This is a genomic window from Bacillus sp. TL12 (assembly GCF_022625245.1).
Lineage (GTDB): Bacteria > Bacillota > Bacilli > Bacillales > Bacillaceae_G > Bacillus_A.
Window position 1 is genome coordinate 1 of sequence record NZ_JAJJBY010000033.1, and the last position, 50,161, is coordinate 50,161.

Consider the following 50,161-nt stretch of genomic DNA (forward strand, 5'->3'; position numbering starts at 1 on the left):
GTTTGTATCAGTTCTCTCCTATCGGTATCATATTCCCTATATTTTTGTCCTTTGGCTCTGTGAAAATATCAAATGGGTTTTTAGTAACCGTATAACAGCATAGCTTTTCATTCATCAACTTCATTACTTTTTGATTTTTTTCTATATAATAATTTTCAGTAAAACGAATCCAATCTACCACATTATCTTCATCAGTCGACGAGTATTGGAATAGCTTATTTTCTTCTAATTTACAAATTAAATGCTTCATTTCTTGTAAGGGTAGCATAATCTCAAATTCAGACGTGTGAAACTCCTTGTCTAGGTCGATCAACACCGTTATATCACAGCAACCTGAACCATATGAATGCATAACATCGCATGACCAATCAACAATCGATAACAAGGTTAATAGTTTATATTTGTGTATGGATCGCCCAAGATAGACGATGGGAATATGCACAGAATCTGATTGTAATAATGCTTTCATAATAATTGTTTGTTTAAGATCTAACATCGGTCTTTTTTTTGCTCTTACATGCTCTAATCGAGGTTCCAATTTGAGTAAAAGTTCATCCAAATGTGGCAAATTCTCTTCAGGTTTTTCCCTTTCTTCTAGAATATCTTGAAACTCCATTTCACCTTCTAGGTAATGTTCAAGAGTTTCTACGGTGAACAAGTTAGAAAGAAAACGATAATATCTATAGTCATGAAAAATTCTTCCTTGTAATGTTCTTTCTTCAAAAAATAAAATTTCTAACGGATCACAACTTGATTGAAGATTGATATTAAATTCTTTCATTTCTCTTATAAAATTCATAATACGTTCACTCTCTCTCATTTTTATTTGCCAAATAAGAATTTTAATCGTTTCTCTTGTGTGCTATAAGATAACCGAGCATCAAATTTCTTCCCATTATTTTTGGACTCAAATCCTTTGATTTGATCGGTCATATTCTTTTCTAATATTTTGATTACATTGTTACTACTAATTTTCTTTCCAGACACCACTCCTGGGATAATAAATTCACAAGTCTTTTTATATTGCTCACATAAGTAATGAGATTTCCCTACAAGGACTCGGCTCTTGCATAGCGGACATTTCCCTAGTGTACGATCCTCAATTGTTGGAAAACGGAACTTTAGTCCTTCCTTATCCAAATAGAGTGCCGCTGTAAATTCACCTTTTTCTCCTTTGAATCCTTGAATGAAGTCCGAACATTGTCCCTTAAGTATCTTTTTCATTTGAGAAGGAGGAATCGCTTTTTCTTTAATTTTTGCTGGCAACATGAACTTACAACCATTTTTATATGCTGTACATCCAAAAAATGTTTTCCGGTGAAGAATATCTCCCTTTTTACAATCTGGACACTTACCAAGAGAGAGCTCCTCTGTCGTTGGAAACTGGAATTGCACTTTTCCTTCTCGGAATACTAAATACGCTGAAAACTCTTTCTCACCAGTTTTAAAGCCTTTTAACAGATCCGTTTTCTTACCTTCAAATAGCTTTTTTATTTGTGCTTCAGGAATTGCCTTTTCTTTAATTTTCTTTGGCATACGGATCTCACACTCTGGATAATTACTACACCCATAGAAATTTCCTTTATGAAGGATTTTCCCCTTTTTACATGAGCAACGACACACTTCAATTTGTTGATTCCAATTCCGAATCATTTCGTCTGCTACTTTTTCATCCGTTTCTCCTAATTTTTCAACTGTATCTTTTACAAATGTATTCGTTTGTTCTACAAACTCACCGTATGGCATTTCTTTCTTTTCGATCATATGAATCATCCCTTCCATTTCAGCCGTATACGCTGGATTTTTGATTTCATCTATCGGAAATGTCTCTACAAATGCACGACCAATTTTCGTAGTACGAATTTGGCCATTGGTAATTGTGATGTAATTTCTCGTTGCGAGTTTTGGAATAAAGGTTTCTTCTGTCGCAACTGTTCCAATCCGTTTTCCCTTCATTAACTCTTTTAAATGGTCATCGTCCAACTTACGACCGGCGGTCTCCATAAACGTTAGAATAGAGCTCTCTGTATGGAATGCTGGCTTCTTAGTTTTCGACTGCATTAAATCATGTTTTACAACTTGAAAGTAGTCTCCTTCATATAAAAAAGGGATTTGAAAGCTTTCCACAGAACCCTCTTCCATGTCCTCATGAAATACGCTTAAAAACCCCTTCTCTTGAAGAACCTTCTCTTTCGCACTATATATATTTTCCTCTTGATCTATAAAATGTACCTCACGTACCAAATAAATAGCGGGTGGCATAAAGTTCCCAATAAATCGTTTTACAATGAGGTCATATAATTGAATTTCTAATGGTTTTCTATTGGTCCCGTCATATGGTTTTGTTGTCGGGATGATGGCAAAGTGACTATCTACCAATTCATCATTAAATGTGGCATGTTTGTCTGTAATGGTATGCGTATCTACAAGTTGAACCAGATCCGCATAATTGCTAGACTGTAAGGCTTGGAATACTTCTTGTACCCGGCTTACCTTTTCAGTCGGCAAATGCCTAGAGGAAGAACGGGGGTACGAAATCCACCCTTCTTCATATAAACTCTGAATATATTTTTTTGCGGTTTCTGCACTTACCTTTAATTTCACATGGGCATCTTTATACAGATCCGTTAAGTTATATAATAATTTCGGTTTCTTCTTCCTCGTATTCTCTTTAAACTCTGTTACCGTTAGTGCTGTACCAACTAATTTTTCACCAAGCTTTTGCAAAGGAGCCGGATCTAATAACTGATCTTCTGTCTTCATAACAGCTTCTAATCCATTATCTGTGATGAGTTTTAGATTGTAGTAGGTTTGTTCCTTATAATTCTCTATGGCTACCTCACGTTGCCAAATCTCATGTAACAGACACATTTGCACACGCCCCGTTGCCAATAAGAATTGATTTTTAGCAAGTTTCGTTGTACATCCTCTTGTCACATTGATTCCGAGAAGATAGTCTAGGTATTGCCTCGCTTTAGCGGAATTTGCAAGTCCGTCATAGTGTTCCCCTGGCTCTAATCGGTTCAACCCCGCCTCTAATTCTGCTGGCTCATACGAAGCAAGCCAAAGGCGAGATTGTCGTTTATTTACGCCCGCATATTCATACATTTCACGATAAATCAGCTCGCCCTCACGGTCTCCATCACATGCGTTGACCACATGATCTACATCCTGGCGTTGCAACAAATCTACTAGAATATTGATTTGTTCGATATAATCTTGCTTCACTTTGTATTCCGGCTCTAACAAAAGAGGCAAATGTTCAAATTTAAATTCTTTGTATCTCTCATCTATTTCTTCTGGATGCTTCAGCTCCAATAAATGACCGGAACACCAACTAATAATGTACTGATGGTTCTCAAAGTACCCAAAATAAGGTTTGCTCCCCATATGTTTCTCTGCATTTCTAAAACGTGGTGATTTCAATAATTCGTATGCAACTTTCGGCTTTTCCGCAATAAATAATGTTTTTCCCATTACCCATTCCTCCTCATGTATGTAACATCTTTAATTTTGACGCTTGATTCTCCGCATTTTGAAGCGTTTCATCACACATTGCCCCATCCATAAACAAATGTTCAATGCCACGACTACAAGCAACATACAACCAGCAAATAGCCATGGATTCATGACATCTTTCTCCATTCCCAATCTTTCTGCAAAAACACATACATTTGCTTTTTCTCTGACAATATTTCACGTGCCATTTGAATTTTTTCTTTTGGAAAAGAAATAAAAATCAATTCTTCAGCATTTTTTGTTTCCGCCCATACACCCGTATAGTCGATGTCTACAATTTCAACAATGTTTACCATTCTTTTCTCTCCTTTCGCTTTTAAAAAGAAGAAGAGCACTGTTTCACAGTACTCTCCTCAACCTATATCTATCTAGCATGTTCCATTTCCGCCTCTTTTGGCTGTTCGTTCTTTTTCACACCTTTAAACCGATGAAAAAGCTGTGCGAATTTATTTTGAATTTTTGGTTCTTTCTCCTGTTTCTCCTGGTTAGACTCTTTTTTACTATTTTTATCATATTCCTGTTTTTCTTGATCTAGGGCTTTTTCAATATTCGTCAGCTTTTCCCGCTGGGAATCTGTCAAGTTCAGCCCTTTCAATTCCTGAAGCGCTTCTTTCTTTAGCTTGTATACTTCAGGATAAGAATGTATTTTCTCGAATTCTTTCATTTCTTTGACACGTTCTTCCCTACTTTTGGAATACTTTTCTTCTTGTTTTTCTAGGGAAGTTTCTTTGTTCTCTTTTTTTTGTACCTGTTCTTTTTGATCGGATGACTTTTCTTTCTCACTTCCTAGCATTGCTAGTACTTCAATCTTATACTGTTCTTTATATTGTTTCTCTTCTTTGGAAGGAGCAATCTCTTCTAAAACTTGTTCCTTATATGACTCCTTATAAGCCTCTTTAGGCAATTCTTTAGGTATTACCACTTGATTTTTTTCATCTAATGGATCTAGAGATGGGAAAGACTGTTCTACTTGATTTTCCATCTTTTGATTGGCTATTTCATCCATTCTTTGCCGCTCAATCGCTCTTTCTTTTATCAAATTTTTCACCACATCAGACAACTGCTTCTCTCCTGTAAGTCGAAAAAAGGATTTCGACCAATTCTCACCATCTATTTCTTGTTCATATACTCTCACTTTCCCCGTATCATGATGAACATCAATTGTAATATCTCCTTGCCCCCAGTCCATTGCGCTTGTCACAGATGGAATCGCAAAACGAGTAACACCAGGTTCAACTCCTCTTCGTTTTTCATACATATTCCCTTCAGGAAACCTTTCTTTTTGTTTTCCAGTCATCTGAAGTGCTTGTTTATACAAAGCTTCTTTGATTTCTTCTTGCTTCAGTTGTTCTTGTATATTCATTTTTCGCTTCCTCCTTTATAATAAAAAATCACTTTTCGCTCTCTACGATAAGTGATGACATTATTTCATGATTTATTCGTAGGAAATCAATAGGTTATCGCTCCAATCCTATTTCCTGTTCCTTTTTCTTTGCAACATTTTGGAATTGTGCAAAGTTCGAGAATGGCTCAAATTGTTTTTCCCGATCAACCACTTTCGATTCGGTCTGCTTCGTAACCATAACCCCTTCTTTGTTCAACTTTTCCTGTACTTTACTTTCTAACTGATTAACAGATTCTTGGGTAATGAGTTCATTATCAATTGCTACATTTTTGGTTGCAAAATAACGCTCTTCCACTTGTACACGGCTTATAATACTGTCAATATCGTTCACCGTTTCATTAGATTGAGCCCGCTTAAATGCTTCATATTTTTCACTTAATTCTTTTTCCATCGAAGCCGTAACATGTTTAGCTGTGTGAGGAAGTGGATTTAATTTTTGTTCAAGAGAGCCAATGGGCGCATATCCTTCTTTCTTCATCTCTTTATACAATTCCACTTCTTTTTCACTAAATGATGGATTTTTTTGTTCCTCTGCTTTATCTACCAAAACACCACATCGTTCATCCTTTACTATTTCATCTAGGCTCATGATTGCATCCTTTTCATGTAGAAGAAACGATTGATTGCCTTTTCCGTCGAAGATGGAATTCTGAACTTTTTCATATACATCTGGTTTCAAAATGTTGTCTAAATAGACATTTTCTCGACTACCGCTTTTCTCCATTAAAGAAACATATAAGTCGTCTCGATCAGACTTATCAGGATTCCATACTGATAAGTAGTTGATTTCTTTTGTCACGGCATCCATCATGTGTATTCTTGCAACTTCCTCATCTTGTTTATCCTTATCCAAGACTTCAATCGTTACCAAATGAACAGGTGTTTCTTTTACATTTCCCATACTTTCCACCTCTTTTTCTTGTATTTGTTCTTTCTCTTTTTCCAAAATGTTTTCAATGGTTTCAATAAATTCAGTAGAAGTTTCATGTACTTCTTTTAGTAATTTTGATTTCTCTTTTAATTCTTTTCCTTGTGTCCAGTTGGCTAAGTATCCTAACGAATACTCGCTGGTATCAATTCCGAAATACGAAGAAACCGTATAAGCTGTCATTTCTGCTTGAAACTCTTTTTCAGGTGCCGTGTAATTCATGTGTGTTTCGGCTGTATGAAGTTTGGCATGCGCTAGCTCATGAAGGAGCGTTTTTACATTCTGTAATTCACTATTTCGTGGATTTAAAGCAACTTCTTTTGTTAGGGTATAGCTCACCCCCTTTGCAACCCCAAGCTCATGTTTCGGTTCAATAATTTTCACACCGTTCTTTTCTGCAATAGCTTCCATTCCTTTGTACAAACTCTTATAATCTTTCACAGTTCCTTCTAGCCAACGATTTGGAAAAATACGAGGTAAATCTTCCGCTTTCGCGTTCGTTTGTGACACATCGAATACATAGCCGACAGAAAAATATAAGCGACCTGGTTTCACTTCTACACTTTTAGATTCAATTTGCTTCTTCTCTTCTTCATTTGCCTTCGCAACGGGTTTCCAAGTACCATCTTTACCTTTGAATTTTGTTGTCGTCTGGTTCGGAACTAGAATCTGAATGCCTTTCTCACCTTTTTTAACGGAGAATCCTTTTTCTTTCCAAAAAGAAAAGGAACCCACGGCTCTGGATCCCTCAAATTGATTCTGTATTAATGCAATATTAGATGGTGAATAGCGATAAAACTTTGCCATAAATGACAAATATTCTTTTAAGTCTTCAGGTGTACGAAAATAACCCTCTATGCTCTTTTCCATCTTTTTTGTTAGTGCTACTACTTTTTGTTTTTTCTCTTCAAATGAAACAGGGGAACGCTTTTTACTCATTGTTTTCCGCTCCCTTTGATGAAGCTTCTATTAATTCATCCATCGTTTCTTCATTCCAGGTTTCTAAGTCTGTTGGAACACATATTTTATGAGTTTTCATGTTGATGGGAATCAGTAAATCATTTTCTGGAAGCTCAATATAATCAAATAACTCTTGTTCTTCCTCTTCTGTTAATGGGATTGTAATTTCTTGATTTGCGACGTGAAAAGTAACTTCTCTTTCGCCAATAGATTTTATGATTCCAAGTTCAATTTCTTCATGAAATAGTAACATTTCTTTTTCCCCTTTTCCTTTTAATTGTATTGATATTTCTTCCTCACAATCTCTTCAAGTAGCTCTATAGGTTCACCTCCTCAATTGGAACAAACACTTCTTTTGTTTGTCCCCTCGAAGCTTGATAATCCACCTTCTTTTGTCGTTTATGTGCAATTCTCTCCTCTACTACTTCTCTTATATGTTTTGTTGCTTCTGTTTCTGCAATATCAGTTGTACACACTCCTTGATACTGTTCATGTTCATAGATGCCATTCATAAACTCAATTAACATTTGTGTATTTTTATCAGCACTATTCGTTCCAAGTCGGATTTTTGTAAGTTCTTCTTTCAACACCTCATGAAGGTGCTTGGTCACGACTTCTGTAATATATCGAAGCGACCATTCTTGCTGTTTCGCTTCTTTATGTTCTTTAAAGATTTGCGCCAAAGCAACTCCGTTATATCTAATTTTATGTTCTTCTTTAAATGCCATAAGATAATCATCAGTTTCTTTTTCTAACTTTAGTACACGTCTTACCTTACTCATCGTTCATATCCCCTCTCATTTTGTTGTTGGATTTCTCTCTGAAGGCGTTCATAGTAACGTTGATTTTTCCAACTTTCATATTCACTTTTGAACGCACCTTCCATTTTTCTTAGCGCATACTGCATCGAAACATTTTGCTGAAAGTTTCTTCGCTCTCTGGGTTTTCGTTCTAACATTTTATCGATACGCTGACGTTCTTTATCGTATACTTTCATCTCTTGCAAAAATGCGTTACCCATTCGCTTATGAAGCTCTTCTATTTTATTCTCCTTATAATTTTCATATCGTTTCTTATCACTAGGGCCTTCTCCATACGCTCTCTTTAATACCTCCACTTCTTCATCTAACTTTTGAAGAAACTGTTTATAATCTTCCTTATGATGCTTCTCAACATATTTTTGCGTTAATGCATCCAAATGAGGGCGTAAAGGACGCAATGTATTGTAGCTATATTGCCATTGCCTTTTGTCTTCTGGTAAACGCTGATAAATAAATTTAAACAATGGCTTTAGTTCTCGATTGCGCCATGTGAATGTGGAATCTTCTTTCTTTTTCGCAACCATATTCTTTCGAATCAAATCATTAATCTGTTTTTGTTCCTGACCACGATCCATAATATTTTGAACAACTTTTCCTTTCATCGCATCCAATGTTTTTTGTTTTCGCTTCCCACGATCTCTCGTTGGAAATGGCTCAACAGTTGCGACATGAATATGAAGGTTATCCGTATTATAGTGAATTGCTCCTGACCAAATCGCTGTATGTTCTAACTTTTCTCTTTTTAACATTTCTTTCATTGCTAATCGGGTAACATCCATTAATTTTGTTTCATCTACAGTACGTGTTCTAGGATCATACACACCATGTTCAGCGAGCCAATGATTATCAAACGTGATGACATCTTGCCACATAATACTTTTATTCTTTTGAGCGAGCTGAAACATCTTTTTGAGGTCTTTCTTTTCATTTTCCTTTAAACCGTTACTATGCTCTGTGAAGAGGGAAGATGCCTTCTCTGCATCTCCCATATAATCCTGATACAGAGAAAACATTTTCTGATGTGCTTCCCCTTCTCTCTTCGCATCTTCTCGGTCGACATACTCCACATAATCCTGAAATGTTTTTCCATCCGCCGTAACAAAACGAGACACAGTCACAACACCAGGCGTCACCGTTGCTTGTGAAGGACTTGTTGATTGACTCATACTTCATCATCCTGCGTCATCATTTGTAAAAAGGCATTCATTTCTTTTACAGCTTCGAAACAACTTTCCATCGCATAGATATTTTTTTCTAGCAACTGTTGAAGATACAATTCACGATTTTGTTGTTCACGGTAAAACGCCAATGTTTCTATTTGTCCTTTTAAAAATTCCTGTCTTGAAATGTTTTTCTTCTTTGCAATTTCATCTAATCTTTTGATCGCAACTGGACTCAAATTTCGGATTTTAATGTCCATCTGTTATTTCGCCTCCATTCGTTCAGAACACTACACCCAAGAGTGAGAAGAGCATAAGGGATTTTTGCCCCCACCGAGGGTGTGGGACTAGGCAAAGCCTAGTAAAATCGTGGGGTCATGAAAGTCTTTCGAAAGTACACTCAAGGTACAGTCAATATCTTCCAAAGTTTAGTCAAGGTACACTAAAAATCTATTAAAAGTGCACTCAAGGTACACCTAAAAACCCTGAAAGTACATTCAAGGTACACTACACTTTTTTCACGAACGCTCTACATCTTTTGCTTTCTCATCTAATTTTTTAATCTTTTCTTTCACTTGACCTTGCTCCCATTTGTATAGTTCAACCTTCTCTTTTGACTAGCTAATATTCGTTTCTTTTGAGTTAATTTTTGCGTCGGTTTCCATTTTTTCCGTTTCAGTTTGGTACTTAGAATCGTTCTTCCATTCCGTGATTTGCTTTTGCCATTCTGTTTGCTTAGACGTTTCTTGTTTCATGGCTTCATCGTATTGTTTTACTTTTTCTTTTAATATTTTTTGTTCCATACCGATAAACACTTTCGCATAATCACCTTTACTCTTTTGTGAAATACCCTCTTCTATTTCTGTTTTCTTTTGATCGGAGAAGAATGATTTTAAGAATGTTTGCTTTTCATCTTCTTTTGAAGTTTCGCTTTCTCCTTCAGCCTTTTGCTTTGTCTCTACTGTTACATCTCGATTATTTTTTTCAAATACATCGAGCGCAACTGCTTGCCATTTTGGAGATAGTTCTTTCACTTGTACAACCATATTTTCATCATCTTGGTACACCACTTTTACTGGTAATTGAAGATTCGGATTTGCTTTTTCTTGTGCCTGGAACTGATACTTTTCTCCATCTCCTCCCTCTACATGAAGATACATCTCTACTGTATGAGAAGCTGGATCATACGCTCTTTTCTCGATCGTCATGGTTCGATTTCCAAATAACGTAACCGGCTTTTTCAGCTCTGTATGATAGACTGGTTCTTCATAGGGTAAATATAATTTCGAAGTAAAAAAGCCAAAAAAACCAAAAAACATAAATCCTACAATCAATCCATATATCCATGATTTTTTACGTCTTAAATTCACACCATTATTTACAACTTCCATTTACTCAACACCTCACTTTTTTTAAGATGTAACGATTTGAACTGCTAGTTCTTCTACATTGGTTATTTGCCAACTCTCTTGATTTTTTTGCACCGTTACTTTCATCACATTTTTCGTTTTATCCGTTGTTCCATTCGCACCAATCGTCACGGTATTTTGAAATTCTGCGATCACTTCTATCTGAGAAGCACCAATTTTATAGTCTTGTAAATATAACTTCATATCAGATGGCTTAGATACGTATGTGTCCTCCATTTCAAATGTATCCGTTGGATAAAAGAGCTGAAACACTTCATCCTTCATTAATTTTTTTGCTTGTTCTCTTCGTCCTTCATACCCCTGCTTTTCTCGATGAAAGGATAACTGAATAAACTTCTCGACTGCCGAAAGATACGATTGTCGCTCTTGTTCTTGTTCCGAAGGAAGTGTTCCTTTTACTTTCTTTTTCAGCTCCTCATTTTCAGTTTGTAACACCTGGTTACGAACTTTTAATTGCTTTACATTACCCGTTTCATCGTTACGAGAATACAAAAAGATGTTCAAAAAAGTAACGCCTGCAATAACAATCGCAAGCGTTACAAACCAGACTTTTCTTTTATCTTTTTCATTCGTTTCACTCACTCATTCCGCCTCCTTAACTTGTAATCTCCTATCCAGTTTTGTTATCATTTTAGAAACGTCTTACATGCCCTTTAAAGACCCGACTCCAATATGGATTCGATAGATTTTCGATTGAAACTCCTTTATTCGTTTGACAACCAATGAATGTATTCTGGTCAATGACAATCCCAACATGACCATCGTGTTTATACGTATCAAAGAAAATAACATCACCAGCTTTCATTTCCATTGGTGAAATTTGTGTACCAATTTTATTCAAAGTTTCTGTACTCACCAGTCCCACAGAACCCACATTCATCCCCACTTGTTCAAATGCCCAGCGGACAAAACTTGAACAATCAAATATACCTACAGCAATTTCAGATTGTTTTCGTCCACCACCAAATACATACGTAGAACGTCCAATCCATTGACGCCCTACATCAGCAACTTGCGAGCCAGAAGAACCGCCTCCTGCGCTTCCTCCACCGCCATTTACGGGTACGCCAGGTATATAATATTTCAGCACCGCATCAACATATAAGGCGTCGCCATAACATGCCCCATAGGGTATCATTTCAGGTCTTACACAACGATATATACCCGTATGTTTTACTTTCTGATATGTTTCTGCGGAGAACTGAATCGCTAATTCTTTTGTGTACTTCCCACCGTTTTTTGCAATAAAATCAAAGAATCCCGTTCCAAAGTTGTAAGCCTGCAAAGCGGTTTTAATGTGATCCATATCACCTGGTCCCGTAACTCCCGCTCGCTCAATTGCATGCTTAAATTCTTGTACTCCCGCCCAAATAGAGTAATCAGGATCCGTAATACAGTTTGGTGCTTTACAATACTTTGTGTTATATGCTCCTTCAGAAGATTGCATAGGATCCAGTCCACGTCCGCCACTCTCCTGCATCATTTGAGCCAACATTAATGGAACAAACGCTTCTACACCAAATTCCTGCGCATACTTCCGAATGGTAGGTTCCCATTTCAACACTTCAGCCGAAACATTTGCTGTCCCCATACCACCCTGTGGGTATGTAATATCCCCTTGTTTTTTATTCCCTTCCATCCCACCGATTAGTGTCATTGTAGCTCCTATAAGAAAGGTCCCAAGAAGAAAAAGTAGACTAAGAGCAATCACAATGAGCCACTTTTTCGGAATTATCTTCAGTACAAGATGCATGAATTATGCCCCTCCTCCAAATACAGCTAACTCTTCTTCTGTCACATCGACTTTAAATAAAATATTCTTTACGGCACTGATACATAAGAGCACATCTCCTGTTGGTAAAAATGGTATTTCATTCAGTTCACTTGTACTGATTTGTCCCGCAAACACTCGTCGTAACATATCTAGGTTGTTGCTGTCTTGTTGCATAATAAATTTGTACTGCGTAAGCTCAAAGAGTGTCTTAATTTTTTCTACTGCTGCCACACTTGCATCCTCTGGCACAAAGTCTCGGATAGAATGACTTGCAAATACAATCCCTGCAAAATATTTACGTGCTTCTCGACTAAACTTAATCGTGAAATCCACCGCATGTTGACTACGTTCACTCGTATTAATCAAATGATGGGCTTCATCCATGATAATGAGATAACGAATCACATCTTCAAATTGTATTTCTTTTCTATCAAAGGCTTTCCACTGTGGCAATCCGTTTTCTAACATCTCATCCCACATCAAGTTCATCACACTGAAAATCTGTGCTTGATAGATTTCTTCTTTTAAACTCATGAGATGGCGCAATGAAAAAAAGACGATTTGCTCTTTAGAGAAATCTTCTATCGTGGAAATACCGTTAAATAAATGTCTATAATTGTCTACTAAATTAATAAGGTTTAATTCAATCAGTTCTAGCCGTTCCTTACGAGTCGGACTCACATTAGAACGGTATATTCCTTCCTTTATATCTTCATATAATTCTGTACGAACAAAATGTAAATAATCGGAGAAAATCGGATATTCCTTTGCTGGTAAACTCGTAATATGATTGACAGCTCCTGATTCATCACTCCATAATTTCTTAGCTACATACATTTTACGCAGTAAATTCTCATACTCCTTAATTTCATCATCTTTTGCTTCTGGCGCAATAAAGCGATAAAAGATACTCATTTTAGATAAATGCTGGGTAAACGAACCTTCTTCTGTTTTAGCCGTTTTATATACTTGAAGCGGATTGATTTGTCCTTGCGATCCATCTAATGCAATTTGCTTCCCGTTATACTCTTGCACAATATCTTCAAACTCACCTGTAATATCAAACCCACGAATCTTATATCCCTTCATTGCATTATCACTCATAATTTTTTTCAATAAGGTTGACTTGCCGGCTCCCATTTTACCAATTACAACACCGTTATAACTCTTTCGTTGTTTATCTTTATGGAACAAATCAAAAATGACACTCCCTTTTGTTTTGGTCGTGCCATAGTAAATCCCATATGGATCATTTAGAAAGGTAAAATGAAATGGAAACCCTCCCGCTAAAGAAAGAGCCGGTATTTCTTTCCCATTTCGTTTATTGATATATTTCTTTTGCATCTCGAAGCTTGATGTAAGGGATGCCCATTCATATTCTTGTTCATTTAAAAAGATGGCACCTCTAAAGTTGTACAACTCAAGTGTTTCCATGACTTCTTTTGCTTGTTTTTCTAACTCTGTCATCGTTCGTGCTGAAATATAAATGCGCAAATGTACTCGCTTCAGCACCTCTCCTTTGGATACTTGTTGATATAACGTTTCTAACTCACTAAACTGTTGTTCCGCTTCAATTCGTTCGATATTATCTTTAGCGTTCGCATGTCTAACGCTTTGTTCTGCCATTGATTTATTAATCGCTTCAACCACAACTTTTCGGCTATCACTGATAATGTCAAGTGTTGTAATAACATTCGGCATATTCATAATAGGCTCTTGCCAAAAATCATTTACCGTTGTCTGATACCCGTATACATGAATGCAAGTTTGTAATCCATCTCCACCTTGAACATATACTTCTTTAAATTGAATGCCCCCTTGCGGTTGAATCTGGGAAACGAATTCCTTATTGATTTGTTTCTTTTCTTTTTTCTCTTCTTTCTTTTGCTTTCTTTTTAAAAAATTAAGTACAGACACATTCATCACCTCTTCTTATTTTTTCATACCAATTTTTGAATTTTGATTATGCAATTTATATAAAATTTCTATTTTCTTTTCCTCTTCCATTTCTAACAATGGTATGCATCGTTGTAAGTACCGTTTTGACGATTCCACCCGCTCTTTCACAACAAATTCGTTCTCACCATACACAAATAAAAAGTACTCCCGGTTTGTGCGCCCCCACTCTAAATACTGAAGTTCTTTCAATTTTTGTACGAGGAAGCGTTCATATAACGGATTCTGGCATGTTTCAATTTTCTTCAGTAGAAAACGTTGTTGTCGTTCTGTAGAAACTGGAAAATTCATAGATACAATCTTGATGGACTCTTGGTATGATTGATAATAATGTGCAAGGTGATAAATCGCATATTCTGCCTCTTCTTCGTTCATCGAATAAATATCCGTACCCTGGATCTGTAAGATATCTACAAAACCTTGTTCTTCTCGAAATTCAAAGACCCCTGATTCTGTCATATCAATAATCGGAATCACCTCAGCAATACTCTTTTTGATATGAGGTGGCTTCTCTTTCTTTTTGGCTTTCTTCTCTTTTTCTGTCTTCCCTTTGCTTCCCGAATCCTCGTCAATCTTCGCTGTTTTTTTCACAACATCTTTTTTCTTTTTTCCAAGATGTTGCATCAAGTTTTTCTTCTTTTTCTTTACCGGCATTTCTTCTTCTCTCAAAGGAGCAACCGTTGGTTGTGCTTCTTTCTTTTCCTGAAATCCTTTGATTTTTACGACTCCCCCTGGCTTTTTTTCTTGCTTTGGCAATTGCGGAGACGGCTTGGCTTCGCTCTTCTTTCCTACTCCGTTATTCATTTCTTTTTCATTGAATAATGCCATTCCATTTCCTCCTTTAGTCTTGTTCCTGGTCAATTGCACAATACGTAGAGCGTTTTCGAGCTAACATAATAAACAGTACCTCAAACATCCGTTTTTGCGGGTTTGTACTGGGACGGACAATTAAAAGGACTCCTACGATCAACATAAAAATATAATAGGGAATTTGAAACATCGGATGCACCAAGGGCTTGGTTGTCATGGTGAAAACCACAAGTCCTATAATAAACAGTAGGTCAAAAAGAAATAGCACTTTGTTAATCTTTAATTCGGTTCGTATTTCCTTTGGAATGCGATAGTTCGCCATTTACATTACCTCCCCACGAATCATGAAATTTGAGCATATATCTTACTTTCTTTCTCTAGAAATTTTTCAATTACATGCAACATTTTCAAACTCACTTCTTCTGCGTCACTCCGTTGTTTAAATGCATACACGCCCTCTTGAAAATCAAACCTTTTAGGTAATAACCTCATGAGAGTTTCCATTGAATCTTTATTTCGTAGGAAATCCATTCTTCTTTCCTCTTCTAAGCTAAGAATTGACACATTCCATTTGGAGTTTACTATCCAACTCGTTAAAAAATCTCTTCGACTTGTATACAGAACCGGATCATACTTTTTTACAAGTTCTTGTATACGTGATTCAAACAATGGATCCTCATATTTCACTTTCACATGAACTTCATAAGGTGAAAGAGAACCTTTATTCACTTTGATCTGCGTTGCAACTTGATAATTCATAGCTGTAACCTCCAGAATTAGATTCTAAGACCGAAAAAAAATAAGCATTCCATGTATGCTTACTGTGTTGTAACCTATGCATCTTTTCTACGATTTTTGGGTGGATTCTGATTGGTATTTTGCCCTTCATTCTTATCTTTTCGTTTGTTTCGCAAGCCCTCTCCTGTATTTTGTCCAAGCTGATAAGAACGTCTTGTCTTTTGTACGGTTGGAGAATTATGAAATGCATTAGAAAGACGCTCTTTTGCATATTGCCCAATTGTACGGTTTTCTCTTTGCGGTGCTGGAATATCCTCTGTAGAAGTTGGTTCTGTATCTACCGGACGAGATGAACCAGAAGAGCTTTCACCACTTGAAACTGTTCCGTTATGGCTTGGTTGAGATGGTTCTGATGCACTTGATGGTGCTCCACTACTACTTGGTTGAGATCCGCCTGATACACGTAATGGCGCACCGTTATTACCATTCACACGAGTTGGATTCTCACTTGCATTCTTCTTATTTTGAGAAGGTGTAATCCCTTGCGTTTTGGAACCATTCGCTCCTCCTGCTGTGCTTTTTGTTAAATTAGCTGAAGATCCACGTTCTCCATTTTGAGCATCTTTATCAAAACCGGATGATTTGATTTCATCTTGCAAGGACACAGCGCCGTTATCTGCCTCGCCTTGGGACGCTTGATTATTTTCTTTTCCATAACTGGATTGATCTATTTCATTTTGTAAAGTTGCATTATCAGTTCCAGTTGCGCCGCCCTCGGCACCGCTTTGTTTTTCCTTACTTTCCGTTCCATTTTCCTTACCTTTTTGTTCTTTAGATTGCTTCTGATTTTCTTGTTCACTACCACTTGTTTTCCCTGCATTTTTATAGCCACTTACAACACCTGTGACACCTGCACCGACTTGTAATGCACCACTTCCTGCACGTTTGAACATACCAGCCGCTTTGGATGCCATATTACTAGTTGCTTTACTAAGCCCTTTTCCAAGTGCGTATCCACCGGCAACGACTCCCCAACCATTTTTCAGTCCTGCGTCAATACCAAAAAGACGTTCACAAATGACGGGACCATCTACAACCGCAAGGCTTAAACAAATTAAAGCCACGACATAAGCGATTCCATTTACATTTTCATGAATATAGTTCATACCAATGAGATAGAGCTTTAATGAAAGGAAAATCATAATCATGATAAGAAACGCATTTAAAATATTCATCAAGATATGCTTTGTTTTTTGTCCGTTAGCCACGTCTGCTGGTGCAACTAAGTTTGCTAGAATGTAGCTAAAGGCTAGTTCAAAGCATAATTTTCCTAATTTGATTGCTGTAAATAGTAATGTCATCCCAATTACAAATAAAGAGGGAGCAATTTTCCAGAACTCCCAGTCCCAGCGATAATATTTATCTGGCCAAAAATCAAACCAACCATTTTTCAAATCTATAAGAACTTCTTTTCCATCTGGTGCAACACTGAGTTTCTTTTCTAAAACTGCCTTCCCCTTATCTGTTAATTCTTTATCCTTGCTAATCTTAAAATCTTTATCAATTTTTTCTAAAATATCAATTCTTCTAATGTTCTCTTGTGAAATTTTATTAGGCTCTTTCAGTTTTGTAGTTTTCCATTCTCCTATATCAAATTGCGCTACATCTGTAAGACCCTCTTTTATAATCTTTTCACTTGTAGTTCCATCCCCTTTGAGATCTACTGCCTTAATTGCCTTATCTGTAAATTTATCCGCTTGCATCATCGCCGTACTTAGTAGCACAATTACACCCATACTGATAAAGACGTTCACTGCAATCTGTTCACGATTTGTTTTCCGATTGAATATTAACGTGTATCCGATATAAATGAGCGAAAACGCAAATAACACATAAAAGAGAGGCTGAAAGTCTCGCACAAAAGATTGTATTTCTTCTGAAGCAAACAATGTTTTGACTAACAAAATTTTATCTGTAATCCCCTCTAATGCATCCACCAGATACGATAACCCTAAAATAATCATCCAACCAATCGAACGGAGAATATAATTCGTAAACCCACCAATTTCTAAGTACTCACTAAATGTTTTTAGTATTTCTAAGACTTTCTCATCATTCATGATTTCACCCGCTTTCTCTTAGGCTTCAAATACTTCTTGTATCGTCAAATCAAGATATTCATCCAATTCGTCTACTCGTATCACAATGGGAGCTTCATCAGCTTCTCCCGGTTGTAACACTACAACGCCATTTCTAAGTCCAATCATCACTTCTCTCCCCGCTATTACTTGATTCCCATAAACTTGTAAAATTTGTTGTAAGGAATTGGTTACCTCCATCACACTTCCTCCTTCACACCTTTTTTTTCTAATAAACTATCCATAACTTCGCGGTATTTCCCATTAATCAAACGATACGTATTCTTATCAATTTGTTCTGTCATTGCTAATATTTTTAGATCTTCAATAAAATTTTCCATTGTACTTGCTTGAATATCCGCTAATGGTCTATTCCATTGCCTCATACATTTTTTTTCAATCACATTCCAAATGGAGCGATGTGTTTCGAAGAATTCTTCCGCTGTTTTTTGTTTCCAATTTTCTAAAGTTAGTGGTTCAAATACATGAGCTGATTCTGCTACTACGACAGATTCTGATGAATATGCTTCTTCAGGAATTTCACTCTCTTCATCAATATCCGCAAATTGTGGTTCCTTAGGCTCTTCTTCTCTAGGCGTAGGCACAGGTTCTGGTTCAGATCCTGGTACAATTTGTTTTGGCTCTTCTGGTTGCGCCGTTGGCTCCTCTTCTTGTTTTGGGAAGAAATCAATTATGAGATCCCTTGGATTCACATATTCATGTAAAGAACGAATGTCAATATCTAAAATGGATTGATCCGTATCAAAGTCATCCCCTAAGTACTCCCAACGGTATTTCATGACCGTTTTTCCTCGGTTCAGGATGGGAAACGGCTCTATCTTTTCAAACTTATTATCCCGACGCTTCATAAAGCGTATCACTGCACTTTCTCCTTCTTGGAACCTCATTAACTCTGTTGGCGTTAATAATGGTTTCGTATCAATCCCTTCTGTCTTACTCTTATCAATTGATAATCCTTTTCCACTTCGAGATAATGAATTGATTGTTTGATTCCCTAACTTTTCGGATATTTCTTTTGCGGTTTCTTTATTACCCGATTGAATATAAATTTGATTCCCGCAATTGTCTTGAATGGTGGTACTTGCGTCTCCATATTTCATCTTTAACTGTGGAAGAGCTTGCACGATTAGGTTAAAACGGATATTACGCCCCAAACAAACTGTAACGATATTCCCCATATCATCAATTGCAGGCATATTTCCAAATTCATCCAATAAATACACAACTTCTCTATGACACTTCCCACCACGAGCTAAACCAGCATACTTGGAGAGCACAAAATATAGCTGTCTAATAAAGATTGAGGCAATGACATGATTACTAGAATCATAGTCTGGAACAATCATAAAGACCGCAATTGGTTTTTCAAAAATAACAATTTCATCAATTTGTAAGCCATCTTGTTTCTCGACAACCTTGAATGTTGTTTCTCCTGTATCCTTGTTGATTGTTTGGATTTCTACAATCATTTTCTTCTTCGTTTTACTCTCCATTACATGGATGCGCTGACCTTTTTTTACGTTTTGTTGGAAATTCAGTTCAAAACGCCCTTCTGTATCTGTTTTGATACTTTCTTTCGAACCATCCGGGAAGATAATCTGTACACGTACCCTTGGTGTTCCTTTTCCTTGCAAGCTTTTCCCAAAGCCTATTCGTTTTAAGTCAATACTATTACAGGATGTCATTTTCGCTATGCCATCAAAAGTAAAGATGGACAATTTACTCATTGTGGTACTAAAGATACTTCCTCGTGTTGTCCCGCCTTTTGCGAAACTAGAAGTTGCATATTGCATCTTCGCAACACTCTCAGCGAGAAGCATTTCAAAATATATATCTAATGCATTTTGTGTATTTCCTTTTGCATCAATTACAATTTCTTTGGAACCAAGCTCCGATAACATATTTGCGACTGCATACATCGAAATTTTATCCTCTGTCTTTTCCTGGATACATTTATCTATAACCGCTAAGATTAATGCATTACATAAACTCATCGCACTGTCATTCCAAAATGGATCTTTCACATTTGGATTGTAGTAAAGTGAAAATGATAATGTATTACAAAGGGTCTGAGCTGTTGCTGTATCACCTTGTTTATAGGCATCTTTGATAAGCTGAAGCAAATTGTAGCTCATCGACTCTAGCGGGTTAATTAAATTTAAAACTTCAATATGGAAGCCTCGTTTTTCCAGCGTTTTTTTTGAAGCCGCCAGCAATTCCCCCTTCGGATCATTCACGATTAAAGACGGCTGGATTTCAGCACGAGAATAGGCATCAATTGTTGGAAATACATAGGTTTCCCCTTTACCAGACCTCGTTGTTCCGATGATTAAATTACTAACAGCTCCATCATCAATTAATAAACGACCGGCCTTTGCGCTATCTTTTAACTTTTTCATTTCTTGCCATTTTTCCATCCCTTTTGCTTCCATCACTTTTTTCGCTTGCTGTAAAATGGATTTCCATGAAATCTCATCATACCTAGAGATGACCACACCACCTTTTCCTTCATATCGTTCTGTTTTCTCTGGAATTGAGCGATATTGCCTTTTCACCTCATCAAGTGTTGCAAAACGAGAAGAATCTTTTTGATTCTGATTTAAATCTTTAAAACTCGAGCGAATCTTGTAGGTAAATTGCATGGTACATACACTCGCAATCAGGAATAATGCCAAATAAAGTAACAACGGATGTTGAAAGGTATATAGATCCTCTATCCCGATATGAAAAGGCTTTGGATGTACTAAGTCTGAAAATGTTGTCTTCACCAGTTCTACGATGACGTTCCCCAGAAAATTTACAATCAAAAAAATTCCACTAAACAAAAAAGCACTCATTGGGATGAGTACCTTCCATTCAGCTAATTTGTATTTCAATGGTGCTTTTTGATGCACATTGTCCCCTCCTTTTTAGAAAATAAAAGAGCTGGTTGAAGGTTCAACCAGCTTACTATCTTTTCTAAACAAAATCCTAATTTGTACTTAAAAAGTATTCATCGATTAAGCATGATGAATTGAGGAAATTCAATATCAATTTCTATTGGTGGTAATGTTTGAAAACTTGCTATGATTTTTGTGTTCGCTTCTTTCATTTGTTGTAAAAATGATACAAATCCATTTACTTCTTCAGCAAATAAATAAGATGTTTCATCAATTATTACAAAGTCATATTGTTTAACTAAATCGATGATTTTTTTGCTCAATTTCACTTTCGGACAGTCCGGATTGCATAGGTTTATTACATCTAACTTATCTCCTTCAAACGATTCTTTAAGATCTTCATACTCACCAATAAAGTCTAAAACCACTACGTTATCCAACTTGGTAGCAAGTTCTTTTAAAATTTTTGTTTTACCTGTACCAATGCGACCAACAATCTTTAAATTTTCATTTATGTTCAATATCTCATTTGTTTGGAACATGTTATATCCCCCTTTTATATCATTCCTTAACTCATGCAACTGTGTTTTGCTTCTTCGGATCCGTTGACGGATCAACTGGTGGCTTTGATTTCTCAGAATCCGTTGATGGTTCTATCGGTGGTTTCGGCTTATCTCCTCCATCCGTTGGTGGTTCCGCTGGCGGTTTTGGCTTATCTCCTCCGTCCTTTGGTGGTTCCACTGGCGGTTTTGGCTTATCTCCTCCGTCCTTTGGTGGATCCACTGGCGGTTTTGGCTTATCTCCTCCGTCCTTTGGTGGATCCACTGGCGGTTTTGGTTTATCTCCTCCATCCGTTGGTGGTTCTACCGGTGGCTTTGGCTTATCTCCTCCATCCGTTGGTGGTTCCACTGGCGGTTTTGGCTTATCTCCTCCGTCCTTTGGTGGATCCACTGGCGGTTTTGGCTTATCTCCTCCGTCCTTTGGTGGATCCACTGGCGGTTTTGGTTTATCTCCTCCATCCGTTGGTGGTTCCACTGGCGGTTTCGTATCCCCTGGATCCGTTGGCGGTTCCACTGGTGGTTTCGTATCTCCTGGATCCGTTGGTGGTTCCACTGGCGGCTTTGTATCCCCTAGATCCGTTGGCGGTTCCACTGGTGGTTTCGTATCTCCTGGATCCGTTGGTGGTTCCACTGGCGGTTTCGTATCTCCTGGATCCGTTGGTGGTTCCACTGGCGGTTTCGTATCTCCCAGATCCGTTGGCGGTTCCACTGGTGGTTTTGTATCTCCCGGATCCGTTGGCGGTTCCACTGGTGGTTTTGTATCTCCCGGATCCGTTGGTGGTTCCACTGGTGGTTTTGTATCTCCCGGATCCGTCGGTGGTTCTACTGGTGGTTTTGGTTTCTCCGGCTCTGTCGGTGGTTCTACTGGTGGTTTTGGTTTCTCTGGCTCTGTTGGTGGTTCTACAATCGCATCTGGTTGTTTCTCCGTTGAAGCCACATCTACAATGCTTGCTAATGATAAGTCTTTATTTTGATCACCAAATGCAAATTGGTCACCTTTAACTGTTACTTGTGGATTTCCATCTGTAATAACTGCAACCATATTATCCTTCGCTGTATCATGAATCGTTTTGTCAGAAGTTTCTTTGTCATAAAGAGCTAAAACACGAGAAGCTGTTTCATCTCCATTTTGAAGAGTACTTGCAATTGTCTTATCCTTATAATTCACTTTGTTTTTATCAATGTCTAAAACGTATGCAACCTCCTTATCCTGACTTTTTATCGCATTTTCTGTCATTGTTTCAAAGTCTTTTTTATTTATATCTTCTTTCTTTTCTTCTGGTTTATTTTTATCAACTTTTTTGGTTATAGCTGGCTTACTTTTTGCTGTTTCCTTACTTCCAAACCAACTACAACCAGCACCACCTAATAACAACGAACCACCTACAGCTACAATTCCCATCTGTCTAAAGAAATTTTGATAGTTTAATGGCATAGCGTTTCTTTCCCCCTTAGATTTCGCTTAATTCCTTATCAATTTTTTCGATTTTCGCTTTCTTTTCTTCTTCACTAAGAGTGGATTGCCCCACATCCTTTTTTTGTAGCTCTTTTACCTCTTTCATTAGCGTTTTATTTCCTTGTGTTTTGGCAAAAGTAAAGCAATCATCAAATTTCTTCTGATTCACATAAGCTTCAGCTACAAGTTTTTCACGTCTACCATCCATATTGACTTTGGCTTTTAATCGAATTACATCCTCATATTTCTTATTGAGTGCCGCCTTTTCAAAATCAATCACATCATTTTTAATATTTATTTCATTTATTTTTTTCATATTGTCGATACCGATATAGTAAGCTACAACACTCTCCGCAAATTTCGCTTCATACTGTATGGCCTTACTTGCCTTTCCACTTAATAAGTAAGAGAATAAGACTGCTTTTTGACTCTCTTTATCTAGCTCTTTATAATCCAATTTCTCAAACTCTTGAATTGCCTTTGGATATTGCTGAATAGAAGCTTGTTGAAGTCCTTTCACTAAATGCGTATCCGGCTGATTCGTTCTTGCTTCAACTGAATTTGTTGGGACAGTATACAAGGAAAAAACACTTACTGCTCCTACTACAATCCCGCCAACCGCTCCCCCGATAATTTGAAACAGATGTTTTTTGTTCCTGTTTCCTTTTTCTAAGGGAAGCTCTTCATTAGCATGTTGTTTCCCTCTAGTTCCGTTGTTTTCTTCTGGTTCTTTTACCTCTTCAGGTGGAGCAATTTCCTTTAAAAACTCTTCAATATCTTGTCGCATCAGTTCTAACAGTTCTTCTTTTTGTTCCTCTTGTTCCTCATCCATTTCCATGGCAGACAGTTTGTTTTCTACATGTTCATACAAATGTGAAGCATAACCAGCCCCTAGAGACAACGTCCCTGCATACAATTCATTGTCTTGATCTAAAATATGAAAATCTACATGGACAATACTTTCTTGCTCCTGTAACGTTTGTTCGAGTTGGTACGAAATCTTACAAGCATCCTGTAACGACATCTTCTGAAAACTTTTAATCTCTGGTATTGTGCTTTTGGTAAACATGACTTCTAACATAAATTGTGTCCTCCTCCCCTTTGTAACGCTCTACATTGGCATATAAAAAGAAGCTATACAATTGCATAGCTTCTTTACCAAAACGTATTTTGTTGTATCCTCACATCCAAAAGAACAAAATCGATCCAAATTTGATATTACTATTAATACCTTCTGCCAATCCCTTTGCACCCATTACAATGACTAACCCTACAGCCGCTCCAATAAACCACCCTTTACTCTGGTGTCTTCCTCGTTCTCCACCCCAAATCAGATAGTAACCACCGATACAAAATGCGATTGCCACACTAACGAGTCCCAGACGTTGGGCCCAGGTTAATACTGATTCACCTGTTTTAACTAAACTAGTCATACCATCTCCGGCACCTAGAATTAATTGGTTTAATTTAAACATATCCTACACTCTCCTTATATTTGTGTTATACAACTTCACTTGACTGCGAAAGATCCGCTGGACGTTCGGGTGCTCTACCAGAACCTTTTTCTTCTTCTACAAATAGAGTGAGTGCTTCTAATATTAATTCTTGATTTCCTTCAATGAACTGTTGATGCTGTGCATGGAGCCAATTCTGATAACTTTCTCCTTTGACTTTCAACAACTTTTCGACCAAGTCCCGTGACTTCTTTAAATCACGTTGTGTAACAGTTGGATTAGACAATTTATTACACCGCCTCTCTATCCACTTATTTATCGATATACATTTCCTTCATATTACGTACAAACACGTCTAATTCTTTTTCTAACTCAGATGGTTTGTATTTATCTAATGCAATTTGTTTTTTTAGCTTCCCTTTTTCATAATAAGCTAATGTTTCTCCATTTTGTTTTAAACCATAATCTGATTGGCTTTTCTTACCATCATAATTAGGGTGATTACTATCTAATTCCTTACCATTTACATCATTATTCTTTAATGTTCTTTGAACTTGATTCATATAGCCCGCTCGATCCTCTTTACGGAAAGAATACATTACAAATCCCGTTCCATCCTGTGACATGAATTTTTTCATTTCTTGAGGGCTTAATTCTTCAAGTTCTCCTTTCTTGCTATTAGAAAATACCAGTGTGGAACCAATCCCTAGGATTGCAACCAATGCAACAATAACGGCGATGAGTTTTGATTTTCGAGTCATACTTTAACCTCCCTATTATTATTAAACAAGCGATTTTGGAGTCTACTGAGAGTTCAGATCATTTCTCCACATCTGGTTATTATTATAGCAAGAATATTGGGAAAATAATGATTAATTACCATTTATGGCTGATATGGTAAACCCTATATTGGCATGCATATGAACATTCATCCCGACCGAACTTCATAAGCCCAATACTGCACAACATTTTGGCATGTACGTAGAACCTTGTGTATCTACTGTTTTTGTGTTCATCGCTTCTTCAGAATGTCACACTGGGATATTCCTCACGATTACTAACTCTTACAGATGATGGATACACCGTATTTTTCCCGTGGTCACAGGTGTGTTTTAAGTATCCACACACCGAACTTAGAAATCGTATACCCAACCCTTCTAGTGACCGTTTCGAAAGAGGGCACGCATGTGGAATTTTCAAAGGACAGTTGTGCATCGATAAGGAAAAACTTTCGTTTTGAGCGACTATAAAAATAGTTACGAAATTGTTGGTTTTTCCATTATCGTCGGATAAATCTATTTATCTCAGCACACTCCAAAACCGCTTGTTTGTTCTCGAAAATCGTCTTATTTCCGTCGTTGGCACACAGTCGTCAATTCATCATCCTGGTTTCTTCTCTTGGCAATTACTTTTTGTTTTTCATCCATGACTGAACGGACACGATAATAGATCTCTGCAACCCTTTCAATATTTCCTGTTGTATTTTCTACCGCTACCGCTCCTTTTAACTGATACACTTTGCCATCGAATGTTTTGACACTTTGTGCACGTGACGACGATATATCATAGAATGCAAGTCTCTGCTCTTTTCCCATGTGTATCGTCTCCTTCGAAAAGGGGAAGGACTTAAAATCCCCCCTTTCACTTTGTATAGTTTTCTAGCCATCTATATATCGTGAATGGCTGTGAAATCCCTAAAATCCTGATAAAAGTATTCCTTTTTGAAAGGTAAGACTATGCTAGAGCCGTTGTATCACATGAGGTGGTAATTCGTTGTGCTCCTTGTTTTCCGTATATATATTGCAAAACAGAATGAGACTCTACTACGATGGAAGTCTGAATATGATGGATGGAACTTTTCTCTAAAAACTGCTCCATATGAGGGATTGGATAAAGATCAAATTGATAAAACACAAGATGAATCGGTCGAATCTTTTTCTTTTCTGTTAAGAAGTGAAGGAAATGTGAAAGTGCTTCTCCTCTATCTTCATACGTACTAGCCATGGTATTCACATGGATATACATCACAACTTTTTGATGGTGTTCCAATTGTAACGACCTCGTACCACGTAACAAATCATGTCGCACGACTTGATAACCTTGTTTTCGCTTTTCCTGATGTGTATCTTCAAAAAACTGACCCGTCGGGTCGAAGATAAAAATATACTTTTGTTTTGCTTTTCTTACACTCTCAATCACTGTCCGATACGCTTCTTGAGGTGTTTTCGTTACATCTACACCCTTTTCCCCTCGATTCCAATCTTTCACCGTCTGTAGAAGCCCTGAGCACCTTTGAATGACTCCTAGCATATTTGTCTCTCCTTTCTCACTTCATTCCTTCAAATTGTGATTCAGTATTGAAAACCAAAGTATTCTCTCTTCTCGGACTGATTCTCATGTTGGTTCAGTATCTCTAAAAGCTTCTGAATGGTACCTTCTCTCGTCTGTTTTGCGGATAACACAAGCACCTTGAAAATTTGATAGGCTGGATGGCTGTTATCTAGTGAATTCGTAACTTCTGACAAGTATGTCTCTTGGTCATTCAACTTTTCTATGAATGCTCTAACTAATTCCCAATCTAAGTAATACAAGTCACCATGTCGTTGACTCAAATATAAGATACTGCCAGCCAATAATTTAGTTGCGGACTCAATCCAAAAGTCATATCGTTCTTTTGGCTTCACTACTGTTTGTGCAATAGATATGGCTTGGAGTAACTCTTCAGACAGCCAATCCCGTTTGGGATACTTCGTTCCTTTTCCCATTTCCCCTACCATCCAGGCATTTTTCTTCGTTATATGTGAAGGGGTAACAACAGGTGATTGCCTTACTGTACCGATGTAGACTCCTGACATTTCAATTCATCTCCTCTTTGATTTGTCATTCTGCTTTTTTACGATTTCTTAGTGCAAATACCGCTCCTGTAAAACCAAGTGCGATACATACAATCCCAATCCATTTTATGTATGGATTTTCAGCTTCACCGCCTGTTGTAGGAAGATTGTTTTCTACTTTCTTTTGTGTTTGTTCTAGTTGAGGTTTTGTAACAATCTGTTGTGGTTTCTCTGGTTGTGGTGTAACTGGTTTTTCTGTTACTTTTGGTTGTTCCGGCTGCTCTGGTTGTGGTATTTCAGGTTTCTCCGGTTTTTGTGGTTGTTCTGGTTGATGTGGTGTCTCTGGTGTTGGTTTCTTCTCATCTTTCACCGTATGCTTGATAATCTGGCCATCCTTTTTTATCTCAAAAAAGAAGGTCTCTTCGTTAATTAAATAGCCGTCAGGTGCAATCGTCTCTTTGTATGTGTACTTCCCAGCCGAAAGTTTTTCAAATGTTGCAATTCCCTCTTCGTTTGTCTTACCTTTCACAACTTCCTTTCCTTGCTCATCATAGATTGTGAACTCTGCTCCTGGGAGTTTATTATTCCCATCCGCTAGATCCACCTTCGTAATAACAAGAGAACCTGTAATTTGCTTATTTTTAACTGTTAATTCAATTGTTTTTCCATTCTCGGAAATGTTAAAAGGAATTGGGTCTTTTGAAAGAACATAGCCCCCTGGAGCTTGCTTTTCTACAAACTGATACGAACCGAACGGTAAATCCTTGATTTGAATCTTTCCACTTTTATCTGTTTTATGTTCGCTGATTTTCTTTCCTTTACTATCCTGAAGGATGAATGTTGCCCCTTCTAATTTCTTCTCAGGATTTTCTGCATCGACTTTAAGAAGTTGCACATTTCCTTTTACTTCTTTGTTTTCCACTATAAATGTGAGTGTTTTTCCTTGTTCTTTAATTTGGAATGGATACTTTGTTTTGTTTAAAAGATGTCCTTCTGCACCTTTTGTCTCCATAAAGTAGTAATCCCCATGGGAAAGATCCTTTACCTGAGCAATTCCTTTCTCATTGGTAACCACCTTGGTGATTTCTTTTCCCCCTTGATATACAGTGAACTCTACGCCCGGAAGAACTTTTCCGCTATCACTCAATTTCTTAATTTCGATATTCCCCTTGATTCTGGCATTTTCCACTGTGATTGTTGCAATCTCACCTGTTTTGACTTCCAGCGTTTGCGGGTTATCGTTTCTTACATATCCAGTAGGAGCTTTTACTTCTTTCAAAGTATATGTACCAATCTCTAGACCATAAAGGCTTGCTGTTCCTTGCTCATTTGTCGTGATGGTACCTACTTTTTGATTGGTACTATTGAATACTTCAAATACAGCACCAGCTAAAACTTCCTACTGTTCTCCCACCTTTACCACTTTCAATCCGCCAAGTGACTTCCAGTGTACACGTAGATCTGTGCTTACTTTTTCTTCATTTCTTTCTAATAAAACCGTTGCATCCTGTATTTTGTCATTTCCCTTATAAGCTACTGCATGTAACTTAGAAAGGTTAGAAGATACTTTCAAGGAAAAAGTACCACTCTGAGAGGATTTCGGTACAAGGATACGGAATTGTTCTCCTAGGTTGAACTGTTGTTTCTCTTCTCCGTTTGTTGAAACAACTTTTGTTCCAGTTGGTGCATTAGATAGTTGTACCGTAAATACACCGTTCTTTGCATTACTTTCTACTTGATACAATGTCGTCTCAAAGTACTCATTGTTTAATTTCGCTTCTTGATTGTCTGTTGGTGTTACATTCATGTACAGTTCTTGTGTTTCCTGACTCGCATCTGCCTCAGCAATAATTGCTTTTACGGCTTTGGCAACATTCGCATTTTTATGCTGAACTTCATTAATGTCAATTTGCCCTAGTGCCGACCAAACAGAAATCTGCGTTGCATAATGCGCCTCTTGCCAATTTGAAACACCCAGTTCTTCTGGACTCTTTTGTGGGTATCCATTTAGAAGTACTCGGTACACAATATTATCTGTGCGCCCCATCTCTGGAAGGTCGTTTCCATTGGGACTGAGTTTTCCATACGTTAGGCAGTACGCAATTTGACCATTTGTATTCTTCAGTAATTCTGTCCGTAGTTCTTTCCCGTACATGGGGCTATAACTCCATTTCATTTCATATCTCTCACGTTTAATGACTTCAGCACTCGCTTTCGTCAGTGGAAATACAAAATTCAGAACAACTAGAAGCATACTCATAGCAATGAGTAACGTTTGATACGATCGTTTCAACATGACTAACAGCTCCCTCATATTATGCAGTTTTCAAAGAACGAAAATCAGAATTTTCAGAACTAAAAACTTAAAAAATAAAAATAAAATTGTACCTTTTCTTCATTACTGATTTACAATATAAATGTATAATTGTATATTACTAAGAATGTTTCATTCCAACCTTGCTCGATAATACGTTGCGAAAAAGAGGCTCTCGATAGGTACTCCCAAAAAATCCGATATACTTTTTGCCCGACTAGAAATCAGACCTTTCCTTCCTGATTCTACATCATACAAAGTACTAACTGGAAGTTTGGAACCATTTGAAACCTCATTAATTGTATAGCCCTTTGATTCACGAATTTCTCTTAGAACTGTCAAATATCTCACCCCCTTATTTACAGTTTATTCGTCTTTAAGCCTAAAGTCAACACTTAAAGTTCATATTTTTAACACTATAAGTGTAAAAATATGGGGGCTCTTCTTAAAACCTACTTGTTTAAAATTGGAGTGATAACTTATATGAAGATTGAAGAAAACGTACTAGGAAAAAACATAAAAAAGTTAAGGGCTTTAAAAGGAGTAAATCGCAAAGAAATGGCAGAAGATCTTAAAACTACGTATAGGACTGTTTCTAGTTGGGAAACAGGAGAAAAAAAACCTCGCCTAAACAAATTAGAAGAAATCGCAAATTATTTTGACGTTAATACAGCTTCTTTATTAAAGAGTGAAATCCCTGATAAAGAATTATTGAATACTATAAAGGGAGAGGATCCTGTTGAACGTCTAGCCCGACTGCTTTATGAAAAGTACATGAGCGTTCCAGATAAACATAAACCTAGAATTGAAGAAGAATTACTCAAATATGCAAACAAATTAAAGATGCAAATTGATAAAGAAGAATAGAGGGTCCCTACGATTGAGACTCTCTTATTCTTCTTTGCAGCTATATTCTGAACATAATTCAATAATTTCACCAAATGTTTGTAAATCCATCTCTTTTATAATCTCTGCAAGCTCATATATACTTAATTTCATGTCTATCCCCCTCCATTTTAAGATTGTGAATTTAGAAACATAAATTTCACAATTCCTTATTTAGAAATTTATAAAACATTTTATAAAAGCACAAAAGACACCGTTTAAACGATGTCTTTTTTAATAAACAAGATTAAGAATCAGCCGCCACCACCGGGATCAACCATTCTAGTCATTATGGATTTATTAACTTTATATTTCAAATTAGATTCATGTGATTCGAATAAACTCGGAGAGCCTCCACCAGGATCTACATTCATATAAGAAACAAATTGATTATCAACATGTTTAAATTTAAAATGCCATTGATGCGATACCAATTTATTTGATAAACCATTTACTATTGTTATCAAAAGTAAGGTAACTACTATGGATTCAAATAACTTTTTCACTCTATTCTCTCCTTCCTGTAAAACTTACATTACAATTTCTACATATTCTTCATATACTCTTTCTGCAAATTTCCCGTACAAGAAATCATTATTTGACTTAAACATATTAATAGATTTCTTTATTAATGCTAAATCATCCTTAGCCATCCCCATATAGCATGTCTGCAATGGTGATAAGTACCCTTTCTGCATTTCAATTTTCTCTAATATACTTATTGCTTCATTTTTTTCCCCTTCCTTAATTAAAAAAAGCGCAAACTCAGCGGGATGAAGTTTATTAAATTCTATTTTATCTATATCTTTCCACCAGACAATTCTTATAAAATTGATATCGTTTAACGCTATCATAAATTTTAAACTCTCTTTCGCCCCACTCAATATATTTAAAGCTTCCAAAAAGAATTTTAAAGACTTATTGTAATCAGAGAACATGTAACTTTCTCCACGCCTAATATTCAAAAATGCTTCCATGACCGGGAAAAATTTCAGATCTCTATATGTCCTTAAATATGTATTATTTTCTTCAAAATCTTGACACAAATCTTTTCTTAAAAGCGAATAACTCCATAGTTCTTTTACCCAAAAATAATATAAATTCTTTAAATAACTATTAGTCACTAATTTCATATTATTTTCAATCCTAATCTTATATCCTTCCATCAATCCAAAATCACCTAAATCACATAAAATTAGCATACTAAGTATGTCACAATAGATTTCTATATCGTAATTTTTTTTATTGGTTATGGTTCTCGCTTTTTCAATATCTAAATATATATCTTTGACATTTTCTCCATCCAAACGAGCAATATATAAACTAAAAATTTTTTCCAATCGCCTCATTTCAATGTCGTCACTTTTCTTGCATAGTTGCGAAATAAACTTCATTAATTTCAAGTAATCGTTTAAATGGGCAATTGCAAATGCGACTTTTATATTTATATTCATTCTATCTTTTAAAGTACTTAAATAATTAATAATCATTTGTTCTTGCTTATCTTTATCATTTTCAAAAACAATATATACAATTTTAGAAAAAGTATATACTGATAATGCATTATTCTTGTTAAAGTAATTTGAAATGGTTGATTTAGCAACACCAACCTCTTTTGCAAGGTCTGTGTATGTCATATTTTTAAATGATATGTAATCATCAATTTCTTTTGCTAGATTCTTCATATATATTCACCTCTTTCTCAGCAATATTCAGTTGAGTTTATAAAATATTCAGAAACATATATTTAAGGCGATTATACCATAACAAAAAACTCCCTATTTTCTCATTAATTAACGGAATATTCAGTATATTAAAGGCGGATGAATACTAATTTCATCTATATTTTTCTCTTTAACATTAAATATGAACTTTAAGTGTTGATATTCTCCAAACGGAATTGTAGAATATAAATAACTTATCTATGTACGTAGGTGTTATAAACCAAAATAAAAAACCCCACCGTCCAGTTTTTAATTGGTTTCTAGTTTGGCGACCGGATCCAATTAAAAACTCCAAAAGATAGGGTTTTAATTCACACTACAAATGTATGTGTTTTTCTTTAGTATCATGCTCGATATTAGAATTATATCATAAGGTACATACTATGTGAATATAAAACCTCTGTTTTCTTGTTTATTTGTGGTGGGAAAAATAGGAGGTTTTTTTTGTGTTACTTCAAAACTTTTTGCTCAGTCGAGCAAAGGCCGAATTAAGTCCCCGAATCAAACACTTATCCAAAACACCTGGGGCTATTAATCAAGCAATCAAGAAAGTTACTACTTATATTGATAATATTGTCCTAGAATGTGAAGGTGCGACTACAAAAGATTATCTTACACCACGAAAATATGAAGCTTTAGAAATAGTTTTATCATACTTGGTACAAGAAGGATACTCTCAAGTAAAACAAGATCATATCAGCAAAAAAACAGGTATTTCAAAACCAATTATTAACTACGTGTTTAATTGGTTACAAGACTTGGGAGTGTGTCAACAAATCAAAGTACGAAGACATGGTAAAATTGCCCCATCAATTTACATTTTAACTCTACACAACAATTACTTAAAAATTATTGAATACTTCAAGATGAAATGGGCTGTAGTAATTGATGTATGCTCTACTTTCACTAAATTTTTAAAGGAAAAATTCTTTAAGAAAGCTGTTGTATCTAATCATAAGAAACAGACTGTTTCACCTAATGGAGTAAATATTTTTAGTTTTGAGGAGTCGAATAACACAGCTACTCCTACTCGAAATACCAATGACAGATTTCACGATTTAGATGAGTATTTAAGTGAAGATCAGAAAAAAGCATATCAATATATTATGAGTCAGCCTATCACATACTTAACAGAAAAAGATGCTTATACAATCGCTTTAAGATTGCCAAGAAACATCAATACCTATCAGCGATGGGATTTTGAAAAATGCGTAGAATGGTTTGAATATAATCAAGCTGAAATAAGTAATCCTGCTCATTTTATGAAGATGTATACTGAAAAAACTAAACAAAGAAACGAACATAACACAAACGTTGAATATGTAGAAAAATATGAAAGTAAACTTATTTTTCATAATTGGGTTGATGACCCAAAATTTGATCCTATACTACGAAAATTGAATACAAATCAACACTAATTTTCAAATAAAAAACATATATATTCCAGCCTTGCTCAAAAAAATTATATACAGCAAGGCTATTTGTCATGTATTTCTATAATTCTCGATTAATTTATCCCTTTTTTATATGAGAACCTTCAAAAACAAACTTCATCTTCTATTATTTTCATCCACTTTCCAGACATTTAATCTATGAAACTTCCAACTTTATAACTCTGAAAATTCTACCATTTACTGATAAATTAACTTTGAAATTTACTAAGATAAAATCTTAGAAAGCTTGTTAGAGTAAGACTCACAGTTCAAAAATGAATCCTAATGTTTTTATTGATTTTAATTTTAAAAAACAAGAATTAATAAATAAGATGATCTTAAATCAGGATTTAATTTTAAAAAGGCATTCTGTCTCTTTTTAGGGAGAATCTACATACCTTGTCTAATGCTTATATAAGTACTTGAAATAGGAACAAGGATTCCCTAAACAACTACACTATTAATGGCTATATTGTAAATTGAATGTTTTATCCTTATCAATATTTGTAGAAGTTAAGTAGTTTGATATTTTATATGGAAATATATAACGAGGCATAGGGAATCTTTTCATTAAAAAATAAAGATAAAATGTAGGAGTTTTAACAAATAATGTGGAAGCGTTCCATATAAAAACTAAGGAGGTAGAACAGTTGCAAGAACGCTCGTTTTGGACGAAGGAAGTTGCCGAACGCTTAGAAATAGGAACCAGCACACTTAGAAAGTGGTGTATTGCCTTGGAGCAAGAAAACTACTCTTTTGTTAAAGGTGCAAAAAATAGTCGTGCTTTTGTTCAAAAGGATATTCAAGTACTAGAACAGATGAAAAAGCTGATCCAAGAAGCTGGAATGAGCATTGAAAGTGCTGTGAAGGTTGTTTTATCTGTTCCATTTGTTGAGAATGAAGAAGACAAAATTTCTGAAAAAAATAGTAGAACGCCTAGCGTTCTTCCTGAGAACACAATAATTATTAATCAAGAGTTTATAGAAAAATTACTACAAGAGCAAATATTACTGAAAGAAAAAATCCAACAACTCGAACGTATAGAAATAATGAATGCCGAACGCTTAGAACGCATGGAGAACAGATATGATGAACGTGATTCGTTACTATTAACGCATGTTAGAGAAATTCAAGAAACAAAAAGGCTTATTGCAGCATCACAAAATAAAGAAGAAAAAAAATGGTGGGAATTCTGGAAATAATGAGATTCATTATAACTTAAAATAATTTAATATAAATAGTTATAATTTATTTAAAATTATAATTAACCATAACACCGTCCTTTAATTCTAAATAACAAATCATTTTTAAATAAAGGTAAATTATTTTAATTTAAAATAATTTACCTTTATTTATTTTGTTGCGTTCAATAATGATTTACGATAAAATACAATTAATATAATTTAAAATTAATTAAAATGAATTCTTTTCAATTAGAAAGGGGTAATATAAATGAAAATAAATTACTTTGTGGAAGATGATAACGGAAATTCAGAGAAAAAGATTACGATTAACGGAGAAATGTTGAAATTCCCAAATACATATAGTTACGTTTACAAAGAACCAGTTCCAATGGAAAAAAAAATTGAGGAATTAGTATATGGTTTATTTCACAATATGGATGTAACTGTAAATTCTTCAGCATTAAAAGGCCAAGTAGCTCAAAGAATCTTCGTCGGTGAACGTGCGATTCGATCAGGTGCAGATCTTCAAAACCTTAACATTAGATCAAATCGTGGAAAGCATAAACAAGATACTACAATTATGACCACAGTTAGTGCAATTGCTTGTCGTGCAGTTCAAGATATGTTTAAAAATGAGGGTTCTTTGGAAGAGGGAGCAAATATTGAAACTAATATTTCAATGGTCACAGCTCTACCTGCATCAGAATGGAATAAAGAAAAAGCAAAAGAACTATCTGAAAGATTTACAAATAGTAGTCACCATGTGACAGTTAATGTTGGTGATGTAAGAATTTACGTAACTTTAAAATTTGAAAAGGTTATTGTTGTACAAGAAGGAACGGTTGCACTATTTGCACTGATTGAAGATGGAAAAGGTAACTATAGAAATGACGACTTATTTGATGAATTTAAAGAAATGTATGATATGAAGGATATAACAGGTGAATATTTCAGTGAAAAGCGTCTTCTTCATATAGATATAGGCGACGGAACTACCGAATATGTAGTTACTAAAGGGTATGACTATGATAATGACCACTCTTCTGGAGAAAGACATGGTATAGGTCATGCGATTGAACGTGCTAAAAAAGACTTTGAAGATGAATGGGGATTCTCTGTAGAAAGACAAGAGTTTGCTGGGTATCTAAAAGAAGAGCATCCTAAATATTATGAAGATGCTAAGAAATTTCTAGCAAGAGCAAAGTTTAATTTAGCTGATGAAGTGTTAGATACTGCGGAAACTAAGTTACAAGATTTAAAATATGATGTAGACGTGGTTGTTGTCTATGGTGGTGGAAGTATTCAATTAAAAGAAAATCTTTTTGAGGACTTAAAAGAAATTTGTGATTCTAAAAAAATTAAAATACTATGGATTAAATCCAAGTATGCAACAGAAATGAATGTACAAGGCATGACAGTATTCAGCTCAATTGCACTTCAAACAGAACAAGTAAACTAGGTGATTATGATGGCAAAACCAAAAGCGATTCAAATTCCATTATCAGAAAAGATGCGTCAAAGATGCCCGGAATTATTCGTTTGGATAGATGCTCAGGAAAACCCAAACGAAGCAACAAGAAAGGTTTTAGAACATTTTATCTCATTGTATGGAACACAAAGCGTTGATAGTGATGAAGTGAAGCTGGGAATGGCAAAAGATCTTCTTAGTGCAAAAGGGATGCTACAAGGAGATATACCAAGAGGTGTATCTTCCCTAGCGCCTTTAACATACAGAAAACAAGAAGAAGGTAGTTCAATTAAAGAAAACGAAATATCAAATAAAGTCGCTAAAGAAGAAAATAGGACGAATGATAATATTGAAAAATCTGAAGAAAAGATTGAAGAAGAGACAGTAAATAAACCTATAAAAAGAAATATGGATATAAATAAATGGCTCTAAGATAACTTACAATTAGTATCTGTATGAGAAGAAGCTAAAGACAAAATATGCATAAATACAACACGGAGTGCTTACTTTTTAGAGAAGGCACTCTTTTTGATATTTTTTATAAAAAGAACAAAAAGAGGTGATTATTGATGAGCATTTCAGTGGCTAATGGAAGACGATGGTTGAAGACTTTAAAATTACTTGGATATTTTACAATAGTATTGGGATTAATTTTAAGTATATTATATTTACTAAAAACATTTTTTTTACAAGTATTAGGAATCTTAGTGATCGTAGTATTTTTGGCAATAGGCTTTTATTATCTAGCTTACTTATTATTTGGGATTATTAGTTTACTTTTTATTATTGGAAGTGTTATAGCTGCTATTGGATTTATAGCATTTATCTTTGGTTAGTATAAAAAGAGGTGATAACCACTGAAAGTCAATAATTATCACCCCTTTTATATAATCAATTTTCAGCCGGTATTTCCATCAGCCATAAGATATACTGAGTATTTCTCTAAAGCTAAATTTTCAGTACTTTGAGAGTTTAGTCCAAGTGTAAGAATCCCTACTACCATAATACTCATTAAGATAATTTTCATTTTTTTCATGTTATTTCAATGCCTCCTTTTCAAAAATCTGTTCTTTTGCCTCATAACTTAAATAAAAATACTTACTTGCTTTTTCGAATTTCTTTTCAGCATGAAATTTAACGGCTAATAATTCACAATATTCTTGTACATACTCCCATAAGTTTTCGCTTGTGAACTACCCGCCACTTAACGTCCTTACGGACTGTTTGAAGTGGGGGCTTCTCGGGAAGTAGATACTTTTATTAGCTATCTATATTTACCAAGCTATAAGGGCAGTCCCTGCCCCTAAAGAAAATACCAATTACATGGTTAGTTTTAGCAAGTTGATACTTGCGTTTACATCTCTATCATGATGCCTATTACATTCAGGACAAGTCCATTCTCTAAGGTTCAGATTCTTGACATCCTTGTTTTTATAGCCACAGCAAGAACATAGTTGACTACTTGCATAATTCTTAGGTGCGATTATCAAATCACGCCCTTTCCATATTGCTTTATAGGCAAGGTATTCTCTGAATTTAGACCAAGATACTTCGCTGATTGCTTTGGCTAACTTGTGATTCCTTTGCATATTCTTCACTTTCAAGTCCTCAATCACAATTACTTGGTTTTCGTTTGTGATTTCATTACTTATCTTGTGAAGAAAGTCATTACGTTGATTAGCAATCTTTTCATGAAGTCTTGTTTCGATTGTTTGAACCCTTCTTTTTGCGTGACAAAGAACGTTGCAGAAAGGCTAATCTTTTTTCAAGCTTTCTCAACCATTTAGTGTTTGCATATTTTATACCATTAGACAGTATCGCGAAGTCTTTCAATCCTACGTCAACACCAACTTTTGTGTCGATTTTTGGGAGTAGTTGTTCATTTTCTTCTATCAAAACCGATACAAAGTACTTACCAGTAGACGTTTGTGAAACTGTAACCGACTTAATCAATCCAAAGGATTGTCTATGTTGCTTAATCTTTACCAATGTCTTTAATTTTGGTAGCTTGATATAACCGTTCTCAATGCAAACTGTTCCTTTTTGGTTATTTGTTGTATAACTACGGTGGTTATCTTTCTTACTTTTGAATTTTGGAAATCCAACGGATTTATCACGAAAAAAGTTAGCATATGCTTTGTTCAAATTCATTTGGGCATTCGCTAACGCAAGGCTATCAACTTCTTTTAGAAACGGAAATGCAGCCTTATACTGTGCAGGAGTAGGATACTTGATAGATTTATCAGGTTTATCTTGTGATTCTTGATAAGATTCGATTCTATCAGCAAGCATCTTGTTGTATACAAACCGAACACATCCGAAAGTTTTTGCAAAAAACATTCGTTGTTCTTTATTTGGATAGATACGATATTTGTATGCTTTCAACATTTTCTACACCTCACTTTTTGCCTTGATTTTCAATATATTTCTTAACTACGTCTAGTGGTGATCCACCTGTAGTCATCAAACAAAAACTTCTTGACCAAAACATCTCTTTCCAAAGCTTCTTTTTCACTTGAGGAAAGTCTCTCTTTATTAATCGAGAACTTGCACTCTTATATGCATTGATAAACTTTGTCATTTCGGTATTAGGATGCGCCTTGAACAAGATATGTACATGGTCAACATCATGATTCCATTCTACCAATGTTATATTGTATTTCTCAGATAACCGTACAAACATGTCTTTTGCATAGTCTGACATATCATCATCAAATACATTTCTTCTGTATTTCACGACTAATACAAGGTGATAATACAATAGGAACACTGAATGATTATTACTATCTAATTTCACTGTTATACCAACCTTTATTATTTATAATACTGATTATATCAGAACAAAAAAATAAAAAGCAAAGTTAAGTGCTTTTTAGCTACGCCAAACCGAAATTCATCTCCCACCTATCGTTGGGCTATTGCCCTGCACACGCTTGAGGAAGGAGAATTCTTTCGGATAATTCGTTAAAATATCTATGTGCAAGCAATATAAAAGAAAACAAGAATCAGGAACCCGTTTAAAAGTGTTCCCGCTCCTTTTCCTACATAGACTCAATTATGATTTGCCTTTCATACCATTTGGTTAATTTATTATTGACGCTATTCGAGATACGTTTCATTTTCTTGTTACAAAATCTTGATAGCGTAGCGGGAGATAATCCTATCTCATCTGCAATTTCGCGCATTGTTCTATTTTTTTGCATATGTTGGTGCATAATTTTCTCTCTGATCATATCCTCTGAACCATCAATACTATACTTTACCATATCGATGGTTACATTATTTTCTTGCTTATCCGGAGCTTCAATCACCTTTTTCTTTACCAAACTACCGATATTATCCATTAACTCTTTAGGAGGCAAGATGGTGATTCCTAATTTAGAGTAGTAATTTTTAAACCAATTCCGTTCTCCAATCCTGGATTCATCAAGTTCCTCACTGTATGCCCAATGTGAAATAACTTTTTCTTTTTCTAAATCTATCAACACATTTTCTAGTTGCTCACGAATACGATGTGGACGTCCCTTCGCAATATTAATCCCCATTACAGACAGTAATCCTTTTTCTCCATCAATTGAATAGGGTCTTTTTAAATTGCTGTACTGTTGGCGAATTCTCCACTGCCAGGATAAGTACCGAATTAATCGCTTATGGAATTTGTGTCGATAACTATTGTACTCCAATGCTTTTTTAGATAATAAAGCTGTTGTACTATTAGAGCCGTATAAGTACATCGATAAAAAGCTACCTGGTTTTATTCTACAAGATTCAATACCTACGTAATCATTAGTATTTTTATCTCTCCAAAGAACTACAGAATCTAAAACGAAGAGTCTTTTAATTACTTCACGTTTCATTTCAAATTGCTTCCCAGTTTCTGCACGATCATTTAAAACCACTACTTCGTTATCATCATTTAAATAAATAAAGATACTCGCTAAAGCAGCAATTCGTTGAGCAACTTTGATTTTATCTTCTGCACGATAATACTCTATACCGTTTGCTCTTGCTTTTGGCATATTACACATATCCAGCACATTCTCGTAGCTGAAATCAATAAACTCATCTGGAGACTTCGCTTGATTAAGCCACTGTATCGTAATTGTATCTAGACAATCAGCTGTAAGATCATCCATATTACTGATAACACCATCTACTAGTATTGACCATCTTTCTGCTTCATTAGTGTTTACTAATCTTAGATCTTCATCTTTATGTGATGACAGTTGAGCAACTCCACTCGTGTTTTTAGTTTCTAGTGGTAATACAGGTACTGCTCCTAATTCGTCTTCTTCAAATTGATTTTTTGCTATACCATCACGTAGTTGATAATATACCGCGTCATTACTAACAGGATAGTAATCATCAGTAATGTCCGTTTCTTGTTCTTTTACCTTCTTATCTTTTGTATTAGATAAGATAGTCGTTTCAACGGTTTCTGACATTCCTTCAAACTCTTGCTCTATTATCTTATCAAGTACACTTCGAAGCTCATTTTTATATTTATCTAAATTTGCATATATGTGCAATAACGAAATTCCTTGTTCTTGTTTCTGACCTAACCAAGAAACAAGTGCTGAAAATGAAGGAGAAATATTAGCTGAAGTTACTAATCTGTCATGATTTTCTTGTACTTCATCATAATATTTATTCCACTTTGTCCATAGCTGCTTGTTCTCTTCATATATTGGAGCAGCAAGAAAAAGGGCATCACTAAACAACACTAATACTTTCTCCAAATAAAAAACCTCCTAACAAAATAACCACTGGATATATATACTATAAAACTTGAAATATCCTAGCTATATAGTGGCAACACAGCTCAAAACCTAAAATGTTACCAGAATCTTCTGCGTATAATAAAAATTCAACGTACGGTACATGGAATACTACTTAACCAGTCATGTTCTTGTCTTTAATTATATAAGACTATGTCTATTTGTAAAATTACTACTTTACACCATACCCTTTATTCGAGAAAGTTATTAGGCAATCAAAGATGAAGACTATACTTTTTAGGTTAGTTCTACTTGTCTCTTATGTCACAAATTAATTGCCATCATACAGCTATATGATGGCAACTACAGGTCAAAAATATTAGGTTTCATCTAAAAAGCATTACATTCTTTATACATAACCATTTTAAGGCCTTTGTTATTATAACAACATTATAGTTACATGGTGGCCATATCTATATAAAACTTGAAACGTTATAGCTATATGGTGGCAACTACTGTAGCTTTTGAATAAAGTTTGATTAAATTAACTTAATAAACCTTGATAAAAGAGCGAATAGAAAAAGCGTGTTTTGAAAAAAAGTTTGATCAAAACACGCCTTTTCTATATTCAATTGAATCATCCTTTTATAAAAAAGTTTGATAATTTTTGTGAACCTTACTCAATTAAAGCGCCCTATAATTGAATAACACATCAGTTTCTATTAGCTGGTTTAGCTGAATAAGGAACAGTTATATAACGAGAGGTTCATGATATAATTATCATAGATAATCGCTTACAGAAACAAAGCGCAATATATTAACCGCTCTGAAAATTACATCTTTTAAGGGGCCGATGAAAGTTGACAATGGATAGGAAAAAATCAAGCCAAACCCAGTATTATCAAAGTTTTGGCTATTGGCCGTTTTTTATCGTTTATGCAGGATTTTATACATCCTAGTTATTACAAGGATTTAAGTCATCTTTTTGAATAGAACCTGACGGCTTCTCTTGCATAAAATCCTGTATAAAGATAGGAGTTCTATCACTTGGTCCTGATTGGGATATACCCTTCTTTATTAAATAAAAAGCGCAGGCCTAAGCCTGCGCTAATAGCCTTCAAGGCTTTTTTTAAATTCAATTGATAATAAAGTCCACTGTTTACCTCTATTCACCTAAAGACGAGAAACAGCAAATTACGCTAGCTCAGCTTTCCTATTGCCAAAATTCAATTGCCTATAGCTTAATAAAAAAGCATAGTGTTTAAACCAATAATTCATTTCACAGAAATATTGAAAAAATCCAAAATATGTTTATCTTGGAGATACACGTTAATAATGAGGTTGAGGGGAATTACTTGGAATTTGTTCAACCAGATTCGGGACACGACTATTTAAGGTAAATCTCCCATCAATTTTTTCTTTGGAGTGATGAGATATGAATAGGTTTTCGCTAGATGACCTCGAGTCAGTCGTTAGAGGCGGCAAGGCCGTGATAGCGGCGGCGGATAGCATTGTCATTGCTGCAGTGCAGGACGCCGTGAGGAAAGGCAGGACCGCCACCTTCTACCTCACCCGTGATCAGTTCACAGCAGTCAGACAGTGGTACTGGACCCCCAAGAGGTTCAGAGAATATGGACTTGAGCCGGTGTCTGATGAAGAAAAGGCTCGAATCCAGTCCGAATTGGGGATTAAGGAAGATGATATTTTCTATTCCAACCGTATCAAGTGCCAGTGCGGGCATGTGTATGGCGCATTTGAGTTCATGCAGCAGGGAATCAATGAACATGGACGGGAGGCTGTGGAATCGGTCTTCAATCTGAAGGATACATATGTCATGCGCGTTAATTCACACCAAGAAGCTATTTGCCCCAACTGCAAAAATTTTTTGCGGGAATCCCACTACTACGATATGAGGAGATACGGGTGCGCTAGAGTAGAGTAGAGGGAACATTTTATTGCGATAATGGGACTTAGGGTAACACGTACCTTCTAGTGTAACCGAGCCAAAAAAAGAAAAATTGGAGCGATGTGATATGAATAGATTTTCGCTGGATGACCTCGAGTCAGTCGTTAGAGGTGGCAAGGCCGTGATGGCGGCGGAGGATGGTATTATCATAGCCGCAGTGCGAGACGCTGTGAGGGAAGGCAGGACCGCCACCTTCTATCTCACCCGTGATCAGTTCAAAGCAGTCGACTCGTTGTACTGGACCCCCAAGAGGATCAAGGATTGGGGACTTGAGCCGGTATCTGATGCAGAAAAGACTCGAATCCAGTCCGAATTGGGAATTGAGCAAGCCAATATTTTCTATTCCAACCGTATAAAATGCCAGTGTGGGCATGTGTATGGCGCATTTGAGTTCATGCAGCAGGGAATCAATGAACATGGACGAGAGGCCGTGGAATCGGTCTTCAATCTGAAGGATACATATGTCATGCGCGTTAATCCACACCAAGAAGCTATTTGCCCCAACTGCAAACGGCGTGAGCCGACAGCCCACGCTTACGTTTGCGAGGTCTATGGGTGCAATAGAGCAGAGTAATAAAGTATTATACTTTTTTTCCTAGCTGTTTGAGCTGTTGAAAGACTATTACTGTTTGGTGATTCATCGAATCACCACCTTTGAAAGCTTATGTACTCGCACAAGTACATAGGCTTATTTTGTTTGTTGTAAAATAGTTTCACAGGGCGATTCTCCGACATGTAGCCTTGAAATAAAGTTTGATTAAATTAACTGTATAAACCTTGATAAAAGAGCAAATAGAAAAAGCGTGTTTTAAAAAAATATTGATCAAAACACGCTTTTAACATATTCAATTGAATCATTCTTTTATAAAAATGTTTCATCATTTCTGTGATTCTTATTCCAAAAAACGTCTTAGTGTATAATCGCGTTTTGTCGACAGCGCCCCTATATAACTTATCTACTTAATAGTCTAAATTCCCTATGACTACCAAAAACTCCTTCCTGTTCTTTTGCCACGTTAGCTTAATACATTTTTTCATATTCTTCACGATCAATTAAATATGGTATTCCACAATATGGCCCAATTGTGGAAGAAAGAGATACTCTGCAAAATAGATCTTTATATCAAACTTTTTTACAAATGATCAATCTTTATTTTAAATCAACAACTACAGGACAAAAATATTAAGTTTCATCTAAAAAGCATGAAATTCTTTATTCTCAACCATTTCAAAACCTTTGTTATTATAACAACCTTATAGTTACATGGTGGCTATAGTTATATATAAAACTTGAAATGTTATAGCTATATGGTGGCAACATCTTTTAATAAAAGATACTCCCTAAATCTACATCTACCAAGGATTTAAGTGCATTTTACGATAAATAAAAGTTTTATTTCAAACATGAAACGCTTTAGCGGTATGGTGGCAACTAATTTTAGAAAATATGAAACGAGTATAGCTATATGATGGCAACACTTTCTTGTTAAAAAGAAGCCCAAAACCCTCTATATAACAACATTTATATGTGTATTTCACACGTTTAACAAACATATTAAAACATGAAACGTTATAGCTATATGATGGCAACAACTCTTATATTAAGAACATGAAAAAGCTTATAGAATCAAGGTTTATAGGCTTTTTTACAAAATCAATATGCGTTTCATGTTTGAAATCTCTTATAGCGGTATGGTGGTCAAAAACTTTTTTTTATGAAACGTCAAATCCCTTGTGCGCCAAGGGATTCAGGCACGTTTCATATTTTTGTTTTTTCTCTTAAAGGGGCATATTTCATCAAATTTCGATTTGCTATAATCAAAATTGGTATATTTTATAGTGTTTTGGCATATATTTCTTGATTTCTGTGTAGGAGGTGAAAAAGATGGGACAATCATTTATTATTCGTAATCAACGTAGTCTAAATGGACAAGATACAAATGCAGTTTTAGTAACATTAAAATCTTGGCAAAAACTTGTTGAAGCTTTTGAAGAAAAATACTACAGCTATAAAGATACATACCTTGAGGATATTCTGGATCATATGACATATGAAGAACGTATTGCTGATGTAGACGGCTTTGTGGCTCAAGCGAAACCATCTTTTTCACGTCGTACACTATCTGCTATTTCAGAAACAATGGGAAGAAAACATAAATTATATGGCATTACAAATGCAGATTTAGAAGTCTTCTTATATCTACACAAGAAATGTTACACGAATGGGGTTATTCCAAATGTAACAGTGCATATGATGTGGGAAGATTACAAGCAATATAAAGAGGAATTTGCTTATATACAGCATTCTCAATTCTATATTGCATTAAAGAAATTAAGTTTACATAACATTATTACAATTGAAAATGAATTAGATGGCCGTTATACCATTAAACTAACTCATTTTATGAACGAAGAAACTGAAAAGGCAAATTCCTATGTATATATTAGCCCAGTCGTATTTACCAAAGCTTTCTTTGAGCTTTCAGTTGCGGCTAAGAAACTATTCTTGGACATTGCTATGCAACAGCACAGCGAAACGACTCTTAAACGTTCCTTAGACAAGCAGGACGAAAGAGGAAATAAAACTCATTTTGGCGGAATGTACCGCTTTTTACATAAGAAATACCCACATCAAATCCGTGCGGTTATGACAGAATTAACAACTGCATTACCATGTACAGGGACTCCGCTATTCAAAATTTGCAAGTTACAAAAAGGGGTTAAAAATACAAAAAGATATACAACGTTATATCTATCCTTACATACAGATTTCTTATGTACAAAAGAAGCTGGAGAAGTACAGTATCGCGATCCATTCACCCCAAAGGTTACATATGCACGAAAAGCTCGTTTTATTGAATCTGTGCTACAAGAACTGAATATAGGTGAATTTGCACAAGACATGAATAAATTTATTCATGTACTTAAGTATACTTGTCATCGACAAATTCGAAGTGTCATTCGTAGCTTACGTGACATGATAGATCGTAATGAAGAATATCCAAGTAAATTAGTGTATACACTGAAAAAACTATTAAATCAAACATCACAATATCAAATTCTTGATACAGCAGCAAAAGAAGGTATTTACCCTCTTATTACACAACATGTTCCAAAAGAGCAAAAGGAGCAAGCTGTATTTGATTTTGGATTGCACTTCTCTATGTACTCTCTACGAAACATCAAAAAATTGTTCCGTAAAACAAATGAGTTACTAAAGTCCAAATTCGCTGTACCGGTTACAGAGGAATCGTATCACCGTAACTATTTAAAGTATCAAGAAGAAACATTGTTTAGAAAATACGCCTATGAACAAGGTGCAAATCTAAATGCCTATATGGCTTTAGAAATAGAAATACGTGAACTTTTAAAAGCAAGAGGACATAAAGAGCGCTTTATTCCGAGTGATGTTCGCGAATTGTTCATTGAAAAGATAGATAGATTACCTAAAGAAAAACTTCGCGTTATTGAAGTACCTGATGAGTTCAATTTGATTACGTTTATGCGTGCATTTGAGCAATTAGTACGTGCTGGTATTCATGTAACAACAGCCGAACAGGTACTTGAGGTAATAGAAACAAATTAACGATACTCCGCTCTCTATTTTTGAAAAAAGTATAAATAGAGGGCTATTCGTGTTGGTCCCGTTGTTTAAACGTCCTTCACTGACTTCTCCTTATATACACATTCACTCGATTCTATTCATTAATAGAGTCTTTTTTTATACATTCCTATACAAAACTGTACTGCAATTAACTAATTTTCCACACCTATATTTAAATAAACACGTTATTTTTATCTAAAATCCATGCAAATACCTACAAAAAATCATAAGAAAAATAATAAATTTCATGGATAAGTAGATAATTAGAGCCTAATGTGAATAGTTTTATGTAATTATTATTGAAATAAAGGGATTTTGGTACTTCATCTATCAAAAATCATCAATATTTATGTGAGTCATGTGGCAAATTCTAATTTTGTTAATTAGTTAGCCTAGATTGTGAATGTTCTGTGAGTAAATATTATAAAATTGTGGACATACAGTGGATGAATTGAAAATTTAGCACTTGAATAAATATATGTAACAATGCATCAATTTGTTTCATTTTTTATGTAGAAATATGTGATCTTGTTTGCGATTATTTGTAGGTTTTATGCCTTACTAATGGCTAATTTTCTGTTGTTACATTTTACTATTTATGATTTTTTATGCTATAGCATGCTCAAATCCCTTGTTACAGTAAGGATAAGAACACATTTACCAGACCTATTTAAGTTTTATCTTCATATTTTAAATATATATAAGATATATATTTATATAAGATTTTATAAATTAATAAAAATATGATTAAAAAAGGGTAATTTATTATCGAACGTCATTCTAAAATGGGAATGGCGTATTTTTTTGAGGTACAAATTCGAAAAAATGAACCCTCATCATATGTATTTAGTGTATCTAGAAATCTATATGGATGGTGAGACAACATGAGTTATTATCAGATGTTATATAGTACCCCTTATCTGTATTCTTCAAAATCATTACGTCAGATGTACCGGGATACTAAAAGAGAAGAAGATATTTCAGCAATACGAGAGCACATGGTACGTCATGAAGTGTATTTAGACCGACAATACAAAGGTTATTATTATTTGAGTCAAAAAATCGAAGAGAATTTGTACGGTGATGAGTATCCGATCTCATGGAATGAATTGTTGGATGAGTATCAACTTTATAAGGATCGTAAGGGAAATTTGTCTATTAAACCAAAAGGGTGGGATTAACATGACAATCATTGGAGAATTAGGGGTTGTGTATGGTGTCACAGGAGTTTCTGTTTTAGGAATAAAGGTGTTAAAAAAGAAAGGTCTTTACCTTCCAGATTGGTTGCTACGTGCGGGGCTCAAATGCTTATTGATTGGGAGCGTTTGGTATGTGCTAATGGATATACTAGATGTGTTTCTACGTTAGTATTACATCTGGTAGTTGAAAATAATTGTAATAGTGCGCCTTAATCTGTTTTTTCTAACCTTCCATACAGGCTCAACTACCTAAAGGAGGTATGGAGGATATGATGTCACTTTTATTAATTCCAGCAACCTTTGTAACTGTTGCTTATTTTTATAAGGGAAAAGAAATGAGTGATAAGAAAAAAATCGCCACGTTTTTTGAAATTACAAAGATATGTGTTCAGCATAAAGGTGAATTACAATATCCCGTTTTTATAAAAGAAATGGAAGATGACATAAGCATGAATTATGTTTACAAGTTACCACTCGGCGTTCCAAGTCAGCTCATCAAAAAGTTAGCTGAAGTATTAGAAGAAGGACTAAATAAACCTGTTAAAATATCGTTTCATCAAAGGGAACTTCATATTCGAGTATTTAAGCAACAAATACCTGAAGTGTGGAATTGGTCTAAGGATCTACTAAAGAAGCACACATGGAGAGTTATGATGGGGAAATCGTTAGATAAACACGTATATCATGATTTCGAGAAAACACCGCACATGTGCGTAGCGGGTATGACACGTTTTGGAAAGACAGTATTTCTAAAAAATGTGATGACGAGTTTAATTTTACAACAACCTCGACATGTGAAGTTTTTTATTATTGATCTGAAGGAAGGATTAGAATTTAGTCCTTACAAGGATCTGTCTCAAGTAGTAGAAGTAGCTGAAAACCCGGAACAGGCGTTAGAGATGTTGGTGAGAGTACGTGAAAAGATGGTAAAACAGATTGAGATGATGAAAAAGTCCTATTTTACCAATGTTATAGATACATCAATTAGAGAGCGTTGTTTCATCATAGTAGATGAAGGAGCGAATCTTTGTCCGACACAAGGTTTACCTAAAAAACAACGGGATTTATTATTTATGTGTCAGGAGATGTTATCTGAAATCGCAAGAATTGGAGGTGGTTTAGGATTCCGGCTTATCTTTTGTACTCAGTATCCTACTTCTGATACTTTGCCGAGACAGATTAAACAAAATGCTGATGCAAAACTAGGTTTTCGATTACCAACAGCGGTTGCTTCACAAGTTGCTTTGGATGAACCAGGTCTTGAAGATCTGCCTTCTCTTCCAGGAAGAGCATTATTTAAGACTGATCGCACAGAGGAAGTTCAGGTACCTTATTTAAAGGATATGGACATGTGGGAATTACTGAAGCAATACAAGGTGGTGAAACAAAATGCGGCATCAAACACTCAAACAGAAAGCGAGACAAATCGAGATTTTATCCACTTTGAGTAAGTTAGATTTTGCAACGAGGAGACAATTGCAAGCCATTCACTGTTTAGGAAGTATTCGGAATGCAAATCGTGTATTAAAGGATCTGACTTCATATTGTCACATCACAAAAATAGCTCGTGAGCATGTATATTATTTAAATAAAAAAGGGCGTGATTTATTAGGAATCACAAGGATAGTAAAGAAAAATAATCTATTACAGCACATATTAATGAGAAATGAAGCTTGGATGTGGTTAGGATTTCCGGAGTGGAAAACAGAACAAACAATAGAATTTTCAACTGGTGGTCAGCAATATCAAATTATTCCTGATGCAACCTATTTTGAAGATAAAGTCCCTCACTTTGTTGAAATAGATCGCATGCAACATATGAAAGCAAACGAACACAAAGTACAGTTATATGGCCATATAACAGATATCTATAAAAGACAGAATGCTATTGTTCCAGTAGTTATCTTTTTTACCTTATCGGACTATCGGCAATCTAAATTAGAACAATATGCTATAAAACAAAATGTGTTTATGAGAACATTTGTGATGAATGATATTTTTTAATTAAAGCCAAAAATCATTGTAATCTACATTTTTATTTGTTAGCTTTTTTAAAGCAACAATAATTTTGGAACCCGTTTTTAAGGATGGAAGAAATGCATTTCCTTTGCATAAGCGACTAATTGTACCTTGACTTACACCGCTCCTTTCTGCTACTTCCTGTTGAGTTAAATTATGCTTATCTATAAATTTACCGAATTTACTCCTAGGTTTTCCTATACCAAACCAACTCATATTCTCACCTCAGGAAATCATTATTTATAAATCTAGCTTGTCCAAATCTATAATTTTTAAAACCTTCAACAAATTGTAATTTTGGAGTAGTGTTCATCATAAAATAAATTAAGAAGTAAAAATGAAAAAACATGTAATAATTTTGAGGAATCTAGCATTCATAGTAATAGCTACAAGTTGCTGATACACTAGCCTAATGGCAACTTGTTGCAACGAGTATTCCTGTAAAATAAAAAGCTCAAACCCATTGGTACACAAGGGCTTGAGCTTTTCTTAATTTATGAAGAAATGAAAATGAGTTTAATAAGTTAAGAGATACTAAATTGTTCAGTGGTCGAATTTTGAAGAACTATATATAATTTCACGTACCTTATTGATATTAAAAATTATTTATAAAAAGATTGTATAAACCGAAAAACAAGGTTTATAATAAGAACAAACATTCTGTTCCTGGAGGGTAAAATGATGTTCGATTACTCAAAATGCATGAATCGAATGATATTCTGTATCGACCTTTTCTGGGTTTTGGTGCAAAAACTTCAGGGAAATTGCAAATAATCTCTAAATCTTGGACATACTGATACTATT

49 protein-coding genes and 3 pseudogenes are annotated in these 50,161 nt (G+C 35.4%); 13 read left to right on the forward strand and 39 right to left on the reverse strand.

Annotation, left to right across the window (positions count from 1 at the left end; translation table 11 throughout):
- Nucleotides 1-7: 7 nt before the first annotated feature.
- The 31 genes and pseudogenes from LOK41_RS22365 to LOK41_RS22510 all read right to left on the reverse strand — a co-directional run bounded on the left by LOK41_RS22365 (nucleotide 8) and on the right by LOK41_RS22510 (nucleotide 29,499).
- On the reverse strand, nucleotides 8-820 hold the full coding sequence (locus LOK41_RS22365; protein WP_241818357.1) for a hypothetical protein: 813 nt from the start codon (nucleotides 818-820) through the stop codon (nucleotides 8-10).
- A gap of 2 nt (nucleotides 821-822) precedes the next feature.
- On the reverse strand, nucleotides 823-3,477 hold the full coding sequence (locus tag LOK41_RS22370) for a type IA DNA topoisomerase (protein WP_241818358.1): 2,655 nt from the start codon (nucleotides 3,475-3,477) through the stop codon (nucleotides 823-825).
- A gap of 30 nt (nucleotides 3,478-3,507) precedes the next feature.
- Nucleotides 3,508-3,630 (reverse strand): hypothetical protein, encoded by a 123-nt coding sequence (locus tag LOK41_RS29020; RefSeq protein ID WP_255299145.1) that lies wholly within the window; start codon nucleotides 3,628-3,630, stop codon nucleotides 3,508-3,510.
- Complete coding sequence (locus tag LOK41_RS22375; protein ID WP_187427796.1) at nucleotides 3,627-3,815, reverse strand: hypothetical protein; 189 nt, start codon at nucleotides 3,813-3,815, stop codon at nucleotides 3,627-3,629. Before LOK41_RS22375 ends, LOK41_RS29020 begins: the two co-directional genes overlap by 4 nt.
- Nucleotides 3,816-3,883: 68 nt before the next feature.
- On the reverse strand, nucleotides 3,884-4,882 hold the full coding sequence (locus LOK41_RS22380; RefSeq protein WP_241818359.1) for a hypothetical protein: 999 nt from the start codon (nucleotides 4,880-4,882) through the stop codon (nucleotides 3,884-3,886).
- Between the two features lie 94 nt (nucleotides 4,883-4,976).
- Nucleotides 4,977-6,791 carry an ImmA/IrrE family metallo-endopeptidase gene (locus tag LOK41_RS22385; RefSeq protein ID WP_241818360.1) on the reverse strand — a complete coding sequence of 605 codons (1,815 nt, stop codon included), beginning with the start codon at nucleotides 6,789-6,791 and terminating at the stop codon, nucleotides 4,977-4,979.
- Nucleotides 6,784-7,065 carry a hypothetical protein gene (locus LOK41_RS22390; protein ID WP_174104021.1) on the reverse strand — a complete coding sequence of 94 codons (282 nt, stop codon included), beginning with the start codon at nucleotides 7,063-7,065 and terminating at the stop codon, nucleotides 6,784-6,786. The genes LOK41_RS22385 and LOK41_RS22390 overlap by 8 nt, the downstream gene beginning before the upstream one ends.
- A gap of 64 nt (nucleotides 7,066-7,129) precedes the next feature.
- On the reverse strand, nucleotides 7,130-7,594 hold the full coding sequence (locus LOK41_RS22395) for a hypothetical protein (protein ID WP_241818361.1): 465 nt from the start codon (nucleotides 7,592-7,594) through the stop codon (nucleotides 7,130-7,132).
- Nucleotides 7,591-8,799, reverse strand: a complete 1,209-nt coding sequence (gene mobP2, locus LOK41_RS22400) for a MobP2 family relaxase (protein ID WP_241818362.1) — start codon at nucleotides 8,797-8,799, stop codon at nucleotides 7,591-7,593. The genes LOK41_RS22395 and mobP2 overlap by 4 nt, the downstream gene beginning before the upstream one ends.
- Entirely contained in the window at nucleotides 8,796-9,053 is a 258-nt protein-coding gene (locus LOK41_RS22405; RefSeq protein WP_241818363.1) for a hypothetical protein, read from the reverse strand. Before LOK41_RS22405 ends, mobP2 begins: the two co-directional genes overlap by 4 nt.
- Nucleotides 9,054-9,410: 357 nt before the next feature.
- Entirely contained in the window at nucleotides 9,411-10,184 is a 774-nt protein-coding gene (locus LOK41_RS22410; RefSeq protein ID WP_241818364.1) for a hypothetical protein, read from the reverse strand.
- Between the two features lie 21 nt (nucleotides 10,185-10,205).
- Nucleotides 10,206-10,805, reverse strand: coding sequence for a MerR family transcriptional regulator (locus tag LOK41_RS22415; protein WP_241818365.1), 600 nt, complete (start codon nucleotides 10,803-10,805; stop codon nucleotides 10,206-10,208).
- A 49-nt stretch (nucleotides 10,806-10,854) separates the two neighbouring features.
- Nucleotides 10,855-11,976, reverse strand: a complete 1,122-nt coding sequence (locus tag LOK41_RS22420; protein ID WP_241818366.1) for a bifunctional lytic transglycosylase/C40 family peptidase — start codon at nucleotides 11,974-11,976, stop codon at nucleotides 10,855-10,857.
- A 3-nt stretch (nucleotides 11,977-11,979) separates the two neighbouring features.
- Nucleotides 11,980-13,920 carry a VirB4 family type IV secretion system protein gene (locus tag LOK41_RS22425; protein ID WP_241818367.1) on the reverse strand — a complete coding sequence of 647 codons (1,941 nt, stop codon included), beginning with the start codon at nucleotides 13,918-13,920 and terminating at the stop codon, nucleotides 11,980-11,982.
- 9 nt (nucleotides 13,921-13,929) lie between these two features.
- Nucleotides 13,930-14,781 (reverse strand): hypothetical protein, encoded by an 852-nt coding sequence (locus LOK41_RS22430; RefSeq protein ID WP_241818368.1) that lies wholly within the window; start codon nucleotides 14,779-14,781, stop codon nucleotides 13,930-13,932.
- 13 nt (nucleotides 14,782-14,794) lie between these two features.
- Nucleotides 14,795-15,085, reverse strand: coding sequence for a DUF5592 family protein (locus tag LOK41_RS22435; protein WP_241818369.1), 291 nt, complete (start codon nucleotides 15,083-15,085; stop codon nucleotides 14,795-14,797).
- Nucleotides 15,086-15,105: 20 nt separating this feature from the next.
- On the reverse strand, nucleotides 15,106-15,522 hold the full coding sequence (locus tag LOK41_RS22440) for a hypothetical protein (RefSeq protein WP_241818370.1): 417 nt from the start codon (nucleotides 15,520-15,522) through the stop codon (nucleotides 15,106-15,108).
- Between the two features lie 74 nt (nucleotides 15,523-15,596).
- Nucleotides 15,597-17,621: a pLS20_p028 family conjugation system transmembrane protein gene (locus LOK41_RS22445; protein WP_241818371.1), complete on the reverse strand. Its 2,025-nt coding sequence runs from the start codon at nucleotides 17,619-17,621 to the stop codon at nucleotides 15,597-15,599.
- Nucleotides 17,622-17,639: 18 nt separating this feature from the next.
- On the reverse strand, nucleotides 17,640-17,840 hold the full coding sequence (locus tag LOK41_RS22450) for a hypothetical protein (RefSeq protein ID WP_241818372.1): 201 nt from the start codon (nucleotides 17,838-17,840) through the stop codon (nucleotides 17,640-17,642).
- Nucleotides 17,840-20,554: a VirD4-like conjugal transfer protein, CD1115 family gene (locus tag LOK41_RS22455; protein WP_241818373.1), complete on the reverse strand. Its 2,715-nt coding sequence runs from the start codon at nucleotides 20,552-20,554 to the stop codon at nucleotides 17,840-17,842. The genes LOK41_RS22450 and LOK41_RS22455 overlap by 1 nt, the downstream gene beginning before the upstream one ends.
- Nucleotides 20,555-20,652: 98 nt before the next feature.
- Entirely contained in the window at nucleotides 20,653-21,081 is a 429-nt protein-coding gene (locus tag LOK41_RS22460) for an ATP-binding protein (RefSeq protein ID WP_241818374.1), read from the reverse strand.
- 31 nt (nucleotides 21,082-21,112) lie between these two features.
- Complete coding sequence (locus LOK41_RS22465; protein ID WP_241818375.1) at nucleotides 21,113-22,534, reverse strand: hypothetical protein; 1,422 nt, start codon at nucleotides 22,532-22,534, stop codon at nucleotides 21,113-21,115.
- Nucleotides 22,535-22,550: 16 nt separating this feature from the next.
- A complete protein-coding gene (locus tag LOK41_RS22470) occupies nucleotides 22,551-23,636 on the reverse strand; it encodes a hypothetical protein (protein ID WP_241818376.1) in 1,086 nt (361 codons plus the stop codon).
- A 100-nt stretch (nucleotides 23,637-23,736) separates the two neighbouring features.
- The gene (locus tag LOK41_RS22475; protein WP_241818377.1) at nucleotides 23,737-24,030 is read right to left on the reverse strand and encodes a hypothetical protein; all 294 of its coding nucleotides are present in this window, start codon (nucleotides 24,028-24,030) and stop codon (nucleotides 23,737-23,739) included.
- Nucleotides 24,031-24,055: 25 nt separating this feature from the next.
- Complete coding sequence (locus LOK41_RS22480; RefSeq protein WP_174103147.1) at nucleotides 24,056-24,295, reverse strand: hypothetical protein; 240 nt, start codon at nucleotides 24,293-24,295, stop codon at nucleotides 24,056-24,058.
- 25 nt (nucleotides 24,296-24,320) lie between these two features.
- The gene (locus tag LOK41_RS22485; RefSeq protein ID WP_241818378.1) at nucleotides 24,321-24,770 is read right to left on the reverse strand and encodes a hypothetical protein; all 450 of its coding nucleotides are present in this window, start codon (nucleotides 24,768-24,770) and stop codon (nucleotides 24,321-24,323) included.
- A 585-nt stretch (nucleotides 24,771-25,355) separates the two neighbouring features.
- Nucleotides 25,356-25,604, reverse strand: coding sequence for a hypothetical protein (locus tag LOK41_RS22490; RefSeq protein ID WP_098337359.1), 249 nt, complete (start codon nucleotides 25,602-25,604; stop codon nucleotides 25,356-25,358).
- Nucleotides 25,605-25,743: 139 nt separating this feature from the next.
- Complete coding sequence (locus LOK41_RS22495) at nucleotides 25,744-26,319, reverse strand: hypothetical protein (protein ID WP_241818379.1); 576 nt, start codon at nucleotides 26,317-26,319, stop codon at nucleotides 25,744-25,746.
- Between the two features lie 41 nt (nucleotides 26,320-26,360).
- A complete protein-coding gene (locus LOK41_RS22500) occupies nucleotides 26,361-26,786 on the reverse strand; it encodes a type IV secretory system conjugative DNA transfer family protein (protein ID WP_241818397.1) in 426 nt (141 codons plus the stop codon).
- Between the two features lie 103 nt (nucleotides 26,787-26,889).
- A pseudogene (locus LOK41_RS22505) lies at nucleotides 26,890-29,139 on the reverse strand (SpaA isopeptide-forming pilin-related protein).
- A gap of 150 nt (nucleotides 29,140-29,289) precedes the next feature.
- Nucleotides 29,290-29,499 (reverse strand): helix-turn-helix domain-containing protein, encoded by a 210-nt coding sequence (locus LOK41_RS22510; RefSeq protein ID WP_241818380.1) that lies wholly within the window; start codon nucleotides 29,497-29,499, stop codon nucleotides 29,290-29,292.
- 141 nt (nucleotides 29,500-29,640) lie between these two features.
- On the opposite strand from LOK41_RS22510, the gene LOK41_RS22515 reads away from it, so the two are divergent.
- Nucleotides 29,641-30,024, forward strand: a complete 384-nt coding sequence (locus tag LOK41_RS22515; RefSeq protein ID WP_016133013.1) for a helix-turn-helix domain-containing protein — start codon at nucleotides 29,641-29,643, stop codon at nucleotides 30,022-30,024.
- A gap of 272 nt (nucleotides 30,025-30,296) precedes the next feature.
- Here LOK41_RS22515 and LOK41_RS22520 read toward each other — a convergent pair whose 3' ends face one another.
- Nucleotides 30,297-30,548, reverse strand: a complete 252-nt coding sequence (locus LOK41_RS22520; protein WP_241818381.1) for a hypothetical protein — start codon at nucleotides 30,546-30,548, stop codon at nucleotides 30,297-30,299.
- Between the two features lie 24 nt (nucleotides 30,549-30,572).
- Nucleotides 30,573-31,727 (reverse strand): AimR family lysis-lysogeny pheromone receptor, encoded by a 1,155-nt coding sequence (locus tag LOK41_RS22525; RefSeq protein WP_241818382.1) that lies wholly within the window; start codon nucleotides 31,725-31,727, stop codon nucleotides 30,573-30,575.
- A gap of 485 nt (nucleotides 31,728-32,212) precedes the next feature.
- Between LOK41_RS22525 and LOK41_RS22530 the strand changes: the two genes are divergently transcribed.
- From LOK41_RS22530 to LOK41_RS22550, 5 genes are all read left to right on the forward strand, one after another.
- Nucleotides 32,213-33,184 (forward strand): Replicase RepFR55, encoded by a 972-nt coding sequence (locus LOK41_RS22530; RefSeq protein WP_241818383.1) that lies wholly within the window; start codon nucleotides 32,213-32,215, stop codon nucleotides 33,182-33,184.
- Nucleotides 33,185-33,849: 665 nt separating this feature from the next.
- A complete protein-coding gene (locus LOK41_RS22535; protein ID WP_241818384.1) occupies nucleotides 33,850-34,401 on the forward strand; it encodes a DUF3967 domain-containing protein in 552 nt (183 codons plus the stop codon).
- Between the two features lie 250 nt (nucleotides 34,402-34,651).
- Nucleotides 34,652-35,842 carry a ParM/StbA family protein gene (locus tag LOK41_RS22540; RefSeq protein ID WP_241818385.1) on the forward strand — a complete coding sequence of 397 codons (1,191 nt, stop codon included), beginning with the start codon at nucleotides 34,652-34,654 and terminating at the stop codon, nucleotides 35,840-35,842.
- A 9-nt stretch (nucleotides 35,843-35,851) separates the two neighbouring features.
- Nucleotides 35,852-36,283 (forward strand): hypothetical protein, encoded by a 432-nt coding sequence (locus LOK41_RS22545; RefSeq protein ID WP_241818386.1) that lies wholly within the window; start codon nucleotides 35,852-35,854, stop codon nucleotides 36,281-36,283.
- Between the two features lie 137 nt (nucleotides 36,284-36,420).
- Nucleotides 36,421-36,687, forward strand: coding sequence for a hypothetical protein (locus LOK41_RS22550; RefSeq protein WP_241818387.1), 267 nt, complete (start codon nucleotides 36,421-36,423; stop codon nucleotides 36,685-36,687).
- Nucleotides 36,688-36,749: 62 nt separating this feature from the next.
- On the opposite strand, the gene LOK41_RS22555 is transcribed toward LOK41_RS22550, so the two are convergent.
- The 5 genes and pseudogenes from LOK41_RS22555 to LOK41_RS22575 form a co-directional block, all read right to left on the reverse strand.
- The gene (locus LOK41_RS22555) at nucleotides 36,750-36,887 is read right to left on the reverse strand and encodes a Phr family secreted Rap phosphatase inhibitor (protein WP_221782227.1); all 138 of its coding nucleotides are present in this window, start codon (nucleotides 36,885-36,887) and stop codon (nucleotides 36,750-36,752) included.
- Nucleotide 36,888: 1 nt separating this feature from the next.
- A pseudogene (locus tag LOK41_RS22560) lies at nucleotides 36,889-37,044 on the reverse strand (tetratricopeptide repeat protein); the annotation flags it as partial.
- Nucleotides 37,045-37,170: 126 nt separating this feature from the next.
- Nucleotides 37,171-38,239: pseudogene (tnpB, locus tag LOK41_RS22565) on the reverse strand (IS200/IS605 family element RNA-guided endonuclease TnpB).
- A 10-nt stretch (nucleotides 38,240-38,249) separates the two neighbouring features.
- Nucleotides 38,250-38,648: an IS200/IS605 family transposase gene (gene tnpA, locus LOK41_RS22570; RefSeq protein ID WP_241818388.1), complete on the reverse strand. Its 399-nt coding sequence runs from the start codon at nucleotides 38,646-38,648 to the stop codon at nucleotides 38,250-38,252.
- A gap of 244 nt (nucleotides 38,649-38,892) precedes the next feature.
- Nucleotides 38,893-40,590, reverse strand: coding sequence for a helix-turn-helix domain-containing protein (locus LOK41_RS22575; protein ID WP_241818389.1), 1,698 nt, complete (start codon nucleotides 40,588-40,590; stop codon nucleotides 38,893-38,895).
- Between the two features lie 1,414 nt (nucleotides 40,591-42,004).
- Here LOK41_RS22575 and LOK41_RS22580 point away from each other — a divergent pair.
- The 7 genes from LOK41_RS22580 (at nucleotide 42,005) to LOK41_RS22610 (ending at nucleotide 49,342) form a co-directional block, all read left to right on the forward strand.
- The gene (locus tag LOK41_RS22580) at nucleotides 42,005-42,511 is read left to right on the forward strand and encodes a hypothetical protein (protein ID WP_241818390.1); all 507 of its coding nucleotides are present in this window, start codon (nucleotides 42,005-42,007) and stop codon (nucleotides 42,509-42,511) included.
- A 148-nt stretch (nucleotides 42,512-42,659) separates the two neighbouring features.
- Nucleotides 42,660-43,109 (forward strand): hypothetical protein, encoded by a 450-nt coding sequence (locus LOK41_RS22585; protein ID WP_241818391.1) that lies wholly within the window; start codon nucleotides 42,660-42,662, stop codon nucleotides 43,107-43,109.
- A gap of 1,311 nt (nucleotides 43,110-44,420) precedes the next feature.
- Nucleotides 44,421-46,121 (forward strand): hypothetical protein, encoded by a 1,701-nt coding sequence (locus tag LOK41_RS22590; protein ID WP_241818392.1) that lies wholly within the window; start codon nucleotides 44,421-44,423, stop codon nucleotides 46,119-46,121.
- Nucleotides 46,122-47,023: 902 nt separating this feature from the next.
- A complete protein-coding gene (locus LOK41_RS22595; RefSeq protein ID WP_241818393.1) occupies nucleotides 47,024-47,320 on the forward strand; it encodes a hypothetical protein in 297 nt (98 codons plus the stop codon).
- Nucleotide 47,321: 1 nt separating this feature from the next.
- Complete coding sequence (locus tag LOK41_RS22600) at nucleotides 47,322-47,507, forward strand: hypothetical protein (RefSeq protein ID WP_241818394.1); 186 nt, start codon at nucleotides 47,322-47,324, stop codon at nucleotides 47,505-47,507.
- Between the two features lie 100 nt (nucleotides 47,508-47,607).
- Complete coding sequence (locus LOK41_RS22605) at nucleotides 47,608-48,789, forward strand: FtsK/SpoIIIE domain-containing protein (RefSeq protein WP_241818395.1); 1,182 nt, start codon at nucleotides 47,608-47,610, stop codon at nucleotides 48,787-48,789.
- A complete protein-coding gene (locus LOK41_RS22610; protein ID WP_241818396.1) occupies nucleotides 48,728-49,342 on the forward strand; it encodes a replication-relaxation family protein in 615 nt (204 codons plus the stop codon). Before LOK41_RS22605 ends, LOK41_RS22610 begins: the two co-directional genes overlap by 62 nt.
- On the opposite strand, the gene LOK41_RS22615 is transcribed toward LOK41_RS22610, so the two are convergent.
- Entirely contained in the window at nucleotides 49,343-49,573 is a 231-nt protein-coding gene (locus tag LOK41_RS22615) for a helix-turn-helix transcriptional regulator (protein ID WP_221783438.1), read from the reverse strand. It abuts the gene before it with no gap.
- Nucleotides 49,574-50,161: the final 588 nt, after the last annotated feature.

Excerpts from the sequence above, each read along its gene's own strand:
- LOK41_RS22365 (WP_241818357.1), bottom strand. The coding sequence starts at position 820 with ATGAGAGAGAGTGAACGTATTATGAATTTTATAAGAGAAATGAAAGAA.
- LOK41_RS22370 (WP_241818358.1), bottom strand. The coding sequence starts at position 3,477 with ATGGGAAAAACATTATTTATTGCGGAAAAGCCGAAAGTTGCATACGAA.
- LOK41_RS29020 (WP_255299145.1), bottom strand. The coding sequence starts at position 3,630 with ATGAATCCATGGCTATTTGCTGGTTGTATGTTGCTTGTAGTCGTGGCA.
- LOK41_RS22375 (WP_187427796.1), bottom strand. The coding sequence starts at position 3,815 with ATGGTAAACATTGTTGAAATTGTAGACATCGACTATACGGGTGTATGG.
- LOK41_RS22380 (WP_241818359.1), bottom strand. The coding sequence starts at position 4,882 with ATGAATATACAAGAACAACTGAAGCAAGAAGAAATCAAAGAAGCTTTG.
- LOK41_RS22385 (WP_241818360.1), bottom strand. The coding sequence starts at position 6,791 with ATGAGTAAAAAGCGTTCCCCTGTTTCATTTGAAGAGAAAAAACAAAAA.
- LOK41_RS22390 (WP_174104021.1), bottom strand. The coding sequence starts at position 7,065 with ATGTTACTATTTCATGAAGAAATTGAACTTGGAATCATAAAATCTATT.
- LOK41_RS22395 (WP_241818361.1), bottom strand. The coding sequence starts at position 7,594 with ATGAGTAAGGTAAGACGTGTACTAAAGTTAGAAAAAGAAACTGATGAT.
- mobP2 (WP_241818362.1), bottom strand. The coding sequence starts at position 8,799 with ATGAGTCAATCAACAAGTCCTTCACAAGCAACGGTGACGCCTGGTGTT.
- LOK41_RS22405 (WP_241818363.1), bottom strand. The coding sequence starts at position 9,053 with ATGGACATTAAAATCCGAAATTTGAGTCCAGTTGCGATCAAAAGATTA.
- LOK41_RS22410 (WP_241818364.1), bottom strand. The coding sequence starts at position 10,184 with ATGGAAGTTGTAAATAATGGTGTGAATTTAAGACGTAAAAAATCATGG.
- LOK41_RS22420 (WP_241818366.1), bottom strand. The coding sequence starts at position 11,976 with ATGCATCTTGTACTGAAGATAATTCCGAAAAAGTGGCTCATTGTGATT.
- LOK41_RS22425 (WP_241818367.1), bottom strand. The coding sequence starts at position 13,920 with ATGAATGTGTCTGTACTTAATTTTTTAAAAAGAAAGCAAAAGAAAGAA.
- LOK41_RS22430 (WP_241818368.1), bottom strand. The coding sequence starts at position 14,781 with ATGGCATTATTCAATGAAAAAGAAATGAATAACGGAGTAGGAAAGAAG.
- LOK41_RS22435 (WP_241818369.1), bottom strand. The coding sequence starts at position 15,085 with ATGGCGAACTATCGCATTCCAAAGGAAATACGAACCGAATTAAAGATT.
- LOK41_RS22440 (WP_241818370.1), bottom strand. The coding sequence starts at position 15,522 with ATGAATTATCAAGTTGCAACGCAGATCAAAGTGAATAAAGGTTCTCTT.
- LOK41_RS22445 (WP_241818371.1), bottom strand. The coding sequence starts at position 17,621 with ATGAATGATGAGAAAGTCTTAGAAATACTAAAAACATTTAGTGAGTAC.
- LOK41_RS22450 (WP_241818372.1), bottom strand. The coding sequence starts at position 17,840 with ATGGAGGTAACCAATTCCTTACAACAAATTTTACAAGTTTATGGGAAT.
- LOK41_RS22460 (WP_241818374.1), bottom strand. The coding sequence starts at position 21,081 with ATGTTCCAAACAAATGAGATATTGAACATAAATGAAAATTTAAAGATT.
- LOK41_RS22465 (WP_241818375.1), bottom strand. The coding sequence starts at position 22,534 with ATGCCATTAAACTATCAAAATTTCTTTAGACAGATGGGAATTGTAGCT.
- LOK41_RS22470 (WP_241818376.1), bottom strand. The coding sequence starts at position 23,636 with ATGTTAGAAGTCATGTTTACCAAAAGCACAATACCAGAGATTAAAAGT.
- LOK41_RS22475 (WP_241818377.1), bottom strand. The coding sequence starts at position 24,030 with ATGTTTAAATTAAACCAATTAATTCTAGGTGCCGGAGATGGTATGACT.
- LOK41_RS22485 (WP_241818378.1), bottom strand. The coding sequence starts at position 24,770 with ATGACTCGAAAATCAAAACTCATCGCCGTTATTGTTGCATTGGTTGCA.
- LOK41_RS22490 (WP_098337359.1), bottom strand. The coding sequence starts at position 25,604 with ATGGGAAAAGAGCAGAGACTTGCATTCTATGATATATCGTCGTCACGT.
- LOK41_RS22495 (WP_241818379.1), bottom strand. The coding sequence starts at position 26,319 with ATGCTAGGAGTCATTCAAAGGTGCTCAGGGCTTCTACAGACGGTGAAA.
- LOK41_RS22500 (WP_241818397.1), bottom strand. The coding sequence starts at position 26,786 with ATGGTAGGGGAAATGGGAAAAGGAACGAAGTATCCCAAACGGGATTGG.
- LOK41_RS22515 (WP_016133013.1), top strand. The coding sequence starts at position 29,641 with ATGAAGATTGAAGAAAACGTACTAGGAAAAAACATAAAAAAGTTAAGG.
- LOK41_RS22525 (WP_241818382.1), bottom strand. The coding sequence starts at position 31,727 with ATGAAGAATCTAGCAAAAGAAATTGATGATTACATATCATTTAAAAAT.
- LOK41_RS22540 (WP_241818385.1), top strand. The coding sequence starts at position 34,652 with ATGAAAATAAATTACTTTGTGGAAGATGATAACGGAAATTCAGAGAAA.
- LOK41_RS22545 (WP_241818386.1), top strand. The coding sequence starts at position 35,852 with ATGGCAAAACCAAAAGCGATTCAAATTCCATTATCAGAAAAGATGCGT.
- LOK41_RS22550 (WP_241818387.1), top strand. The coding sequence starts at position 36,421 with ATGAGCATTTCAGTGGCTAATGGAAGACGATGGTTGAAGACTTTAAAA.
- LOK41_RS22555 (WP_221782227.1), bottom strand. The coding sequence starts at position 36,887 with ATGAAAAAAATGAAAATTATCTTAATGAGTATTATGGTAGTAGGGATT.
- LOK41_RS22580 (WP_241818390.1), top strand. The coding sequence starts at position 42,005 with ATGAATAGGTTTTCGCTAGATGACCTCGAGTCAGTCGTTAGAGGCGGC.
- LOK41_RS22585 (WP_241818391.1), top strand. The coding sequence starts at position 42,660 with ATGGCGGCGGAGGATGGTATTATCATAGCCGCAGTGCGAGACGCTGTG.
- LOK41_RS22590 (WP_241818392.1), top strand. The coding sequence starts at position 44,421 with ATGGGACAATCATTTATTATTCGTAATCAACGTAGTCTAAATGGACAA.
- LOK41_RS22595 (WP_241818393.1), top strand. The coding sequence starts at position 47,024 with ATGAGTTATTATCAGATGTTATATAGTACCCCTTATCTGTATTCTTCA.
- LOK41_RS22600 (WP_241818394.1), top strand. The coding sequence starts at position 47,322 with ATGACAATCATTGGAGAATTAGGGGTTGTGTATGGTGTCACAGGAGTT.
- LOK41_RS22605 (WP_241818395.1), top strand. The coding sequence starts at position 47,608 with ATGATGTCACTTTTATTAATTCCAGCAACCTTTGTAACTGTTGCTTAT.
- LOK41_RS22610 (WP_241818396.1), top strand. The coding sequence starts at position 48,728 with ATGCGGCATCAAACACTCAAACAGAAAGCGAGACAAATCGAGATTTTA.
- LOK41_RS22615 (WP_221783438.1), bottom strand. The coding sequence starts at position 49,573 with ATGAGTTGGTTTGGTATAGGAAAACCTAGGAGTAAATTCGGTAAATTT.